At 73.1% G+C, this 54,820-nt stretch carries 55 protein-coding genes and 1 tRNA gene (2 of these 56 running past the window's edge); 21 read left to right on the top strand and 35 right to left on the bottom strand.

What is annotated here, in order from left to right; genetic code table 11:
- From ACRRSS_RS01540 to ACRRSS_RS01525, 4 genes are all read left to right on the top strand, one after another.
- Positions 1-298 carry the 3' portion of a nuclear transport factor 2 family protein gene (locus tag ACRRSS_RS01540; RefSeq protein WP_435969417.1) on the top strand. 182 nt of this gene lie to the left of the window's left edge, so the window shows 298 of its 480 coding nt (coding positions 183-480); the start codon falls outside the window, past its left edge; the stop codon is at positions 296-298.
- A gap of 132 nt (positions 299-430) precedes the next feature.
- On the top strand, positions 431-790 hold the full coding sequence (gene folB, locus ACRRSS_RS01535; RefSeq protein WP_017240053.1) for a dihydroneopterin aldolase: 360 nt from the start codon (positions 431-433) through the stop codon (positions 788-790).
- A complete protein-coding gene (gene folK, locus ACRRSS_RS01530) occupies positions 787-1,386 on the top strand; it encodes a 2-amino-4-hydroxy-6-hydroxymethyldihydropteridine diphosphokinase (protein ID WP_435969416.1) in 600 nt (199 codons plus the stop codon). The genes folB and folK overlap by 4 nt, the downstream gene beginning before the upstream one ends.
- Before the next feature lie 61 nt (positions 1,387-1,447).
- Positions 1,448-1,927: a DUF3180 domain-containing protein gene (locus tag ACRRSS_RS01525; RefSeq protein ID WP_435969415.1), complete on the top strand. Its 480-nt coding sequence runs from the start codon at positions 1,448-1,450 to the stop codon at positions 1,925-1,927.
- Between the two features lie 3 nt (positions 1,928-1,930).
- Here ACRRSS_RS01525 and ACRRSS_RS01520 read toward each other — a convergent pair whose 3' ends face one another.
- From ACRRSS_RS01520 to dacB, 7 genes are all read right to left on the bottom strand, one after another.
- Positions 1,931-2,932, bottom strand: a complete 1,002-nt coding sequence (locus ACRRSS_RS01520; RefSeq protein ID WP_435969414.1) for a hypothetical protein — start codon at positions 2,930-2,932, stop codon at positions 1,931-1,933.
- Between the two features lie 69 nt (positions 2,933-3,001).
- Positions 3,002-3,607 carry a GTP cyclohydrolase I FolE gene (gene folE, locus ACRRSS_RS01515; RefSeq protein WP_435969413.1) on the bottom strand — a complete coding sequence of 202 codons (606 nt, stop codon included), beginning with the start codon at positions 3,605-3,607 and terminating at the stop codon, positions 3,002-3,004.
- 97 nt (positions 3,608-3,704) lie between these two features.
- The gene (ftsH, locus tag ACRRSS_RS01510; protein ID WP_435969412.1) at positions 3,705-5,726 is read right to left on the bottom strand and encodes an ATP-dependent zinc metalloprotease FtsH; all 2,022 of its coding nucleotides are present in this window, start codon (positions 5,724-5,726) and stop codon (positions 3,705-3,707) included.
- A 185-nt stretch (positions 5,727-5,911) separates the two neighbouring features.
- Complete coding sequence (gene hpt / locus ACRRSS_RS01505; protein WP_030219931.1) at positions 5,912-6,451, bottom strand: hypoxanthine phosphoribosyltransferase; 540 nt, start codon at positions 6,449-6,451, stop codon at positions 5,912-5,914.
- 41 nt (positions 6,452-6,492) lie between these two features.
- Complete coding sequence (tilS, locus tag ACRRSS_RS01500) at positions 6,493-7,512, bottom strand: tRNA lysidine(34) synthetase TilS (protein WP_435969411.1); 1,020 nt, start codon at positions 7,510-7,512, stop codon at positions 6,493-6,495.
- Between the two features lie 207 nt (positions 7,513-7,719).
- A complete protein-coding gene (locus ACRRSS_RS01495; protein WP_435969410.1) occupies positions 7,720-8,859 on the bottom strand; it encodes a zinc-dependent metalloprotease in 1,140 nt (379 codons plus the stop codon).
- 115 nt (positions 8,860-8,974) lie between these two features.
- Positions 8,975-10,378 carry a D-alanyl-D-alanine carboxypeptidase/D-alanyl-D-alanine endopeptidase gene (dacB, locus tag ACRRSS_RS01490; RefSeq protein ID WP_435969409.1) on the bottom strand — a complete coding sequence of 468 codons (1,404 nt, stop codon included), beginning with the start codon at positions 10,376-10,378 and terminating at the stop codon, positions 8,975-8,977.
- Positions 10,379-10,480: 102 nt separating this feature from the next.
- On the opposite strand from dacB, the gene ACRRSS_RS01485 reads away from it, so the two are divergent.
- Complete coding sequence (locus ACRRSS_RS01485; RefSeq protein ID WP_141300520.1) at positions 10,481-10,972, top strand: inorganic diphosphatase; 492 nt, start codon at positions 10,481-10,483, stop codon at positions 10,970-10,972.
- A 131-nt stretch (positions 10,973-11,103) separates the two neighbouring features.
- On the top strand, positions 11,104-12,765 hold the full coding sequence (locus ACRRSS_RS01480) for a threonine/serine ThrE exporter family protein (protein WP_435969408.1): 1,662 nt from the start codon (positions 11,104-11,106) through the stop codon (positions 12,763-12,765).
- A 132-nt stretch (positions 12,766-12,897) separates the two neighbouring features.
- Here ACRRSS_RS01480 and ACRRSS_RS01475 read toward each other — a convergent pair whose 3' ends face one another.
- On the bottom strand, positions 12,898-13,611 hold the full coding sequence (locus tag ACRRSS_RS01475) for a DedA family protein (protein ID WP_435969407.1): 714 nt from the start codon (positions 13,609-13,611) through the stop codon (positions 12,898-12,900).
- A 150-nt stretch (positions 13,612-13,761) separates the two neighbouring features.
- Between ACRRSS_RS01475 and ACRRSS_RS01470 the strand changes: the two genes are divergently transcribed.
- From ACRRSS_RS01470 to ACRRSS_RS01460, 3 genes are all read left to right on the top strand, one after another.
- Positions 13,762-14,130, top strand: coding sequence for a YbjQ family protein (locus ACRRSS_RS01470; RefSeq protein WP_189832167.1), 369 nt, complete (start codon positions 13,762-13,764; stop codon positions 14,128-14,130).
- Positions 14,131-14,404: 274 nt separating this feature from the next.
- A complete protein-coding gene (locus tag ACRRSS_RS01465) occupies positions 14,405-15,694 on the top strand; it encodes an ion channel protein (protein ID WP_435969406.1) in 1,290 nt (429 codons plus the stop codon).
- 33 nt (positions 15,695-15,727) lie between these two features.
- Positions 15,728-17,146, top strand: coding sequence for a glutamate decarboxylase (locus ACRRSS_RS01460; protein WP_435969405.1), 1,419 nt, complete (start codon positions 15,728-15,730; stop codon positions 17,144-17,146).
- Between the two features lie 40 nt (positions 17,147-17,186).
- On the opposite strand, the gene ACRRSS_RS01455 is transcribed toward ACRRSS_RS01460, so the two are convergent.
- The 7 genes from ACRRSS_RS01455 to ACRRSS_RS01425 form a co-directional block, all read right to left on the bottom strand.
- Complete coding sequence (locus ACRRSS_RS01455) at positions 17,187-18,248, bottom strand: exo-alpha-sialidase (protein ID WP_435969404.1); 1,062 nt, start codon at positions 18,246-18,248, stop codon at positions 17,187-17,189.
- Between the two features lie 377 nt (positions 18,249-18,625).
- Positions 18,626-19,390: an ABC transporter permease gene (locus ACRRSS_RS01450; protein WP_435969403.1), complete on the bottom strand. Its 765-nt coding sequence runs from the start codon at positions 19,388-19,390 to the stop codon at positions 18,626-18,628.
- Entirely contained in the window at positions 19,387-20,367 is a 981-nt protein-coding gene (locus ACRRSS_RS01445) for an ATP-binding cassette domain-containing protein (protein WP_435969402.1), read from the bottom strand. The genes ACRRSS_RS01450 and ACRRSS_RS01445 overlap by 4 nt, the downstream gene beginning before the upstream one ends.
- A gap of 117 nt (positions 20,368-20,484) precedes the next feature.
- Positions 20,485-21,099 carry a PadR family transcriptional regulator gene (locus ACRRSS_RS01440; RefSeq protein ID WP_435969401.1) on the bottom strand — a complete coding sequence of 205 codons (615 nt, stop codon included), beginning with the start codon at positions 21,097-21,099 and terminating at the stop codon, positions 20,485-20,487.
- 54 nt (positions 21,100-21,153) lie between these two features.
- A complete protein-coding gene (locus ACRRSS_RS01435; protein ID WP_435969400.1) occupies positions 21,154-21,696 on the bottom strand; it encodes a DinB family protein in 543 nt (180 codons plus the stop codon).
- 155 nt (positions 21,697-21,851) lie between these two features.
- Positions 21,852-23,309: an aldehyde dehydrogenase family protein gene (locus ACRRSS_RS01430; protein WP_435969399.1), complete on the bottom strand. Its 1,458-nt coding sequence runs from the start codon at positions 23,307-23,309 to the stop codon at positions 21,852-21,854.
- Between the two features lie 85 nt (positions 23,310-23,394).
- On the bottom strand, positions 23,395-24,267 hold the full coding sequence (locus ACRRSS_RS01425; protein ID WP_435969398.1) for a helix-turn-helix domain-containing protein: 873 nt from the start codon (positions 24,265-24,267) through the stop codon (positions 23,395-23,397).
- A gap of 328 nt (positions 24,268-24,595) precedes the next feature.
- Here ACRRSS_RS01425 and ACRRSS_RS01420 point away from each other — a divergent pair, with 328 nt between their 5' ends.
- A complete protein-coding gene (locus ACRRSS_RS01420) occupies positions 24,596-25,093 on the top strand; it encodes an ATP-binding protein (protein ID WP_435969397.1) in 498 nt (165 codons plus the stop codon).
- A gap of 189 nt (positions 25,094-25,282) precedes the next feature.
- On the opposite strand, the gene ACRRSS_RS01415 is transcribed toward ACRRSS_RS01420, so the two are convergent.
- From ACRRSS_RS01415 to rpmG, 4 genes are all read right to left on the bottom strand, one after another.
- Positions 25,283-25,495 (bottom strand): DUF397 domain-containing protein, encoded by a 213-nt coding sequence (locus tag ACRRSS_RS01415; protein ID WP_041129870.1) that lies wholly within the window; start codon positions 25,493-25,495, stop codon positions 25,283-25,285.
- 221 nt (positions 25,496-25,716) lie between these two features.
- The gene (locus ACRRSS_RS01410; RefSeq protein ID WP_435969396.1) at positions 25,717-26,844 is read right to left on the bottom strand and encodes a CobW family GTP-binding protein; all 1,128 of its coding nucleotides are present in this window, start codon (positions 26,842-26,844) and stop codon (positions 25,717-25,719) included.
- A complete protein-coding gene (locus ACRRSS_RS01405) occupies positions 26,844-27,131 on the bottom strand; it encodes a type B 50S ribosomal protein L31 (protein WP_435969395.1) in 288 nt (95 codons plus the stop codon). Before ACRRSS_RS01405 ends, ACRRSS_RS01410 begins: the two co-directional genes overlap by 1 nt.
- Positions 27,132-27,139: 8 nt before the next feature.
- Entirely contained in the window at positions 27,140-27,304 is a 165-nt protein-coding gene (rpmG, locus tag ACRRSS_RS01400) for a 50S ribosomal protein L33 (RefSeq protein WP_141300493.1), read from the bottom strand.
- A 74-nt stretch (positions 27,305-27,378) separates the two neighbouring features.
- Between rpmG and rpmB the strand changes: the two genes are divergently transcribed.
- Both rpmB and rpsN read left to right on the top strand, forming a co-directional pair.
- Complete coding sequence (gene rpmB / locus ACRRSS_RS01395) at positions 27,379-27,615, top strand: 50S ribosomal protein L28 (protein ID WP_435969394.1); 237 nt, start codon at positions 27,379-27,381, stop codon at positions 27,613-27,615.
- Positions 27,615-27,920, top strand: a complete 306-nt coding sequence (gene rpsN, locus ACRRSS_RS01390; RefSeq protein ID WP_435969393.1) for a 30S ribosomal protein S14 — start codon at positions 27,615-27,617, stop codon at positions 27,918-27,920. Before rpmB ends, rpsN begins: the two co-directional genes overlap by 1 nt.
- A 99-nt stretch (positions 27,921-28,019) precedes the next feature.
- Here rpsN and ACRRSS_RS01385 read toward each other — a convergent pair whose 3' ends face one another.
- The 6 genes from ACRRSS_RS01385 to ACRRSS_RS01360 all read right to left on the bottom strand — a co-directional run bounded on the left by ACRRSS_RS01385 (position 28,020) and on the right by ACRRSS_RS01360 (position 34,381).
- Positions 28,020-28,787, bottom strand: coding sequence for a hypothetical protein (locus ACRRSS_RS01385; protein WP_435969392.1), 768 nt, complete (start codon positions 28,785-28,787; stop codon positions 28,020-28,022).
- A complete protein-coding gene (locus ACRRSS_RS01380; protein WP_435975220.1) occupies positions 28,784-29,320 on the bottom strand; it encodes a SigE family RNA polymerase sigma factor in 537 nt (178 codons plus the stop codon). The genes ACRRSS_RS01385 and ACRRSS_RS01380 overlap by 4 nt, the downstream gene beginning before the upstream one ends.
- Before the next feature lie 230 nt (positions 29,321-29,550).
- Positions 29,551-30,198, bottom strand: a complete 648-nt coding sequence (locus tag ACRRSS_RS01375; RefSeq protein WP_435969391.1) for a hypothetical protein — start codon at positions 30,196-30,198, stop codon at positions 29,551-29,553.
- A gap of 150 nt (positions 30,199-30,348) precedes the next feature.
- Complete coding sequence (locus ACRRSS_RS01370) at positions 30,349-32,412, bottom strand: FUSC family protein (RefSeq protein ID WP_435969390.1); 2,064 nt, start codon at positions 32,410-32,412, stop codon at positions 30,349-30,351.
- 428 nt (positions 32,413-32,840) lie between these two features.
- On the bottom strand, positions 32,841-34,013 hold the full coding sequence (locus tag ACRRSS_RS01365; RefSeq protein ID WP_435969389.1) for a DUF2786 domain-containing protein: 1,173 nt from the start codon (positions 34,011-34,013) through the stop codon (positions 32,841-32,843).
- Positions 33,992-34,381 carry a winged helix-turn-helix transcriptional regulator gene (locus tag ACRRSS_RS01360; protein WP_351901059.1) on the bottom strand — a complete coding sequence of 130 codons (390 nt, stop codon included), beginning with the start codon at positions 34,379-34,381 and terminating at the stop codon, positions 33,992-33,994. The genes ACRRSS_RS01365 and ACRRSS_RS01360 overlap by 22 nt, the downstream gene beginning before the upstream one ends.
- A gap of 39 nt (positions 34,382-34,420) precedes the next feature.
- Between ACRRSS_RS01360 and ACRRSS_RS01355 the strand changes: the two genes are divergently transcribed.
- From ACRRSS_RS01355 to ACRRSS_RS01345, 3 genes are all read left to right on the top strand, one after another.
- On the top strand, positions 34,421-35,296 hold the full coding sequence (locus ACRRSS_RS01355; protein ID WP_435969388.1) for an NAD(P)H-binding protein: 876 nt from the start codon (positions 34,421-34,423) through the stop codon (positions 35,294-35,296).
- Positions 35,297-35,624: 328 nt separating this feature from the next.
- Positions 35,625-36,467 (top strand): ABC transporter ATP-binding protein, encoded by an 843-nt coding sequence (locus ACRRSS_RS01350; RefSeq protein WP_435969387.1) that lies wholly within the window; start codon positions 35,625-35,627, stop codon positions 36,465-36,467.
- On the top strand, positions 36,461-38,728 hold the full coding sequence (locus ACRRSS_RS01345; RefSeq protein ID WP_435969386.1) for an FtsX-like permease family protein: 2,268 nt from the start codon (positions 36,461-36,463) through the stop codon (positions 38,726-38,728). Before ACRRSS_RS01350 ends, ACRRSS_RS01345 begins: the two co-directional genes overlap by 7 nt.
- A gap of 145 nt (positions 38,729-38,873) precedes the next feature.
- Here the strand turns inward: ACRRSS_RS01345 and ACRRSS_RS01340 are convergent, their stop codons facing one another.
- A complete protein-coding gene (locus tag ACRRSS_RS01340; protein ID WP_435969385.1) occupies positions 38,874-39,476 on the bottom strand; it encodes a GNAT family N-acetyltransferase in 603 nt (200 codons plus the stop codon).
- 137 nt (positions 39,477-39,613) lie between these two features.
- A complete protein-coding gene (locus tag ACRRSS_RS01335) occupies positions 39,614-40,540 on the bottom strand; it encodes an NADP-dependent oxidoreductase (RefSeq protein ID WP_435969384.1) in 927 nt (308 codons plus the stop codon).
- A gap of 152 nt (positions 40,541-40,692) precedes the next feature.
- On the opposite strand from ACRRSS_RS01335, the gene ACRRSS_RS01330 reads away from it, so the two are divergent.
- Both ACRRSS_RS01330 and ACRRSS_RS01325 read left to right on the top strand, forming a co-directional pair.
- Positions 40,693-41,937 (top strand): LuxR C-terminal-related transcriptional regulator, encoded by a 1,245-nt coding sequence (locus ACRRSS_RS01330; RefSeq protein WP_435969383.1) that lies wholly within the window; start codon positions 40,693-40,695, stop codon positions 41,935-41,937.
- A 195-nt stretch (positions 41,938-42,132) separates the two neighbouring features.
- Positions 42,133-43,824: a bifunctional 3'-5' exonuclease/DNA polymerase gene (locus tag ACRRSS_RS01325; RefSeq protein ID WP_435969382.1), complete on the top strand. Its 1,692-nt coding sequence runs from the start codon at positions 42,133-42,135 to the stop codon at positions 43,822-43,824.
- Positions 43,825-43,912: 88 nt separating this feature from the next.
- On the opposite strand, the gene ACRRSS_RS01320 is transcribed toward ACRRSS_RS01325, so the two are convergent.
- Entirely contained in the window at positions 43,913-45,211 is a 1,299-nt protein-coding gene (locus ACRRSS_RS01320) for a hypothetical protein (RefSeq protein WP_435969381.1), read from the bottom strand.
- A 128-nt stretch (positions 45,212-45,339) separates the two neighbouring features.
- Complete coding sequence (locus tag ACRRSS_RS01315) at positions 45,340-45,849, bottom strand: SigE family RNA polymerase sigma factor (RefSeq protein WP_435969380.1); 510 nt, start codon at positions 45,847-45,849, stop codon at positions 45,340-45,342.
- Positions 45,850-45,990: 141 nt separating this feature from the next.
- On the opposite strand from ACRRSS_RS01315, the gene ACRRSS_RS01310 reads away from it, so the two are divergent.
- A complete protein-coding gene (locus tag ACRRSS_RS01310) occupies positions 45,991-46,377 on the top strand; it encodes a DUF6479 family protein (RefSeq protein WP_435969379.1) in 387 nt (128 codons plus the stop codon).
- A gap of 12 nt (positions 46,378-46,389) precedes the next feature.
- On the top strand, positions 46,390-46,932 hold the full coding sequence (locus ACRRSS_RS01305; protein ID WP_435969378.1) for a hypothetical protein: 543 nt from the start codon (positions 46,390-46,392) through the stop codon (positions 46,930-46,932).
- A gap of 12 nt (positions 46,933-46,944) precedes the next feature.
- Here ACRRSS_RS01305 and ACRRSS_RS01300 read toward each other — a convergent pair whose 3' ends face one another.
- From ACRRSS_RS01300 to ACRRSS_RS01280, 5 genes are all read right to left on the bottom strand, one after another.
- A complete protein-coding gene (locus ACRRSS_RS01300; RefSeq protein WP_435975219.1) occupies positions 46,945-47,601 on the bottom strand; it encodes a pyridoxamine 5'-phosphate oxidase family protein in 657 nt (218 codons plus the stop codon).
- 191 nt (positions 47,602-47,792) lie between these two features.
- Positions 47,793-47,866: transfer RNA gene (locus ACRRSS_RS01295), tRNA-Thr, on the bottom strand.
- An 85-nt stretch (positions 47,867-47,951) separates the two neighbouring features.
- Positions 47,952-49,508 (bottom strand): alpha/beta hydrolase, encoded by a 1,557-nt coding sequence (locus ACRRSS_RS01290; protein WP_435969377.1) that lies wholly within the window; start codon positions 49,506-49,508, stop codon positions 47,952-47,954.
- Positions 49,509-49,657: 149 nt separating this feature from the next.
- Positions 49,658-50,860, bottom strand: a complete 1,203-nt coding sequence (locus ACRRSS_RS01285) for a DNA polymerase III subunit delta' (RefSeq protein WP_435969376.1) — start codon at positions 50,858-50,860, stop codon at positions 49,658-49,660.
- Positions 50,861-51,129: 269 nt separating this feature from the next.
- Positions 51,130-51,303 carry a hypothetical protein gene (locus ACRRSS_RS01280; protein WP_435969375.1) on the bottom strand — a complete coding sequence of 58 codons (174 nt, stop codon included), beginning with the start codon at positions 51,301-51,303 and terminating at the stop codon, positions 51,130-51,132.
- A gap of 154 nt (positions 51,304-51,457) precedes the next feature.
- Here ACRRSS_RS01280 and ACRRSS_RS01275 point away from each other — a divergent pair, with 154 nt between their 5' ends.
- Complete coding sequence (locus tag ACRRSS_RS01275; protein ID WP_435969374.1) at positions 51,458-52,753, top strand: sensor histidine kinase; 1,296 nt, start codon at positions 51,458-51,460, stop codon at positions 52,751-52,753.
- Positions 52,741-53,385: a LuxR C-terminal-related transcriptional regulator gene (locus ACRRSS_RS01270; protein ID WP_435969373.1), complete on the top strand. Its 645-nt coding sequence runs from the start codon at positions 52,741-52,743 to the stop codon at positions 53,383-53,385. The genes ACRRSS_RS01275 and ACRRSS_RS01270 overlap by 13 nt, the downstream gene beginning before the upstream one ends.
- Positions 53,386-53,430: 45 nt before the next feature.
- On the opposite strand, the gene ACRRSS_RS01265 is transcribed toward ACRRSS_RS01270, so the two are convergent.
- Positions 53,431-54,820, bottom strand: partial view of an FtsX-like permease family protein gene (locus ACRRSS_RS01265; RefSeq protein ID WP_435969372.1) — the 3' portion only. Its footprint extends 1,091 nt past the window's final position; the window shows 1,390 of its 2,481 coding nt (coding positions 1,092-2,481); its start codon lies beyond the right edge, outside the window; it ends in the stop codon at positions 53,431-53,433.

Below are 54,820 nucleotides of genomic sequence, written 5' to 3'. Positions count from 1 at the left end.
CGCCCTGATCATGGCGAACACCGAGTACATCCAGTTCTTCCTCACCGACCTCAAGATCTCCCTCGCCGGCCGCACCGCCGTCGTCACCTGCACCGAGAACATCCTCAGCGGCGGCCCCGCCGAGGACGGCGCCGAACTCGGACCCCTCGTCGGCCAGCTCGTCGTCGCCACCAACGTGTTCCGCCACACACCCGACGGCTGGCGGATCTGGTCCCACCACGCCTCCCCCGTCCTTGCGGAGACCGAGGGAACGGAGGACGGCGAGCCCGGCGTGGACGGCACCGAACACCCCTCCTGACCCGCCGCATGACCCGCCCACGGCCCCCACGGACACGTCCTGTCGGTCCCCGCAGGTAGATTCGATGCCGGACACCCGGCCGTCCGCACCCGGCTGCGTGGCCACCGAACTACGACAGCAGGAGTGATTCGCGTGGATCGTGTCGCGCTGCGCGGCCTCAAGGCCCGGGGCCATCACGGCGTCTTCCCCAAGGAGCGCGAGGAGGGCCAGACCTTCATCGTGGACCTGGTCCTCGGCCTGGACACCCGCCCGGCCGCGGCCGACGACGACCTGGCGAAGACCGTGCACTACGGGATCGTCGCCGAAGAGGTCGTCGACGTCGTCCAGGGCGAACCCGTCGACCTCATCGAAACCCTCGCCGAGCGCATCGCCCAGCAATGCCTCAGCCACGCCGGGGTACAGGAGGTGGAAGTCGTCGTACACAAGCCGGACGCGCCCATCACCGTGCCCTTCGACGACGTGACCATCACGATCACCCGGAGCCGACGATGAAGCCGACGCAGAGCGACCCCACCGTCCAGCCCGTGCCGGCCTCCGTCGTCGAGACCGTCGACGCGGCCGACACGACGCTGTCCAACCCCCGCTGGGCCGTCGTCGCCCTCGGAGCCAACCTCGGCAACCGCCTGGAGACCCTCCAGGGGGCCGTCGACGCCCTCGCGGACACCCCCGGACTCCGGGTCAAAGCCGTCTCCCCCGTGTACGAGACGGAGCCCTGGGGCGTCGAGCCCGACACCCAGCCCTCGTACTTCAACGCCGTCGCCCTCGTGAAGACGACGCTGCCGCCCTCCTCCCTCCTGGAGCGGGCCCACGCCGTCGAGGAGGCCTTCCACCGCGTCCGCGAGGAGCGCTGGGGCGCCCGCACCATAGACGTCGACATCGTCACCTACGCGGACGTGCTCTCCGAGGACCCCGTCCTCACCCTCCCGCACCCCCGCGCCCACCAGCGCGCCTTCGTGCTCGCCCCCTGGCACGACGTCGACCCCGAGGCCCAGCTCCCCGGCCACGGTCCCGTCGCCTCGCTCCTGGCCGCCCTCGGCGGCGAAGGTGTCGCCCGCCGCGCCGACCTGGAACTCCGTCTGCCCGAGTAGTCGTTACGCTTCGTGGCAGACCGCCCACGACCACGACCGACGACCACGCGAAGGACATCCGGTGAAACAACTGCGGCTGAAGGTGCTCACCGGACTGTTCCTCGTGGCCGGCATCCTCTCCTGGGGCGCCGCCCGGCTCTGGGACGCGGTCGGCACCCTCCCCAGCGTGCCGATCGCCGCGCCCATCGTCCTCACCGTGATCGCGGTCGTCCTCACGGCGACCGCCCTGTCGATCCGCTCCCGCCTCAAGGCCCAGCGGGAACGCCGCCCCGGCGCCAAGGGCGTCGAACCGCTGATGGCGGCCCGCGCGGTGGTCTTCGGCCAGGCGAGCGCCCTGGTGGCCGCCCTCGTCGCCGGCATGTACGGCGGCACGGGCGTCTTCCTCCTCGGCTTCCTCGACGTCCCGGCCCGCCGCGACCAGGCCCTCTACGCGGCCTTCTCGGTCGCGGCGGGCATCGCCGTCATCGCCGCCGCCCTCTTCCTGGAACGCGTCTGCAAGCTCCCGGAGGACGACGACGAGAACCGAGCCCCGGCGGCCTGACCCCTAGCGGGCCTCGCGCACGAGGTGTCCGTTCACCAGGAAGGTGGGGTACGGGGCGAGCCGGTAGCTGTAGAAGGTGAAGGGTTTGGCGCCCAGGGCGGGGCGGGGGCGGACTTCTTTGACCTGGACCCAGCTCGCTTCCCGCAGATGCACGGGGTGGTCCTCGGGCCGGTATGTGCCGCGGCTCCGCCAGCGGTCGGCAATGTAGAGCCGGGACGCGCGACCCCGTACGCCCTCCGGCGTGAAGCGCGCTCCGATGATCGGCGCCCATTCACGCAGGAACGGGACGTTGGCGCTTGCCACCACTCGGCCCTCAAAGCTCCCCCACGTCACCCGGCAGCCGTCACCGTCCACGTAGCCGTCCATGAACCCTGTGAAGGTCTCCATGTCCCGCAGAACCACACGCGGAAAGCCCTGACGCATGTGGTGAGCGTCACCGCCCGCATACTGCCGCACCAGGTCGGAGAGATACGACGAGACCACACGGACTCGGAAGCCCGCAACGTCTCGTTTGAGATAGCCGGACGGTCGACTCACTGCCTCGATACGAGTCGGAAGCCCGGTGCAGGCGGTCAGAGCGGCCGCGTACCGGGAAGCGAAGCACTCGTCATTGACGATCAGGGACACATAGTTCTTGTAGACGGTCCCGTCCGCACACGTGGCGCCGACGAAGTAGCCGAACTCGTACCCAGGCCTGATCGTCAGCCGTTCCCTGCAGAGCTTCCGGGCGGACGTCCAGGCAACGGCCTTCCCCGCCGCATCCGCCGCGTGCGCCCAGCCCTCCGGCGTGGCCAGCAGCAGATCGGGACTGGCGGAGAACGTCATGTGGTCCGTGACGACGTCGACGGCGGCACGTGCTTTCACCGCCGCCACGTCCACGACCGTGGTCCGCACCGTCCGGTCACCATCCAGCGTCCACATCACGCTGCCGGGCGCCACGTTCTTCGCCTGAACGCTGCCGTCCACCAAGTTCACCAGCATCTTGCTGGTCGGCCCGTACCCCATACCGCCCCCTTGATCAGCGATCAATCGCACTGATCGGGGACGGTATGGAGCAAGACGGGCAGTCCGCTACTAACGGGCCAGAATCAGGGACATGGCCTCGGCACGGGTGGTAGCGTCGCGCAGTTGGCCACGCACCGCCGAGGTGGTCGTCTTGGCGCCCGGCTTGCGGATGCCCCGCACCGACATGCACATGTGCTCGGCCTCGATGACGACGATCGCGCCACGCGCCTCGAGAATCCGCATCAGCGAGTCGGCTATCTGCGTCGTCAGGCGCTCCTGGACCTGCGGGCGCCGCGCGAAGACGTCGACCAGACGCGCCAGCTTCGAGAGACCCGTGATCTTGCCGCTGTCCGCCGGGATGTAGCCCACATGGGCCACGCCGTGGAACGGGAGCAAATGATGTTCACAGAAGGAAACGAGTTCAATATCCTTCACGAGGACCATTTCATCATGCCCGAGATCAAAAGTCGTGGTCAAGACATCCTCAGGATCCTGGCGCATCCCCGCCAGCAATTCCCTGTATGCACGTGCAACGCGTGCAGGCGTCTTCTGCAAACCCTCGCGGTCCGGGTCCTCTCCGACCGCGATGAGGAGCTCCCGTACGGCGGCCTCGGCGCGCTTCTCGTCGAACTCGCCGATCGTGCCCTCGCCGTCCAGCGTCACCGGGTCGGTCATCTCTGTGCCTCGTTCCGTCTGACTGATGTGCGCGAAATGCCGCGCCCCCACAGGCTAAAACCTGTGGGGGCGCGGCAGCCATTCCGGGGTGGGGCGGTCAGTCCTCGGACGGGGGGTCCACGGGGGCGATCTCGATGCCCTTCGTGGTGTCGACCGCCGGGGTCGCCGAGCCGTTCGCGCTGTTCGTCAGGGCCAGCTCCTTGGGGGAGAGGACCGGCGGACGCGTGGACGGGGTACGGCGGGAGGAGCCGGTCCAGGCCGGGCGGGCCGGGCGCTTGGTGATGGCGGTGAAGATCTCGGCGATCTCCTCCTTGCCCAGCGTCTCCTTCTCCAGGAGGGCGAGGACCAGGTTGTCGAGGACGTCGCGGTTCTCGACGAGGATCTCCCAGGCCTCGTTGTGAGCGGTCTCGATGAGCTTCTTGACCTCTTCGTCGACCAGCGCGGCGACCTCTTCCGAGTAGTCGCGCTGGTGCGCCATCTCACGGCCGAGGAAGGGCTCGGTGTTGTCTCCACCGAACTTGATCGCGCCGAGACGCTCGGTCATGCCGTACTGCGTGACCATCGCGCGAGCGGTGGCCGTGGCCTTCTCGATGTCGTTCGCCGCGCCCGTGGTCGGGTCGTGGAAGACGAGCTCCTCCGCCGCGCGCCCACCCAGCATGTACGCCAGCTGGTCGAGCATCTCGTTGCGGGTGGTGGAGTACTTGTCCTCTTCCGGCAGCACCATCGTGTAGCCCAGGGCGCGGCCGCGGGACAGGATGGTGATCTTGTGGACCGGGTCGGAGTTCGGCAGGGCCGCCGCGACCAGGGCGTGTCCGCCCTCGTGGTACGCGGTGATCTTCTTCTCCTTGTCCGACATGATCCGGGTCCGCTTCTGCGGGCCCGCGACCACTCGGTCGATCGCTTCGTCCAGAGCGTTGTTGTCGATCAGCTTCTGGTCGCCGCGAGCGGTGAGGAGTGCCGCCTCGTTGAGGACGTTGGAGAGGTCCGCGCCGGTGAAGCCGGGGGTGCGTCGGGCGACGGCGCCGAGGTCGACGTCCGGAGCGACCGGCTTGCCCTTCTGGTGGACCTTGAGGATCTCCAGACGGCCCAGCATGTCCGGTCGGTCGACGGCGATCTGCCGGTCGAACCGTCCGGGGCGCAGGAGGGCGGGGTCGAGGATGTCGGGCCGGTTCGTGGCGGCGATCAGGATGACGCCGCCCTTCACGTCGAAGCCGTCCATCTCGACGAGGAGCTGGTTGAGCGTCTGCTCGCGCTCGTCGTGACCGCCGCCGAGGCCGGCGCCGCGGTGGCGTCCGACGGCGTCGATCTCGTCGACGAAGACGATGGCGGGCGCGTTGGCCTTGGCCTGCTCGAAGAGGTCGCGGACCCGGGAGGCGCCGACGCCGACGAACATCTCGACGAAGTCGGAGCCGGAGATCGAGTAGAAGGGCACCCCGGCCTCGCCGGCGACGGCGCGCGCGAGGAGCGTCTTGCCGGTTCCGGGCGGGCCGTAGAGCAGGACGCCCTTGGGGATCTTGGCACCGACGGCCTGGAACTTCGCCGGCTCCTGGAGGAATTCCTTGATCTCGTGGAGTTCCTCGACGGCCTCGTCCGAGCCCGCGACGTCGGCGAAGGTGGTCTTCGGCGTGTCCTTGGTGATGAGCTTGGCCTTGGACTTGCCGAACTGCATGACGCGGGAGCCGCCGCCCTGCATCTGGTTCATCAGGAAGAGGAAGACGACCACGATGAGGACGAAGGGCAGGAGGGAGAGCAGGATCGAGACGAAGGGCGACTGCTTCGTCGGCGAGACGGTGTAGCCCTTCTCGATCTGCCCGGCCTCGAACTTCTCCTGGAGCTTGTCGGCGAGGTCCACGCCCTGGCTGCCGATGTAGCTGGCCTGGACCTTGCTGCTCTTGTCGATCTTCTGGCCGTCGACGAGCTCGATCTTGATGATCTGCTCGTCACCGGTGGTGATCTTTGCCTGCTTGACCTGGTTCTTGTCGATCGCCTGGACGACCTTGCCGGTGTCCACCGTCTTGTAGCCCTCGGACGAGCCGACGACCTGCATCAGCACGACCACGGCGAGGACGGCCAGCACGATCCACATGACCGGCCCACGGAAGTATCGCTTCACGTCCATCCATACGGAGCGAGAACGCCCCGTCCCTCCTGCCCGTAGGAAAATGCTGCTGTGAGAGCTGCTGTGTGAAAAAGCTGTTCTTCGGACGGTACCTCAGCATCGTCGCCCGCGACCGCCTTCCCGTGGTTCAACGGGGGGAAGGCGGTCGGGGTTCCCCGTCTGCCGGGACTGTCAGCCTTGGGCTGTCAGCCGCCGTAGACGTGCGGGGCGAGCGTGCCGACGAACGGAAGGTTCCGGTACTTCTCGGCGTAGTCGAGGCCGTAGCCGACGACGAACTCGTTGGGGATGTCGAAGCCGATCCACTTGACGTCGATCGCGACCTTGGCGGCCTCGGGCTTGCGCAGGAGCGTGCAGACCTCGAGGGAGGCGGGCTCGCGCGAGCCGAGGTTCGACAGCAGCCAGGACAGCGTCAGGCCGGAGTCGATGATGTCCTCGACGATCAGGACGTGCTTGCCCTTGATGTCGGTGTCGAGGTCCTTGAGGATTCTGACGACGCCCGAGGACTGGGTGCCGGCGCCGTAGGAGGAGACGGCCATCCAGTCCATGGTGACGGGGGTGGAAAGGGCGCGAGCCAGATCCGCCATCACCATCACGGCGCCCTTGAGGACGCCGACGATGAGCAGGTCCTTGCCCGCGTATTCCGCGTCGATCTTCGCGGCCAGCTCTGCCAGCTTGGCGTCGATCTCTTCCTTGGTGATGAGCACCGACTGGAGGTCGGTGCCCATGTCCTTCTCGTTCACCCGGGTCACTTTCGTTGCAGCGTGCGTCAGCCTTGCCGGATGACCAGTCTGCCACCCTGGCGGCGGGCTTCGACGCGTCCGGGCAGGTTGATGGCCCCCTGGCCGCGCCATCCGGTGATGAGCCGGTCGACTTCTTCGATGTGCCGGGCGAAGAGGGAGCCGGCGGGCGCGCCCTCGGCGATGACGGCGCGGCGCAGGACGCGACGGCGTACGGCGGGGGGCAGCCCGTGGAGCTTGGCGCATTCGAGGGCGCCGGCCTCGTCGCGTACGGAGGTCTCGGCGTCGGCGGCCCAGGTGTCGAGGGCGTCGGCGTCGTCGCGGGAGAGCTGGGCCGTTCGGGCGAGGGCTTCGACGACGCCCTTGCCGAGGGCCTTCTCCAGGGCGGGGAGGCCTTCGTGGCGGAGGCGGGAGCGGGTGTAGGCGGGGTCGCTGTTGTGGGGGTCGTCCCAGACGGCCAGTTCCTGTGCGATGCAGGCCTTGCGGATGGTCTGGCGGTCGAGGGTGAGGAAGGGGCGCCGGTAGCGTCCGGCGGCGCCGGAGATGGCGGCCATGCCGGAGAGCGAGCGGATGCCGGAGCCGCGGGCGAGGCCGAGGAGGACGGTCTCGGCTTGGTCGTCGCGGGTGTGGCCGAGGAGGATCGTGGTGGCTCCGTGGCGCTCGGCGGCGGCGTCGAGCGCCGCGTACCGCGCGTCGCGGGCGGCGGCCTCGGGGCCTCCTTCGCGGCCGACGGTGACGGCGACGGCCTCGACGGGGGTGAGGCCGAGTGCGGTCATGCGTCCGGCGACCTCGTCGGCGCGGGTGTCGGAGCCGTCCTGGAGTCCGTGGTCGACGGTGATGCCGCCGGCGCGCACGGGAAGCTTGCGGGCCTCGAAGGCGAGGGCGGAGGCGAGCGCCATCGAGTCGGCGCCTCCGGAGCAGGCGACGAGCACGAGAGGGGGGCGTGCGTCGCGTGTGGGGGCGGTGTCGGTCTGGTGCTCGGTGAGAACGTCGTGGAGTACGCGGCGGACCGCCAGGCGTATCGCCGCGACCGCAGGATGGGGACCCATGTCCGGTGCCCTTCGTGATGGGGTGGGGTGCCTCGGTCGGAGTCTTAACGGTCGGAATGGGGGGTTCGGTCACTCAGAGTGCGTCGATGGTGACAGAAACCGGGCCGTTACCCGAGCATTGCACGCCTCACCCCATGCCCAGGGTCCCTCGGATGGGTGATTGGCGAGGTGTTCTGACGTGTTCCTGTGCCGTCCGCCGCACCTGTCTCAGGAGTCTGCCTTACGGTGCACCCTCGCGATCCAGTCGGCGGGGGCGGCGATCTCGGTCTTGGTGGGGAGCGTGTTGGGGGAGGTCCACACGCGGTTGAAGCCGTCCATGCCGACCTGGTCGACGACGGCGCGGACGAAGCGCTCGCCGTCGCGGTACTGGCGGAGCTTGGCGTCGAGGCCGAGGAGCTTGCGCAGGGCCAGGTCGAGGCGGGAGGCGCCCCGTGCGCGGCGCTGCTGGAACTTCTCGCGGATCTCGGCGACGGAGGGCACGACCTGGGGTCCCACGCCGTCCATGACGTAGTCGGCGTGGCCTTCGAGGAGGGACATGACGGCGGTGAGGCGGCCGAGGATCTCGCGCTGTTCGGGGGTCTGGACGAGTTCGACGAGGGAGGGCGCGGGCTCGCCCTCCTCGGCCTCGGGGCGGCCGCCGGCGAGGGTCTGGACGGCGTCGCGGAGGCGTTCGACGACGGTGCCGGGGTCGACGTCGGTGGCGGCGAGGAACGACTGGATTTCGCCCTGGAGATGGTCACGTAGCCAGGGGACGGCGGTGAACTGGGTGCGGTGGGTCTCCTCGTGGAGGCAGACCCAGAGCCGGAAGTCGTGCGGGGAGACCTCGAGTTCGCGTTCGACGTGGACGATGTTGGGCGCGACGAGGAGGAGGCGTCCGCCGCCGTCGGGTCCGGCGGGGAGCGCGCGGGTGGCGGGGGCGAAGGTCTCGTACTGGCCGAGGATGCGGGAGGCCAGGAAGGACAGCAGCATGCCGAGTTCGACGCCGGTGACCTTGCCGCCGACGGCGCCGAGGACGGCGCTGCCGGGGTTGGCGGAGCGGCGGTCCTGCATCTTGCCGAGGAGCGGGGTGAGGAGTTCGCGGAAGCCTGCGACGTTGGCCTTGATCCAGCCCGTCCGGTCGACGATCAGGACGGGGGTGTCGTGCGGCTCCACGCCCTCGGGGATCATCCGCGTGTAGGCGCGGACGTGTTCCTCGGAGGCCTTGGCGTGCCTGCGGAGTTCGGCGACGATCTCGCGGGCCTCGTCGCGGCCGACTTCGGGTCCGGGCCGTACGAGGCGGGTCGCGGTCGCGACCGCGAGGTTCCAGTCGACCATCCCGGATGTGCCTGCGCCACCGATGCTCGTCATGCGTCAACCGTACGGTCTCGGAGCGCGTTCGGTGCGGGTTCGGGACGGCTTCCGGGCGGGTCGGGGCGGGGGCCCGGCCGGGTCCGGGCGGGGTGGGGGCCGGGCCGCGGGGCGGTCAGTCCTGGCCGGCGAGGGCCGCGGAGAGCCGGTCGAGGGCGGGTTGCGCCTCGTACGGGGAGAGGGTGCGTCCGGCGAGGAACGCGAAGGCGAGGAGGCGTCCGTCGGGGGTGACGACGGTCCCGGCGAGGGTGTTGACGCCGGTGAGGGTGCCGGTCTTGGCGCGGACGAGTCCGGCGCCCGCGGTGGCGGGTGCGGTGTCGAAGCGGTCGGTGAGGGTGCCGGTGAAGCCGCCGACGGGGAGTCCGGTGAGGAGCGGGCGCAGGGTGGGGCGGGCGGGGTCCGCCGCTCGGGTGAGGAGCCCGGTGAGGAGGGCGGCGGAGACGCGGTCGCGGCGGTCGAGTCCGCTGCCGTCGGCGAAGCGGGCTCCGGTGACGGGGAGGCCGAGCCGGGTGAGTTCGTCGCGTACGGCCCTGGCGGCGCCGTCGAAGCTCGCGGGCTGCTTCCGGGCGAGGGCGGTCTGCCGGGCGAGGGCTTCGGCGAGGTCGTTGTCGCTGTGGGTGAGGGTGCGCTCGACGAGGTCGGCGAGGGGGGCGGAGTGGGTCCGGGCGAGGGGGGTGGCCTGGGGGGCGCGGCCGGGGGCCGGGGCGCCGGTGATCTCGACCCCGGCGCGGGTGAGGAGCTCCGCGAAGGTCCTGGCGGTGTCGCCGGCGGGGTCGGCGGTACGGGGTGCGGGGCCGCTCGTGCTGTCGTCGAGGCGTCCTTCGCGGGTCATGAGGGCGACGACGGGGGCGATGTTCTCGTTGGGGCCGATGGGGTGGAGGGTGGGGCCCGGGTAGAGGCTCGTGTCGTAGGTGAGCCGTACGGAGGTGTGGCCGCGGGCCGTGAGGGCGCGGGCGGTGTCGGCGGCGAGGGCCTTGAGGCGGGCCGGGTCGAGTGTGGGGTCGCCGCCGCCGGTGAGGGTGACGGTCCGGCCGTCGGGGGCGGCGGTGACGGTGGTGGCGATGCGGTGGTCGGGGCCGAGGGCGGAGAGCGCGGCGGCGGCGGTGGCGATCTTGACCGTGGAGGCGGGGGTCATGGGGGTGGCGGCGCCCTCGCCGTAGAGCTGTGTGCCGGTGGCGGTGTCGACGACGGAGGCGGTGCGCCGCGGGCCGAGTCCGGGGTCGGCGAGGAGGGGGCCGAGGACGGCGGCGAGGTTCGCGGGGTGTCCCGCGGGGGTGGGGGCGTGCAGCGCGGTGAGGACGCCGGGGGCGCTCGGGGCGGGCGCGGGGCGGCGGGGCGGGGCGGGCGCGGGGGCCGGGGCGTGACGTGCGCCACCCGCCTGCGGGGCGGCGGCGCGGGCGCGCTCGGCCGTACGCTGACCCGAGTCCCACGGGCCTGCCGTGGTCACCGCCACGGCGGCCAGGGCCAGTCCGAGGGCGGCGGAGCCCGCCGTGAGCTGCCACATCCTCGGCTCGGGCATTGCTGACCAGCCCCTTTCGCGATCACACACGTGCGTGAGGGACACTTAACCACCGCGCGTCGTCGCGAGCATTCACTTGTGTTGATTCAGGAGGAGCCACCCGTGGAGTTCGACGTTCTCATCGAGATCCCCAAGGGATCGCGTAACAAGTACGAGGTCGACCACGAGACGGGTCGCATCCGCCTGGACCGCCGCCTCTTCACGTCGACGGCCTACCCGACCGACTACGGCTACGTCGAGAACACCCTGGGTGAGGACGGCGACCCGCTGGACGCGCTCGTCATCCTCGACGAGCCCACCTTCCCGGGCTGCCTCATCAAGTGCCGTGTCATCGGCATGTTCCGCATGACGGACGAGGCGGGCGGCGACGACAAGCTGCTGTGCGTCCCGGCCACCGACCCGCGCATGGAGCACCTGCGGGACATCCACCACGTGTCGGAGTTCGACCGCCTGGAGATCCAGCACTTCTTCGAGGTCTACAAGGACCTGGAGCCGGGCAAGTCGGTCGAGGGCGCCGACTGGGTCGGTCGCGCCGAGGCCGAGGAAGAGATCGAGAAGTCGTACGCGCGCGCCAAGGAGCAGGGCGGCCACTGAGCCCCTCGGCCCGATGGGCTGATGTTCTGATCGTGTGACAGGCGGTGCACCCTCGGGGTGTACCGCCTTTCGCACACCCGTCGCACACCCATACTGGAATCCACGATTCCCTAGGGAGTGAGGCGGAGAGAGTGGTGGTGGAGCCGGACGGCTCGAAGGGCGGGGCACCGGAGGACCGGAAGCCGCAGTCGGACGAGGCACGGAGCGCGTTCGTGCCACCCGCCGGTGTGGAGCAGCCCGCGCCACCCGAGGAGGAGCATCCGACCTCCGAGTTCTCCCTTCCGCCGGGCCTCACGCCCGAACCGCCGCCCGAGCAGGAGGGTTCGGCGTTCGCGACGCCGGCCACCTACTCGGCCAGGAACTCGCCGCCCGCCTTCACCCCGGCGTACGGGGTGCCCCTGGTGCGGCTCTCGCAGGACGCGCCGTGGCAGGACCGGATGCGGACCATGCTGCGGCTGCCGGTGGGTGAGCGGCCCGTTCCGGAGGCGCTGCGCAAGGAGGACGAGACCGGCCCCTCGGTGCCGCGCGTGCTCGACCTGACGCTGCGCATCGGCGAGCTGCTGCTCGCGGGCGGGGAGGGCGCGGAGGACGTCGAGGCGGCGATGTTCGCGATCTGCCGCTCGTACGGTCTCGACCGGGTCGAGCCGACGGTCACCTTCACCCTGCTGTCCGTCACGTACCAGCCCTCGCTCGTGGACGACCCGATCACGGCGAACCGGACGGTACGGCGCCGGGGCACGGACTACACCCGGCTCGCGGCCGTCTACACGCTGCTCGCCGACATCAACGCCAGCGCCCACGAGGTGACGCCCGAGGAGGCGTACCGGCGGCTGGCCGAGATACGGCGCAACCGGCACCCGTACCCCGGTTGGGTGCTCACGGCCGCGGCGGGGGTGCTGGCCGGCGCGGCCTCGGTGCTGCTCGGCGGCGGCCTGACGGTCTTCTTCGTCGCCGCGCTCGGCGCGGTGCTGGGCGACCGGCTCGCGTGGCTGTGCGCGGGGCGCGGGCTGCCGGAGTTCTACCAGTTCCTGGTGGCGGCGATGCCGCCGGCGGCGATGGGTGTGCTCCTCACCATGCTGCACGCGGATCTGCGCCCGTCGGCGGTGATCACCGGTGGTCTGTTCGCGCTGATTCCGGGACGGGCGCTCGTGGCGGCCGTGCAGGACGGCCTGACCGGCTTCTACATCACGGCCTCGGCCCGGCTCCTGGAGGTCGCGTACTTCTTCGTCGCGATCGTGGTGGGCGTGCTGTCGGTGCTGTACATCGCGGTGCAGTTCGACGCCCAGCTGAACCCGGAGGGGGCGCTGAACGCGGTGGAGCGGCCGGTGACGCAGATCCTGGCGTCGATGGTGCTGTGCGCGACCTTCGCGATCCTGTTGCAGCAGTCGCGGGCGACGGTGCTCTTCGCGACGCTGAACGGCGGGGTGGCGTGGGTGATCTACGCGTCGATCGCGGTGACGGCGGATGGCTCGACGGTCATGGCGACGGCGGTGGCGGCCGGTCTCGTGGGGCTCTTCGGGCAGCTGATCGCCCGCTACGAGCACACCTCCTCGCTGCCGTACGTGACGGCGGCGATCGGCCCGCTGCTGCCCGGTTCGGCGACCTACTTCGGGGTGCTCGCGATCGCCCAGAACAACCTGGACCAGGGCTTCGCCTCGCTGGCGAAGGCCTCGGCGCTCGCCCTGGCGATCGCGATCGGCGTGAACCTGGGGGGCGAGCTGGCCCGCCTCTTCATGCAGGCCCCGGGCGCCGCCGCGGCCCGCCGGGCGGCCAAGCGGACCAGGGGCTTCTAGCTCCGGCTCCGGCTTCGGCTTCGGCTTCGGCTTCGGCTTCGGCTTCGGCTTCGGCTTCGGCTTCGGCTTCGGGGGAACGCGCAGGGGCCCCGCACGGTGTGCGGGGCCCCTGTGGCGTGTCGGTCTCCCGGATCAGCGCTTGGCGTGCCGGCCGCGGGGCGGGTTGGGGGTGCCGGGGGCGTCGTGGTCACCGGGGGTGCCCTGGTCGCCCCTGGCCTGTGCCTTCTTCGACTGGGAGCGAGACCTCAGGACCTCGATCACGATCGGCACGACAGAGATCAGGACGATGCCGATGAGGATCATCTCGATGTGCTGGTGCACGAAGTCGATCTTGCCGAGGAGGGCGCCGAGGATGGTCACGCCCGCGCCCCACAGGACGCCGCCGATGATGTTGTACGTGATGAACAGGCGGTAGTTCATGCGGCTGACGCCGGCGATGATCGGCGTGAACGTCCGCACGATGGGGACGAAGCGGGCCAGGATCAGCGACTTCGGGCCGTGCTTCTCGAAGAACTCATGGGCCTTCTCGACGTTCTCCTGCTTGAAGAGCTTCGAGTCGGGGCGCTTGAAGAGGGCCGGGCCGACCTTCCGCCCGAAGAGGTATCCGACCTGGTCGCCTATGACCGCCGCGGCCACGATCAGCGTGCACATCAGCCACAGCGGCATGTCCAGCTTGCCGGTGGTGATGAGCAGGCCGGTGGTGAAGAGCAGCGAGTCGCCGGGCAGGAAGAACCCGATGAGGAGGCCGGACTCGGCGAAGACGATGGCCAGGACACCGATCGGACCAAAGGTCTGAATCAGATAGTCCGGGTCCAGCCAGCTCGGTCCGAGGGCAAGCGTGTTCACGGGTTTCCGGGCTCCTGCGGTCGGTGGGGGCATGGGGGACGGCTGGCCCCAAGCTATCAACGCGAGCCGAACGCGCCCGGTTCCCCGTCCCCCACAGGATGCGGAGAGCCGCTGAGCCCATGAGGCTGGGGGGTCAGGAGGTGCATGCCGATGGGCATCGACGAGTACGGGGGCGGCCAGGGGCCGCAACCCGACGTGCTGGTCGTGACGACGAACGACGTGCCGGGCTTCGAGGTCCGGCAGGTGATCGGTGAGGTCTTCGGACTCACCGTCCGCTCACGCCATCTGGGCAGCCAGATCGGCGCGGGACTGAAGTCGATGATCGGCGGGGAGCTGAAGGGTCTGACGAAGACCCTGGTGCAGACCCGCAACCAGGCGATGGAACGCCTGGTGGAGCAGGCTCAGGCGCGCGGCGCGAACGCCGTCCTGATGTTCCGCTTCGACGTGACGGAGGCGGCGGACGTGGGCACGGAGGTGTGCGCGTACGGCACGGCCGTGGTGATCGCCCCACGCGCCTGACCGTCGCACGCCCGGTGCCTGATCCCCCGGCACCCGGCCCGGCGGACCGGGCCCCGGTTCTCGGGCGCCCGGCCCGCAGCGGGTCGGCGGGCGCCCGGACGGCGGTACGAGGGTGCCCGGGAGGGTCCCCGGTCGGCAGGGTCACTGCCGACCGGGGACCCTCCCGCAGCTCTGCGGGCAGGTGGTCGCGCCGGCCTGACGCGCCATGAGGTGGACGTCCGTTCGGCCCGAATCTCGGGATGTTGTGCGGCATTTGCTCACTTATGGTGGGGCGGTGACCACCGATCACGCTCCGCCCGCTCCGTCATCCCCCGCCGACGCGACCCCTCTGCGGATCCTGCTGCCGCAGGTACTGCCCGCACTCGTGGTCGGGGTGGCGACAAGCCTGCTGTTCCTGGGGATCAGCGCCCTCGCCGAGAAGTTCGAGGGCGTCCTCTGGGACGACCTGCCGGACGCCCTCGGGATCGGCGGTCACTCCTCCCTCTGGATCATCATCATGCTCACGGCGACCGGCATCGCCGTGGGCCTCGTCGTCTGGAAGGTGCCCGGACACGCGGGCCCCGACCCGGCCTCCACCGGCCTCGGCGGGGCGCCGCTCGCCCCCGGGGTCGTCCCCGGACTCCTCCTGGCGAGCACCCTCGCACTCGCCGGCGGAGTCAGCCTCGGCCCCGAGAACCCGATCATCGCGAGCAACATCGCCCTCGCCTACTGGCTCGGCCGCAAGGCCGCGCCCGCGGTACCGGGCGCCGCCTGGGTCGCCCTCGCCTCGGCCGGCACCATCGGCGCCCTCTTCGGCACTCCGGTGGCCGCCGCCCTCGTCATCTCCGAGGCCCTCGCGGGCCGGCCGGGACGCGGCTCGCTCTGGGACCGGCTCTTCGCCCCGCTCGTCGCCGCCGGCGCCGGGGCGATGACCACCCAGCTGCTCGCCGAACCCAGCTTCGACATGGGGCTCCCGCCGCTCACCGACCCCGGCTGGGGAGACCTCCTCGCCGCCCTGGTGATCGCCTCCGCCGCGGCCCTCTTCGGCCTCGCCTCCTGCCACCTCTTCCCCTACCTCCACGCCGCCTTCGGACGCCTGCGCCACCCCATGCTGATGCTGCCGCTCGGCGGCCTCGTCCTCGGCCTCCTGGGCGCCCTGGGCGGGCCCCTGACCCTCTTCAAGGGCCTGGAGCAGGTCAAGGAGCTCACCTCCTCCATCGGCGGCTGGTCCTCGGGCGAACTCGCCAAGATGGCCGCGGTCAAACTCCTCGCCCTCGTCGTCGCCGCCTCCTGCGGCTTCCGCGGCGGCCGGATCTTCCCCGCGGTCTTCATCGGCGCCGCCTTCGGGATGTTCGCCCAGGCCCTCGTCCCCGAGGTCCATCCGTCGGTCGCCATCTCCTCCGCCGTCCTCGGCGTCCTGCTCGCCACCACCCGGCAGGGCTGGATCAGCCTCTTCACCGGCGCGGTCCTCGCGTCCTCACCCGCGATGCTCGCCCTGCTCTGCCTGGCCTCCCTCCCCGCCTGGCTGATCGTCACCGGCCGTCCCCAGCTCGAACTCGACGAGCAGGGCCGCTCCCTGCACTGACCCGCTCTCCCTCACCGGATACAAGGAGTTCCCATGCCGCTGCACCAGGGGCCCGCCGCCTCCCCCGCCGGACCCGAGCGCAGGCTCGCGCTCAACCCCTTCTTCGGGGAGGCCAACCCGGTCGGCGGCATGACCGAGGCACCGCCGCACCACCGGCTGCCCGACGGCCCGCTCCCCCCGGCGAGCGCCTACCAGCTCGTCCACGACGAGCTGATGCTCGACGGCAACTCCCGTCTCAACCTCGCCACCTTCGTCACCACCTGGATGGAGCCCCAGGCCGGCGTCCTGATGGCCGAGTGCCGCGACAAGAACATGATCGACAAGGACGAGTACCCGCGCACCGCCGAGCTGGAGCGCCGCTGCGTGGCCATGCTCGCCCAGCTGTGGAACGCCCCGGACCCGACCACGGCCGTCGGCTGCTCCACCACCGGCTCCAGCGAGGCCTGCATGCTGGCCGGAATGGCCCTCAAGCGCCGCTGGACCACACGGAACGCCGACCGCTATCCGGGCTCCGCCCGCCCCAACCTGGTGATGGGCGTCAACGTCCAGGTCTGCTGGGAGAAGTTCTGCAACTTCTGGGAGGTCGAGGCCCGGCTCGTCCCCATGGAGGGCGACCGCTTCCACCTCGACGCCGAGTCCGCCGCCGCGCTCTGCGACGAGAACACCATCGGGGTCGTCGCCGTCCTCGGCTCGACCTTCGACGGCTCCTACGAACCCGTCGCCGAGATCTGCGCCGCCCTGGACGCCCTCCAGGAGCGCACCGGCCTCGACATCCCCGTCCACGTCGACGGCGCCTCCGGCGCCATGGTCGCCCCCTTCCTCGACGAGGACCTGGTCTGGGACTTCCGGCTCCCCCGCGTCTCCTCGATCAACACCTCCGGTCACAAGTACGGCCTGGTCTACCCGGGCGTCGGCTGGGCCCTCTGGCGCTCGCCCGAGGAACTCCCCGAGGAACTCGTCTTCCGCGTCAACTACCTGGGCGGCGACATGCCCACCTTCGCCCTCAACTTCTCCCGGCCGGGCGCCCAGGTCGTCGCGCAGTACTACACCTTCCTCAGGCTCGGCCGGGAGGGCTACCGCGCCGTGCAGCAGACCTCCCGGGACATCGCCCGCGGCCTCGCCGAACGGATCGAGGCCATGGGCGACTTCCGGCTCCTCACCCGCGGCGACCAACTGCCCGTCTTCGCCTTCACCACCGCACCCGACGTCACCTCCTTCGACGTCTTCGACGTGTCCCGGCGCCTGCGCGAACAGGGCTGGCTGGTGCCCGCCTACACCTTCCCCGCCAACCGGGAGGACCTGTCCGTCCTCCGCGTCGTCTGCCGCAACGGCTTCTCCGCCGACCTGGCCGACCTCTTCGTCGAGGACCTGAACCGGCTGATGCCGGAACTACGGCACCAGTCGCGTCCGTTCACCGACGACAAGAGCGCGGCCACCGCCTTCCACCACTGAGCGGACCCACACCCCAGGCGGCGCCGCGCCTGCTCCGGGCTCAGGTCACGTCGCCCTCGCAGCCCAGCCGGAACTCCGACCACCGCACCCCGTCCGCGGTCAGCGCGTACCGACAGGACGAGCTCTCGCGCAGCAGGCCGAGCGGGGTGCGGCGGGTGTGGTGGCTGCCGTCGCCGAGCCGGACGAAGGTCCGTCCGCCGTCCCCGCTCCCGTACCCCGACAGCTCCCCGCCGATCTCGACCCGGCCGCCGGGCCCCGGCACCGGCAGCCCCAGGAGCGTGCGGGGCTGCTCCGACGGTCCCGTGGTCCACATCCGCTGCCAGCTCCTGCCGCCGTCCACGGAGCGGTGCAGTGCCCGCATCGGGTTCTTGACGGGCTCCCCGCCCGCCAACTCCCCCATCTCCGCCGCGTACACCGCGTCCCGGCCCACCGCGACCGCCGTGTACCACCCGGGGGCCGTCACGGGACTCGGCAGCCGGGCGACCGTCCAGCCCCGGCCGCCGTCCCGCGAGACGGCGACCGCCGCCCGGCCCGACAGCGGGTCCGTGCCCGAGACCCACCAGGAGCCGTCGGGCTCCTGCTGGTCCTGGGGCCGCGGGCGCGCCCCCAGCAGGGGCGTCCGGGCCAGCGCCCTGCGCCGCCCGTCCTCCGGCGAGACCACCACGAGACGGTGCCGCTGGCAGTCGTCGGGCAGGGCTCCGGCCGGCGTGGCACAGTCGGTGGTGAGCACCGCCCCCACGGGTATCTCCGGGGTCGTCCCGACCGTACGCCCGTCGCCCTCACGCCAGCTGCGGCCGCCGTCCCGGGTGAACCAGGTCCTCGCGTCCGGCCCGGCACCGCCCTCCTCGACGAGTGCCCGGCCGGGGCCGAGCGCGAGCAGGTCGGCCGAGACACCCTCCGCCACCGGTATCCGGGGCAGCGGGGACCGCCGCAGCACCCACTCCCGCGCCCCGGCGTCCCGCACGGCCACGTGCTGGCGGCAGAAGCCGCTCCCCGGCACCGCCGGATCGCCCTCGCACGCGACGAGCAGCGCGAACCCGCTGCCGTCCCGCGCGAAGCCCAGACCATGCGCCCAGCCGGGCAGCCCCGGCGCGGACGGCACCCGGGGCGGCGCCCCGAACACCCCCGGATACGGCCCGGGAAGCGGATACGGCCCGGGAAGCAGATCCGATCCCGCATCCCCCTGCGCCCCCGGCCCCGAAACTCCCGATCCCAGCCCCCCATGCGCCCCCGGACCCGAGGCATCCGCCCCCCGGCCCGAGGCACTCGAGGCCCCCGACCCCGACTCCTCCGACCCCGCACCCAGCCCCGTACACCCGCTGAGCACCACCAACACCACCAACACCGGCGCCACGACGGCGCCGACCACTCCCGTCGGCCTGCGCATCGCAGGTCCCCCTGTCCTCCCCGGGGCGGTCCGCGGTGAACCGCTGCTTTCAATACACCGCTCGCCGCCTCCGGGTTCCCACCTCCGCGCCGCTACTTCCCGAGCCGCCCGAACTTCCGTACCGCCAGCGGGAGGAAGACCGCGAGCAGCACCAGCGGCCACACCACCGCCGCCCCGACGTGCCCCGGCTCGCCGCCCGGGTTGCCGAAGAGGTCACGGACCGCCGTGGCCGTCGCCGACATCGGGTTCCACTCGACGAACGTGCCGAGCCAGCCCGGCATCGAGTCCGGCGAGGCGAAGGCGTTGGAGAGGAAGCCGAGGGGCCAGACCAGGATCTGTACCGCCTGCACCAGCTCGGCCCGCCCCGCGACCAGGGCGAGGAAGATCCCGATCCACAGCATCGCGAAGCGCAGCAGAAGCAGCAGTCCCAGGGCCCCCAGGGTGCTGCCGAGCCCGCCGTTCGCCCGCCAGCCGATCGCGTACCCGACGCCGACCATCACGAGGAGGCCCACCGTCGACTGGAGCATGTCGGCGGCGGCCCGTCCCACGAGCACCGCGCCGTCGGTCATCGGCATCGACCGGAACCGGTCGATCACGCCCTTGTTCAGGTCCTGGGTCACCGCCGTCATGGTGCCTTCGAGCCCGAACACCATGGTCAGGGTGAGCATCCCGGGCACCAGGTAGTCGACGTAGTCGCCGTCGACGCTCCGCCCGCCGCCGACCAGATAGCCGAACATCAGCAGCATCATCACCGGGAACACGAGCCCTACCAGGACCTGCACGGGCTGTCGGGCCCAGTGGGCCAGTTCCCGGCGGGTCATCGTCCAGCAGTCGCTCATCACGTACGCGGCGCTCATGCCGCCACCTCCTTCTCGCGGCCCGCCCCGGGGGCCGTCCCGTGCGACGTGAGGTGCAGGAAGACCTCGTCCAGCGTCGGCCGCCGCAGGGCGACGTCCTCCGCCTCGATCCCGGCCTCACCGAGCGCCCGCACGGTCTCGGCGAGCGAGGCCATCCGGTCCGTCACCGGGGCGCTGAGCCACCGCCGGTCGGTGTCCACGCTCACCTCCGCCCGCGCCGCCGGCAGCAGTCCGGCGGCCTCGTGGAGCCGTGCCGCGTCCCGTACGACGACGTCGATGCGGTCGACGCCGACCCGTGCCTTGAGTTCACCGGCCGTGCCGTCCGCCACGACCCGCCCCTGGTCCACGACCGAGATCCGGTCGGCGAGCTGGTCGGCCTCCTCCAGGTACTGCGTGGTGAGGAGCACCGTGGTGCCCCCGCCGACCAGGGAGCGCACCGACTCCCAGACCTCGCCGCGGCCGCGCGGGTCGAGTCCGGTCGTCGGCTCGTCGAGGAAGAGGACCTCGGGGTCGGTGATCAGGGAGGCCGCGAGGTCGAGCCGCCGTCGCATGCCGCCGCTGAACCGCTTGACGGGCTTGCGTCCCGTGTCGGTGAGGCCGAAGCGTTCCAGGAGCTCGTCGGCCCGCGTCCCGGCGCGTCGGGCCCCCAGGTGGTGGAGCCGGCCGAACATCTCCAGGTTCTGCCGTCCGCCCAGCTCCTCGTCGAGGGCGGCGTGCTGTCCGAGCAGCCCGATCCGCTGCCGTACCTTCCGCGCCTCGGTCCGTACGTCGTGCCCCGCCACCCGCACCAGGCCTTCGTCGGGGCGCAGGAGGGTGGCCAGGATCCGCACCGTCGTGGTCTTGCCCGCGCCGTTGGGTCCGAGCAGGCCGTGGACGGTGCCGCGGCCGACGGTCAGGTCGAGGCCGGCCAGCGCGTCCTTCTCCCCGTACCGCTTGCGCGCGCCCTGCACGACGATCGCGTCCGCTGTCGCTGACATGTCGATTTCCTCCAGAAATCAGTGTAGTCAAATTTGACCACTCACCGCCGACGAAGGAAGGTATGCCCTCGCGGAGCAGTTGGTCAAACTTGATTAATGACGGGCCGGGTCGACCGTTCAGGTCGCGAAGGGGTTCTCCTCGCCCTCCGCCAGCACACCCACGAAGGGGTCCCCCTCCCCCGCGAACACGTACGCCCCGCCCTCGATCCGCTCGATCAGACCGAGCGTCCACTCCTTGCCGGCGTCAGCCGAGTGGACCCACAGGTGCATGATCTCGCCGATGTGCCCGAGCTGACCGGGACCGCCCTCCGGCGTGTAGTACTCCGTGACCGCCGCCCGCCACTCGTCGAGCGCCCTCACCCGGCGGCGCAGCAGCTCCGCCGCCTCCTCCCGGGGCAGGTCGACGATGAAGCCGATGCCCGCCGACAGGACGTCCATCTTCTGGTCGTACGTGGTCAGCGCCTCGCGCAGCAGCGCGAAGTACTCCTCCGTGCCGCGCTCCGTCAGCTCGTACTCGACGCGCGGCGGCCCGCCCACCGCGCTCGGCGCCACCTCGTGCGCGTACAGCAGCTCCTGCTTCGCCATCTGCTTCAGCGCGTGGTAGATCGAGCCGGGCTTGGCGTGGGACCACTCGTGGGCGCCCCAGTACTCCAGGTCGTTGCGCACCTGGTAGCCGTGGGCGCGGCCGTGCTGCTTCACCGCGCCCAGGACCAGCAGCCGGATCGCCGACATGGCCGTACCTCCTAGTCAATTTTGACCAGGGTACGCGCGCGGGGTGGCCGGGGCTCAGCCCCGGCCCTGCTCCGCCGCGATCAGTTCGTAGGAGCCCTTGCCGTCCAGGGACTCCCGCACGATGTCCGCGTGCCCGGCGTGCCGGGCCGCCTCCTGGACGAGGTGGAGCAGCATCCAGCGGATCGACACCTGCCCGTCCTTCGGGAACCAGGGCGCCTCGGGCAGCGGGAAGGTGTCGTCGAGGCTGGGCACGGACCGGACGAACTCCTCGGTCTCCTTCGCCACGCCCGCCCAGAAGCCGACGACCTCCGGAATCGTCTCCTCGTCCACGAGCCGGAAGCCGTCGCCCCAGGTCTCGCCGGTGCGCTGGCGCTCGTTCGGCCGCCGCTGGGCCAGCCGGAGCCAGTTGAGCTCGACCTCGGCGACGTGCTTGACCAGGCCGGAGAGGCTGAGTTCGCTGGCACTGGGGCGGCTCGCCGCCTGCTCCTCGGTGAGCCCGTGGAGCGAGCGGCGGATCGCGGCCCGCTGTGCCTCGATGAAGTTGAGGAGCGCGCCGCGCTCGTCGCCGTGGGTCTCCGTGGGAACAAGAGCCACCATGATGTCCGCCTTCCGTAGCCGATCCGCCTGCGCCGCGAGGTCCACGTGGGTTCCGCGGACCTTCTCGACACCCCTCACGCTACGGAGGCTTGCGGACAACTACGGTCCGCAAGTCCTCGCGGAAAGCGATCCGCCGGAAGAGCCGGAGCAGGGGCTCAGAAGGGGAACCGGCTCCGGCCGTGCTGGATCGAGATCCACTTCTGGGTGGTGAAGCTCTCCACCATCGCCTCGCCGTTGAGCCGCCCGACGCCCGAGTGCTTCTCGCCGCCGAAGGGCACGATCGGCTCGTCGTGCACGGTGCCGTCGTTGATGTGGATCATGCCGGTGTGGATGCGCTTGGCGATCCGGACACCCCGCTCGATGTCCCCCGTGTGGACGGCGCCGCTGAGCCCGTACGGCGTGTCGTTGGCGATCCGTACGGCCTCCTCCTCGCCGTCGAACGGGACGATCAGGGCGACGGGACCGAAGATCTCCTGGCCCAGGACCGGGGCGTCCGGGGCGAACCCGGTGAGGACGGACGGGGAGACGAGGTTGCCGTCCACGGTGCCGTGCAGCAGCGCCGTCGCGCCGGCCGCCACCGTCTGGTCGACGAGCGAGGAGACGGCTTCCGCCTGCTGGGAGTTGATGAGGGGACCGATGTGGGTGGCGGGGTCGGCCGGGTCGCCGACCCGCAGGGTCTTCACCTTCGCCACGAACTTCTCGGTGAACTCCTCCTCCACCGTCCGGTCCACCAGGATGCGGTTGGCGGCCATGCAGACCTGCCCCTGGTGCACGAAGCGGCTGAAGACGGCCGCGTCCACCGCGTAGTCGACGTCGGCGTCGTCGAGGACGATCAGGGCGCTGTTGCCGCCGAGTTCGAGGACGGCGTGCTTGAAGTTCTGCGCGCAGACCGTGGCGACGTGGCGGCCGACCTTGTCGGAGCCGGTGAAGGAGATGACCTTCGGGATCGGGTGGGTGAGGAGCGCGTCGCCGATCTCGGCGATGTCGGTGACGACGACGTTCAGCAGTCCGGCCGGGAGACCGGCCTCCTCCAGGACCTTGGCGACGAGGGTGCCGCCGCAGATCGGGGTGTTCTGGTGCGGCTTGAGGACGACCGCGTTGCCGAGCGCCAGCGCGGGCGCGACAGACTTGATCGAGAGGAGGAAGGGGAAGTTGAAGGGGGAGATGACACCGACGACGCCGACCGGGACGCGGTAGACGCGGTTCTCCTTGCCGTCGACGGGGGACGGCAGGATGCGGCCCTCGGGGCGGAGCGCCAGCTGGACCGCCTCGCGCAGGAACTCCTTGGCGAGGTGCAGCTCGAAGGCGGCCTTGAGACGGGTGCCGCCGAGCTCGGCGACGATCGTCTCGGCGATCTCCTCCTCGCGGTCCTCGACGATCCGCAGCGCGCGCTCGAAGACGAGGCGGCGCGTGTATGGGTTGGTCTCGGCCCACTCGGCCTGGGCGCGCTCGGCCGCGCGGTAGGCGCGGTCGACCTCGCCGGCGGTGGCGACGGTGATCGACGCGAGCTTCTCCCCGGTGTACGGGTTGAAGTCGATGATGTCCCACGAGCCGCTGCCGGGCTTCCACTCGCCGTCGATGTACTGGTGGGCCAGGTCGGTGAAGTGCGACATGGATCGAGACCCCTCTACCCGCTCTACCTCTGTACGGATGACAGAAGTGACGTCGGAACTGATGTCACGTCATCGTACTGATGTGTCAGGAGAGTTGAAGGAGTCCTCGGAGAAGATCACGGGTTTCGGCCGGATCGGGCCCGTCCTTCTGGAGTCGCTCCATCACGCGCTGGTACTGGCCGACCTCCTCGCGCTTGTCGAGGTAGAGGGCGCTGGTGAGCTGCTCCAGGTAGACGATGTCGGAGAGGTCGGACTCGGGGAAGCTGAGCATCGTGAAGGCGCCGCTCTCGCCGGCGTGCCCGCCGAAGCTGAAGGGCATGACCTGGAGCGTGACGCCCGGGTGCTCGGAGATCTCGATGAGGTGCCTCAACTGGCCCCGCATGACGGAGCGGTCGCCGTACGGGCGGCGCAGCGCGGCCTCGTCGAGGACGGCGTGGAACTGCGGGGCGCGCTCGGAGACGAGGACCTTCTGCCGTTCGAGGCGCAGGGCGACGCGGCGGTCGATCTCGGCGGCGGGAGCGCCGGGCATGCCCCGGGTGACGACGGCCTGGGCGTACGCCTCGGTCTGCAACAGGCCGTGGACGAACTGCACTTCGTAGACGCGGATGAGGGAGGCGGCGCCCTCCAGACCGATGTACGTCTGGAACCAGCCGGGCAGGACGTCCCCGAAACTGTGCCACCACCCGGCGACGTTGGCCTCGCGGGCGAGCCCGAGGAGCGAGCCGCGCTCGGCCTCGTCCCCGACTCCGTACAGCGTGAGCAGATCCTCGACGTCCCTGGCCTTGAAGCTCACCCGTCCCAACTCCATACGACTGATTTTGGATTCGGACGCGCGGATGGAATATCCGGCCGCCTCGCGGGTGATCCCGCGCGACTCGCGCAGCCGCCTCAGCTGGGAGCCCAGCAGGATGCGCCGCACCACACTCCCGCTCGCTCCGCTCGATTCGCCTGCGGTCACGGCTCCAGCCTCCCCTTTACGGTGTCGAGCCCCCGTCGAGCCCCGGATTCTGCCACCAAACGCTTCAGCGCGTACACATTCGATTACGGAAAGGCGGCGAGATCCGGGCATGCGGGGGCAGGCGGCACACACTTCGCGGAAAGTTCCCCTCAACGAGTGCACGACTTATGCACAGATTCGGCACGGGGGCGGACAGGTCCGGCGCGTGCACGTGCATCTGCCCTTGCATCCAGTGGGCGCATTCGGAAGCATGGGCCCCGCGCAGCCGCGTACTCGTTCGTGTTGTCGTGTTGTAGCACCACAGTCGCGATTCCCGGGAGTGCCTCGCATGGGGACGAATGGATCGACCGTGCTCGAGCCGTTACGGCAGGGCCTTCCGCCGATCGATCCCGGCGCCGTCTCCACCTCCGCCTCCTGCGCGCTGCCCGCGCGGTACGAAGCGGTGGGCGGGGCCCGGAAGTTCACCAGCGCGACGCTGGACCGCTGGGAACTGACCGAGCGCTTCGACGACGTCGCCCTGGTCGTCTCCGAGCTCGTCACCAACGCGCTGCGCCACGCGGTGCCCGCCGACGCGCCTCAGGAAGAAGGCCAGAACCCACCGGTTCGGCTGCACCTGATGCGCTGGTCCTCACGCCTGGTGTGCGCCGTGCGCGACCCCAGCCAGGAGAGCCCGGAGGCGCGCGGCGGCGAGGAGGACTTCGCCGCGGAGTCGGGGCGCGGGCTGTTCCTGGTGGACTCGTTCAGCGACAGCTGGGGGTGGCACCCGCTCGCCGGAACGCTGCGGGGCAAGGTGGTGTGGGCGCTGTTCCGGATCGGTCCGGAGTAGGCGCGACACCCGCACGCACAAGGAGAGGGGCCCGGGCGCACACCGCCCGGGCCCCCTCTCGCGTACCTCCGGCGCCTCTCGCGTACCTCCGGCGCCTCTCGCGTACCTCCGGCGCCTCCGCGCACACCCGGCTCCTCCCGCGTGCGCCCGGCACCCCCCGCTCACGGACGGCGGGGCCTCGCGCCGGGGTCACACCAAGTGGTCGAACTCCCCGTCCTTGACGCCAAGCAGGAGTGCCTCTATCTCCGCGGGCGTGTAGACGAGTGCGGGGCCCTCGGGGTGGCGCGAGTTGCGTACGGCGACGTCTCCCCCCGGAAGCTTGGCGAACTCCACACAGGATCCCTGGGAGTTGCTGTGCCGGCTCTTCTGCCACACGACACCGCGCAGCTCCGTGGCCGCCATGCCGTTGTACGCGTGATGCGCATGATGCACTGGTAGCTCCCCGAGTTGCTTGGTGCACGTGTCAACTTCCTCGGATCATAGCTGTGTTCATATGCGGCTGCATGAGCAGATGCACGTGCACGGGGGGTGGCGTAGCGGCTACGCGACTCAGCGTGCTACCGGCGAGTACAGCCGCGGCGGTGCGCGCTCTTCCCCCTCACCCTACGGGGCCTGATCCTCGGTCAGACCTCCAGGAAGGCGTCGAAGGCGGAACCGAGCCCCCGCCAGGAGTCGCGGCCCGCCGCGTACTCCGCGTCCGTGAGCAGGCAGGACCCGAGGACGCGGGCCAGGTGCTCGCGGTCCAGGCCGGGCGAGGTGAAGACCAGGTGCTGGCAGCGGTCCCCGTGCTCCGGGTGCCAGTCGAGCGCCGCGGCCGCCCTCCGTACCGGCGGGACCAGCTCCCAGGCGGCGTCGGGCAGCGAGGCCAGCCAGGGGCCCGCGCTCTCCACGCTCAGGGCGCCGCCCGCCGCGTCCCAGGCGAGCAGGGTGTCCGGCCGGTCGGCCAGGTAGAACCGGCCGCGACTGCGGGTCGCCGCGCAGGTCAGGCCCTCCAGGGCGGCGAAGAGCCGCTCCGGGTGGAAGGGCCGGTGGTGGCGCCAGACGTAGGTGGCGACGCCATGCCCCTCGGCCTCCTGCGGCAGCAGCGCGCAGGCCGGGTGCTGGGCGGCGGCCGCCGCCTCCACGTCGAAGCCCGCGAACACGGCGGGGGCCAGTCCGTCACCCTCGACGGGGATCCTGAGGGCGGTGGGGTGGAGCTGGTCGAGCAGCGCCCGGTCCTCCGCGTCGGCCCCGGGGCTGTCGACGACGGCGAGCACGGGCGCGTACTCCAGCTGGCGCGCCCAGGTGTCCGCGACGGTACGCCGGTCGGTGGCGGCCGCGGCGAGGCCGACGTCCGCGAGGTCGTCGCCGTTGGCCAGGTACGGCAGGAGGAGGGCCGGGTCGACGGCGGTGACGACGGCGCCGACGCGGAATCCGGCGCCCGCGACGACCTCGGCCATCGCCCTGGGTTCGACGGAGTCCCAGAGCTCGACGACGGCGAGCCGGGTGAGCCCGGCGTCGCGGAGTCGTACGAGCTCGGGGACGAGGTCCTCGCGCAGGGCGCAGCAGGCACAGTCGTCGACGAGCGGGGTCTCGCCGGCGGCGAGGACACCGGTGGCGTCGCGGACGGTACGGGCGACGGTCCCGGTCTGCGGGGCCGTCGCCAGGTCGTGGTGGAGCGCCACGCTGCCGGGGACGGCGGCCAGGAGCCGGTCCACGGCAGCGCGGCGGGCGTCGGAGTGGAGCCCTCCGACGAGGGCGACGGAGAACATCAGGGGGCTGCCCCGGGGGTTCCCTCGCCGCGGTCGTCGCGGCGCCCGTACCGCTTCTCGAAGCGCTCCACGCGGCCCGCGGTGTCCAGGACGCGCGCGGTGCCGGTGTAGAAGGGGTGGCTCGCCGAGGAGATCTCGACGTCGATGACGGGGTAGGTGCGGCCGTCCTCCCATTCCACGGTCTTCCCGGGGTCGCCGGTGCGCGTGGAGCGGGTGAGGAAGGCGAAGCCGCCGGCCCTGTCGCGGAAGACGACGGGCTCGTACGGGGGATGGAGGGCGGGCTTCATGAGGTGGTTCAGCGCTCCTCTCGGAAGTCGACGTGCCGACGGGCGACCGGGTCGAACTTGCGCAGGGTGAGGCGGTCGGGGTCGTTGCGGCGGTTCTTGCGGGTGACGTAGGTGAATCCGGTGCCGGCGGTGGACCGGAGCTTGACGACGGGGCGGAGTTCGTTGCGTGCCATGGTGTGTAGAGTAAATGAAAATGGTTCCCATTTCCAATGCTCCTCCGACGTCTCCACGGAGAGGTAGGTCACCCTTGTCCGCCCACTGCCAGCTCACCGGAGCACGGCCCGGATTCGGCAACCGGATCTCGCACTCCCACCGGCGCACCCCGCGCCGCTTCGACCCCAACATCCAGCGCAAGCGCTACTGGCTGCCGAGCGAGGGCCGGTACGTACGGCTCACCCTCAGCGCCCGCGCGATCAGGACCGTCGACACGATCGGCGTCGAGGCCGCGGTGGCCCGCGTCCGGGCGCGCGGGGCGAAGGTCTGATGGCCCGGCGCGGCAAGGTCGCACGCGACGCGCACCGCAGGAGGGTCGTCGCCCGGTACGCCGAGCGGCGGGCCGAGCTGAAGGAACTCCTCCGCCGCCCCGGCACCCCGGTCGACGCCCGCGAGGCGGCGGCACGGGAGCTGAGCCGTCAGCCCCGGGACGCGAGCGCCACCCGGGTCCGCAACAGGGACGCGGTGGACGGCCGGCCCCGGGGCCACCTGCGCAAGTTCGGCCTGTCCCGGCTACGCCTCAGGGCGCAGGCGCACGCGGGGTTCCTGCCGGGGGTACGGAAGGCCTCGTGGTGAGGGGCCTGGTGGTGAGAGGTGTCGGGGCCTCGCGGTGAGGGCCCGGTGGTGAGGGGCGTCGGGTCCTCGTCGTGAGGCCCGGTGGTGAGACGCGTCGGCTCAGGGGGCCGGGGCGCGGGGGATGAGGGGCAGCTCGGAGAGGAGCCCGCCCGCGCGGTCGTACAGTGCCACGCCCACGTCCCCCTCCCCCCGCCCGGTGTGCGCGAACCAGACGCCCCAGCCGGGCTTTCCCGGCAGTTCGAGCAGGGTGGCGAGGATCTTGCGGCCGTCGGCGGTCCTCAGCTCGACGCGGCCCCCGTCACGGGTCCCGTAGTAGAGCCCCGAATGGAAGGCGCCCGTCGGGTTCCCCTCGCCCTGGTGGCTCACCCCCGGGCTGTCCAGGTCGATGTTGCCGTCGGTGACGCTCCGGGAGTTCTCGAAACCGTCCGGCCCCGCCCAGTGCTTGCCCTCCTCCGTGAGCCAGATCTTCCAGCCCTTCCCCGCGTCCACGCGTTCGCCTGAGGCCACCACCCGGATCGGGGCCGGCCGTGGCGGGGACGGACGCACGGCCGGAGCCGAGGTCGGGACGACGGTCGGCGGGGCCGCCACCGGGCCCGCACCCGACGGGGACGGGCCTACGGGAGTCAGGGCGACGACCGCCACCACGGCCGTCGCGACCGTGAGCACCGAGAGGGCCGAGAAGGCGGTCGTACGGCGCCTCCGGCGGATCCGGCCCTCCCGCCGGACGGCCTCCAGCGGCAACGGACCCGGGGTGACGTCGAGCGCGGCCCTCGCGAACACCGCGCGCACGTCGGTCTCACCGAGGTCGGGCTCGCGGCCCGGGTCGGGCTCGGGGTCAGGGGGTGTCGTCGGCCGTGCGGCGGTCATCGTCGGGCTCCGGAGGGGGCGGCGGGGAGGGGCGGGACGGGGACGGTGACGAGCCCGGGGTGGGCGCGCAGCGCCGCCAGGCCGCGCCGGGCGTGGGTCTTGACCGTGCCGATCGAGCAGTTGAGCACACCGGCGATCTCCAGCTCGGTCAGGTCCTCCCAGTAGCGGAGCACCATGACAGCGCGCTGGCGGGCGGTCAGGTCCGCCAGGGCCGTCAGGAGCGCGGTGCGCTGTTCGACCGCCTCGGCATGACCGGCGGAGGTGTGGCGCAGCGACTCCGGCAGGACCGGTGTCAGCAGATGGACGACCCGTTTCCGGCGGAGCCGACTGAGGTTGTTGTTGATCAGGGCCCGGCGTACGTACAGGTCGATCTCCCCACGGGGCACCCGCCGCCACCGTCCGTACACCTTGGCCAGGGTCGTCTGCACCAGGTCCTCGGCCTCGTGGAAGTCCCCGGTCAGGAGCTGGGCGGTACGCACCAGACGCGGCCAGGCCGCGACGGCGAAGGCGGCGAACCCGTCGTCGTCCGTGATGACCCCGCTGCTCCCGGCGGTCCCGGTGGCCCCGGCGTTCCCAGTGATCCCGGTGACCCTGCCGGCCACGGTGGCCTCCGTGTCCTCGGTGACGGACTCGTGCGGCACTGTGTCGGACCTCGCGATCGGTGGGCGGTCGTCGTCGGTGGAGCGTCGGTGGAAGGGGGAAGGGGGGTGGCGGGGCCCGCCCCGTGCCGGGCCCCGCCACGTTTCCGCCCCGGCGGTCGCGGTCAGCCGCGGCCGGCCGGGAAGTCGAAGCCCGGCAGCTCGGCGAGCGGCTTCCCCTCGCGGTCGTACAGGGCGACGTCGAAGGAGCCGCCGTCGTTGCCGGTCACCGGCCCGGTGCGGGTGTACCAGACGCCCCAGTCGGGACGGCCGGGCAGCGCGAGGAGGGTCGCGACGGTCTTGTGGCCCTCGGCGTCGGTCAGTTCGACGCGGCCCGCCTTGCGGGTCCCGTAGTAGACGCCCGAGTGGAAGACGCCGGCCGCGTTCCCCTCGCTCTGGTGGCTCACGCCGGGCGCGGAGCGGTCGATGTTGCCGTCGACGACGCTGCGGAAGTTCTCGAACCCGTCCGGGTCCGCCCAGTGCTTGCCGTCCCTGGTCAGCCACACGGTGTAGCCCTGCCCGGCGTCCACGCGCTCACCGGGGCGGACGGTACGGACCGGGTCCGCGGCGGGAGCGGCGGCCCTGACCGGGGTGACCTTCGCGGAGTCGGCCTTCACGGGGGCGGCCTTCGAGGGGGCGGCCTTCGGGGCGGTCGGGACCCGGGCGGCGGAACCGGTCGCCGCGGAGGTCCCGGCGGACGCCCCCACGGCCACCGGCGCCGCGATCACGACGGCGGCCACGACGCCGGCCGCGGCCAGCAGGTACTTCTTCATCCGACTGCTCCTGGGATCGATCGGGATCTCTGCGGACCGCGCACCTCCTCGGCCCTCACCCCTACCAACTCCGCCCGGCCCGGCGCCGGATGACATGCTCGCGAAAATCCACGGACGGGCACGGCGGATCTGCCACGGCCCCCGGACTCCTCACCGCGCGCGCGTGGACTCCGTCAGGGCCGTCGTGACCTCGTCCAGGGCCTCCAGGAGCAGGACGGCCCCCTTGTGCAGCAGGAAGTGGTCCGGCGGGTCCGTGGACCAGGCGTCGAGCGTCTCCCGCAGGTCGTCCCACTGCGGCACCTTGCGCTCCCGTACCTCCTTGGCGCCGCGTTCCGTCGCCCGGCGCAGGGACTCCGCGAGGGTCGCGGCGGCCGGTACGGGCGGAGCGCCGTGTTCCGGCAGGTGGGCCTCCATGAGCATCGCCACCCGCCCGAACTCCGCGAGGGCGTGGTCGGCCTGTTCGACCGCCGCGTGCGAGAGCCCCCGGTGCCGTACCGGCTCGTGCGTCGCGCGTTCCACCGCCTCCTGCCAGGCGACCCGGGCCGCGCGGGTGTTCAGGAGCGCCTCCCGTACGTCGGGGCTGCCCGGCCCCACCGGATCGGCGTACCGCGCGGTGACGACCGCCGCGTACCCGCCGACCGACGCCAGCCAGTCCGCGAGCCGTCCGCGCAGCCGGGGCGTCTCCCAGGCCGGGTAGACGGCGTACGCCAGCATCGCGAGGAGCCCGCCGAGCAGGGTCAGCGTCACCCGGTCGCGTACGGTCTGGCCGACGCCCCCGCCCTCCATGCCGAGCAGGAAGACGACGTACGCGGCGACGAAGACCTGGCTGGCGGCGTACCCCGTCCGGATGAACAGGTACATCCCGAAGGCGCACACCACCGCGAGGGCCGCCGACAGGTACGTGTCCGGGTGGGCGGACTGCACGACCGCCGTCGCCAGGGCCACCCCGACGAGAGTGCCGCCGAACCGCGCCACCGAGCGCGCGTACGTCTGCGAGAAGTCCGGGCGCATCACCATCACCGAGGCCATCGGCGCCCAGTAGCCGTGCCCGAAGGGGAGCGCCCCGCCCAGTAGGTAGCCGGCGGCCGCGACCGCCGAGACGCGGACGGCGTGGCGCAGGATCGGGGAGTCCCGGCGCAGCTCGGCGCGGACCTTCACCATGATGATCGGAGCGAGGCGGACCAGGGTGGGGCGGGCGCGGGCCGTGGCGCCGTGTCCCGACGTCTCCGTGCGCGGCTCGGCCGTGTCGACGACGTCGCCGAGCAGCGCGGCGAGACGGATGGCGGCGCGGCGGGGCGGGCCGTGCAGGATCGACAGGGTGTCCGGGGCGTGGAGGGCGTCGACGGCGGCTGCGGGGAGGGCGACGGGTTCGCCGTGCCGGATCGCGTGCGCGGCGGCGTCCAGGACGGTGCCCGCCGCCCCGAGCAGCTCCCGCACGCGCGCGCGTGCGGGGCCCTCCTCCGGCACGCCGACGGCGGGGTCGGCGAGGGAGGCGAGGACGGGCCGGATGCGTTCGGCGAGGCCCCTGGCCCCGTGGAGCTCCGCCGGGCGGCGGCGGGCCTGGCCGGGCGTCACGGCGGCCGCGTTGCGGGCGTGCATGAGCGGCAGGGGGTCGAACGGGGCCACCGGGTCGTGGCGGAGACGGCGGGCGTAGTCCGCCTCGGCGGCGAGCGCGTCGGCGAGGGCGTCGCGCTGGGCGCCCCAGCGGCGGACCGGGAGGACGACGACCAGGGCGGCCTGGACGACACCGCCCGCGAAGATCATGACGGCGTGCCCGGCGGCGGTGGCGACGGAGGTGGGGAGGGTGACGGTCACCAGCATGATCGCCACGTTGGAGGAGGCGATCATGCCGGCGGTGGGGCCGGCGGCCCAGGCGAGGCCCGAGAGGAACGTCCACAGGAGCAGCAGGGCGAGGAAGAAGACCTCCTGGGCGCCGACGAGGTAGCCGACGAAGGTCGACACGGCGAGGCTGGCGCCGGAGGCGAGGGCGAGGGTGGGGCGGGGGCGCCAGGAGCGCTGGAAGGTGGCGATGGCCGCCTGGAAGGCGCCGAAGGCGGAGGAGGCGGCGACGGCGGGGCCGAAGACGGCGAGGGAGAAGCCGATGACCAGGGCGAGCCCGAGGGCGGCGCGGGCGGCGATGACGGGGGAGAGCCGCTGCCGCTCGACGGTGAGCCCGGAGCGGGCGGTCTCCTTCAACGCCCGGAGCCAGCTCATGGCCCGAGCGTATCCGGGACGGGGGCGAAACAGCCGATTTCACCCACGCGTGGGGTTCTGTGGGCATGACCGCTGGGGGCATGACCGATGGGGCCCGGCCGATGGGGCCCGGCCGATGGGGCCCGGCCGATGGGGCCCGGCCGATGGGGGCTCGACCGGGGGGGCCCGGCCGGTGAGGACACGCCCGATGAGGACACGGCGGCCGATGGGTGCGCGGCCTCAGAGGACACGGCCGCTGAGGCACCACCTCCGAGGGCACGGTCTCCGAGGGCACGGCCGTGGTCCGGGCCGGGCGGCAGGCGCCTCAGCACCCGGCCCCATGCCGGGGTCCGCCTCAGCACCCGGCCCCACCTGCCGGCGTCCGCCTCAGCACCCGGCCCACGTGCCGGGGTCCGCCTCAGCGCCCGACTCCCACGCCGCGCCCCGCCTCAGCGCCCGTCCCCTCCCCGCTCCCCGATCCCCCGCCGTCCCGGGTGCAGGCCCGCCCGGTCCGCCGCCGACGCCCCGTGCGTCCAGCCCTCCTCGTCCCAGGCCGCACGCACCCGCGTGGAGCGGGTTTCCGGGAAGAGTTCGTCCGTGCGGGTGGTGACCGCGAGGTCGCGTGAGGCGAGGGCCGGGAGGAGGCTCGGGGCCTCGGCGGCGACCCGGCGGGACGTCGCCGACAGCCGGGTGCCGAGCCGGTTCGCGTACGCCAGGAGGAAGGACTGCCGGAAGGACTTCGTGCGCTTGCGGCCGCCCGCCCGCTGCTCCGCCTCGGCCCGCGTCATCGCCGCCTGCCCCTGCACGAGCAGCGAGGTGTAGAGCAGCTCCACCGGGTCGAGGTCCGCCTCGAAGCCGACCACCGTCGAGAAGCCGTACGACTCGTTCCACACCGCCCGGCAGTGGTTCGCCGTCGCCACCGCGTCCAGCAGGATCGCCTTCGCCTGCTCGTACGGCGGCTCCACCCCGATCCGGACCGCCCCCGGTGTCTCCGGGGACGGCGCGCCCGCCGCGAGCGTCGCCTCGTCCAGGCTGTGGCGCGCCATCAGCTCCTGCGCCTTGGCCGTGAGGGCCTCGGCCTCCTCCGGAAACCCCGTCGCCTCCGCCTTCGCGAGCAGCGCCCTGATCCGGGTCAGCATCCGGGGCTCTCCCGCGACCGCGGGCGGCAGCGCCTCCCCGGGGACCGGGCCGACCGCGTCGAGCCGCGGCAGCCGGACCAGGAGCCGGTACAGCTCCAGGACGGTCGTCGCGTACGAGAAGCGGTCCGTCGGCCGTGCGGGGGCGGCGTCCAGCTCGTCGAGCTGCGCCTGCCAGCGGTGCGGCAGCCGCTCGTAGCGGGCGGTCTCGCCGCGGATCAGGCCGGTGAGGACCCTGAGGTGCTCGTCCGCCAGGTCGCGGCGCGCCATGCGCACGATGTCCGCGGGCTGCCACCCCCGCCCCCACAGGGTCCGTACGAACTCCTCGCCGCGACGCGTCAGTCCGGCGTCCGCGCTCCGGTCGGCGGCCAGCAGCGACGCCGCCGTGTCGAGCGACCCGTCGTCGCTCGCGTACAGCGCCTCGAAGGCCTTGTCGATCGTGGTGTTCACGCCGTCCCTGGTGCTCACGCCGTCCTCGTGTCCCATGCCTCGCGCGACCGGGCGATCACCGCACGGTGATCGAGCGACCAGTCGACGAGCTGCTTGATCAGGTGGGTCATGCTGTGGCCGGTCTCCGTCAGGGCGTACTCGACCTGCGGCGGCGTCGTCGGGTAGACCGTCCGCGAGACGAGGCCGTCCCGTTCGAGGCGGCGCAGGGTCAGGGTCAGCATCCGCTGCGAGACCCCGGTGACCAGCCGCTGGAGTTCCCTGAACCGCCTTGGTCCCGGCGCGAGTTCGACGACCACGTGCACCGTCCACTTGTCGCCGAGCCGGTCCTGGACGTCCCGCACCCCACAGTCCTCCGCACAGCTCACCAAGGGCTCGGTGGTTACCTCCGTGTGCCCCTCGGACATGGATGTGCCTCCTTACGCGATCTTCTCCGTCCCCCCACGATGGTCTCAGCCATCTCGACCCCTGGGGGAAAACATGCTGCTGGTCACCGGTGTCTCCGGCGCTCTCGGCTCACTCGTCGCCGACCGGCTCGCCGGCCGCGAGGACGTCGTCCTCGGCACGCGCGCGGGCTGCCCGGCACCCGCCGGCTCGACTTCGACGCGCCCGGGACGCTGCCGGAGGCCTTCGCCGGGGCGGACACGCTGCTGCTGATATCCGCCGGGTACGGGGAGGACGACACGGTCGTCGCCCGCCACGGGGCCGCGCTCTCGGCCGCCGAGCGGGCGGGCGTCCGGCACGTGGTCTACACGAGCCTGTCCGGGGACGGCGACCACCTCACGTACGCGCTCGCGCACCGCTGGACCGAGCGGCGGCTGCGAAGCTCGGCCACGCTCGACTGGACGATCCTCCGCAACGGTCTCTACGCCGAGTTCCTCACCTGGATCGCCGCGCCCGACGCCGACGGCCGGATCACCGGCCCCCTCGGCGGGGGGCGTCTGGCCGCCGTCGCCCGCGAGGACCTCGCCGACATCGCCGTCTCCGTGGCGACGGACCCGGCCGCCCACCGGAACCGGGTGTACGAACTGGTCGGCGAACGCGCCCTGGGCGGCGCCGACCTGGCGGCGGCCCTGGGCGCCACGTACGCCCCCGGCACGCTCGCCGACGCCCGCGCCGCCTTCGCCGCCTCCGGGGCGGCCCCCTTCCAGGTGCCGATGCTGGCGAGCACGTACTCGGCGATCGCCCACGGCTTCCTGGACGGTACGGGGGTCGAGAGCGACCTGCGCACCCTGCTCGACGGCCGCGAACCGCTGGACGCGCTGGACGTGTTCGTGAAGGCGGTACGGGCGGGGGACGCCTCCGGCGACATCGCGGCGTAAGCCCTGCGGCGTAAGCACTGGTGACCGCCGCGGTGCAGGGGGCGTGACCGCCGCGGCGCCGGGGTCGTGACCGCCGCGGGAGAAGCCTCGGCCGCGAAGCCCCGGCGCGGGCCTCGCGGCCGTCGCGGCCCGGCGGCCCGGTAGCCGCCCGGGCGCAGGGCTCTGCGAGCGTCCGGCGCAGCCCCCGGGAGCCCCCGGGAGCGCCCGGGGCAGGTCTGGCCCTGCCCGCCGTACACCCGGCAGTGGTCGTGAGGGTAGGTCTGGCCCTACCCCCCGGACACCCGGCAGTGGTCGTGATCGGCGGCGGGGAAACCGGTTCGCTAGAGGCATGACCTCGACAGCCCGGACCGCCGCAGCGAAGCCCTCTCCGCCCGCCCCCACCGCCGCCGTACGGCTCCGCCGACTGACCCGTCACCACCGGGACGTCCGCGCCCTCGACGGCGTCGACCTCGACTTCCACGCCGGGACCTTCACCGCCGTCATGGGCCCCTCGGGCTCCGGCAAGTCCACGCTGCTCCAGTGCGCCGCCGGCCTCGACCGGCCCACCGCCGGGCAGGTGGAGGTCGGCGGGGTCGCTCTGGAGGGGCTGAGCGAGCGGCGGCTGACCCTGCTCCGGCGGGACCGGATCGGTTTCGTCTTCCAGTCCTTCAACCTGCTGCCCGCCCTGACGGCCGCCCAGAACGTGGCCCTGCCCCTCCGCCTCGCCGGCCGTCGCCCCTCCCGTACGGAGGTACGCGAGGCGCTGGCCCGGGTCGGACTCGCGGGGCGGGAGCGGCACCGGCCCGGCGAGCTCTCCGGCGGGCAGCAGCAACGGGTCGCGATCGCCCGCGCGTTGATCACCCGTCCGGCCGTCCTCTTCGGCGACGAGCCGACCGGAGCGCTCGACTCGACGACGAGCCGCGAGGTGCTCGACATGCTGCGGGAGCTGGTCGACCGGGACGGGCAGACGATCGTCATGGTCACCCACGACCCGGTGGCGGCGGCCCGCGCGGACCGCGTGGTCTTCCTGGTCGACGGCCGCGTGGCGGACGAACTTCCGGCCCCGACGGTGGAGGCGGTCGCGGCACGCATGACGACGTTGGAGACGGTCCCGGCCGGCCTGACGGAGACGCCACGACCCACCGCCCCCGCCATCACCCCCCGTCCCGCCGCCGGGAGCCCCTCGTGCTGACCGTCGTCCTCTCCGGCCTGCGTGCCCGCTGGGCCTCCTTCCTCGGCGGATTCGTCGCCCTCGCGCTCGGCGTGGGGCTGCTCACCATCATGGGGCTCGGCCTCTCCGCCACTTTTCACGCGCCCGAGCGTTCTCCCCAGCGATTCGCGTCCTCGCCCGTCGTGGTGCAGGGTCAGGACCGGCTGACGCTCGACGTGCGGCGCGGGCCCGAGACGGTGTCCGTGACGCGGCGACTCGACCGTCCACAGCCTGTGGACAGTGAACTGCTCCGCGAGCTCCGCGCCCGCTGGACCGTCACCACCTCCGGCACCTCCACCTCCGGCGGACCCGGATCCGGCACGCCCACCTCCGGCACGTCCACCTCCGGCGGACCCGGATCCGGCACGCCCACCTCCGGCACGTCCACCTCCGGCGGACCCGGATCCGGCACGCCCCAACCCACCGGACCCGACGCCGTAGGCGTGGACGCCCCCGCCGCCGAGGTCCGGGCGCTCGTCGGTGACCGCGCCCAGGTCCTCACCGGCGACGACCGGCGGCGCGCGGACCCCGACCCCGAGCGGGACGCCGAAGCGCTCCTCGCCCTCAACGCCCTCCTCGGCACCTCCGGCGGCGTCACCGCCTTCGTCTCCGTCTTCGTCGTCGCCTCCACCTTCGCGTTCGCCGTGGCGTTGCGCCGCCGCGAGTTCGGGCTCCTCCGGACCGCGGGGGCCACCCCCGGACAGATCCGGCGGCTCCTCCTCGCCGAGGCCGCGGTGCTCGGCGTGCTGGCCTCGGCCGCCGGATGCGCCCTCGGCGCCCTGGGCGCGCCACTGCTCGCCCGGGTCCTCGTCGACAGCGGTCTGGCCCCGGAGTGGTTCTCGGTCGGCGGGCCGGCCTGGCCCTTCCACGCGGCCTTCTGGACGGGTGTGACCGTCGCCCTCGCCGGGGCGGTCGCCGCCTCCCGGCGTGCCGGGAGGGTCGGCCCCACGGCCGCGCTCCGGGAGGCGGACGTCGACGCCGACGCCCTGCCCCTCGGCCGGGCCCTGCTCGGCGCGGGACTGGTCGCGACGGGTCTCGGGCTCCTCGTCTGGACGTGCGTCACGGACCCGTCGGCGCTGCTCAAGCGGAAGACGTACACGACCCTCCCGATGCTCCTGATCACCGGCATCGCCCTGCTCTCCCCGCTGCTCGTCCGGCCGGTGGCCCGACTGCTGCGGCTGCGGGGCGCCGTGGGGACGCTGGTGCGGGAGAACAGCGCGGCCTCCGTACGCCGTACCGCCGCCGTCGCCGCCCCCGTCCTCGTGACCGTGGCGCTCGCCGGGACGCTGTTCGGCTCGGCGACGAGCGTCACGCGCGCGAAGGGCGTGGAGGCGCGGGAGCAGACGGCCGCGCGGTACGTCGTGACCGGCGCGGCGAACGGCGGCACGGGCGGCCTGGGGCCGGTGACGCCGCCGCCCGGGGCGGTCGTCTCCCCCACCGGGCCGACCTCCGTCTTCGTACGGGACGGGGACGCGGCCGTCGTGAAGTACGGGGCGCGGGCGGTCACCGACCCGGCGGCCTTCGCCGAGCTCGCCCGGCTGCCAGTGGTCGCGGGGGACCTGCGGGACCTCGACGACCGGTCGATCGTCGTGAACGAGGAGTTCGAGCGGCGCCGGGTGGGCGAGACCGTCGAGGTCTGGCGCGCGGACGGGACCGGTCCGGTACGGCTCCGGATCGCGGCCGTCCTCGCCCTCGGGACCGGCGACAACGGGCCGTACGTCACCCGGGCGAACGCCCCCGGCTCCGCCCCCGACCGGATCGAGGCACGGGGCGGCGGTACGGCCACGGTGCGGGCGCTCGCGGCGAGCGGCGGCACCGTCAGGACGGCCGACGCGTGGGCCGACGCCGAGCGCCCCCCGACCGGCAGCCCGCAGACCCGCCTCGGCCTGCTCCTCGTCCTCGGCATCGCGCTGGTCTACACGGTGATCGGCCTCGCCAACACCCTGCTCATGGCGACGTCCGTACGCGGTGGGGAACTGGCCTCGCTCCGGCTGGCCGGGGCGACCCGGGCCCAGATCCTGCGGGTCGTGACGGGCGAGGCGACGCTCGCCGTGGCGATCGGCACCGCGCTCGGCCTCGCGGTGACGGCGCTCGTCCTGGGCACCCTGGGAGCGGGCCTCGCCGCCCTCTCGGCACCGGTGGTCCTGGCCCTCCCGTGGGGCATGGCCGGCACGGCGGCGGGCGTGTGCGCGACGGTGGCCATCGCCGCGTCGGCCCTCCCCGCGTGGCGCCTGACGCGCTGAGCGGCGATGGTGGGACGGACGGGGCGGTGACCGGGGTCGGAGCCGGGTCACCGCCCCGTCCACCCGTACGGCCTCCCCGTCCGTAGACGGGAAGCCCGCCCCAGGCGGGCACGACCCGGGACGGGAAGCTGACGGGAAGCCCGCCCTAGGAGGCCCCGGCCCCGCCCACGCCCCCGCCCCCCAACGCCGCCTTCGCCGCCTTCGCCGCCCTCCACTCCGGTGCGAGGACCGACCAGACCTCCTGGTCGTGGCGCTCGCCCCGGTAGGAGTAGCTCTCCCTCAGGACGCCGTCCCTGGACATCCCGAGGCGGCGGGCCACGGCGATGCTGGGCGCGTTGCCGGAGGACACCACCCACTCCACCCGGTGGACCCCGCGCACCTCGACCGCCCAGTCGACGAGCGTCCGCGCCGCCCGGGTCACCAGACCCCTGCCGACGCCGGCCGGCTCCAGCCAGCAGCCCGCCTCCGCGGTGCCGCCCTCGACGTCCAGCTTCCGGAGGATCACCGCGCCGACGAGGGTGCCGTCGGACCAGATGCCGTGGATGCGCCCCGTGTCGGCGGCCGTCTTCTCCGCGTACAGCCGCAGGAAGGCACGGCTCGACTCCAGGTCCGTGACGACGTCGGGGAGTCCGTTGCGCGCGCCGATGAACTCGCGTCCCCGGTCCATGTGCGCCAGGAACTCGTCGGCCTGCCACGGTTCGAGCGGGCGCAGCTCCGCGCCGTCGTCTCCCAGCGGTATCGCGTACATCGTCGTCGCCCTCCACGGTCGGAACCAGCTCTCACGGCGGAGGGATCCTCTCACTCCCGGGGCGCGCGACCCGTAGGTTTCTCTCCTGGATCCGGGGGGGGCCGGCCCCCCGTGCGGATCCCACGCCCACGGGGGCCTCAGGGAAGCAGGACCAGCTTTCCCCGGACATGGCCCGACTCGCTCAACTCCTGGGCCCTCGCCGCCTCCTTGAGGGGAAACGTCTCGGCGAGCCGGACCGCGAGGGTCCCCTCCACCGCCGCGCGCGCGTGGGCCGTGAGTCCGGCCCGTACGGCGTCCAGGTCTCCCATGACCCCCGAGAAGACGATCCCGTACCGCTCCGCGTCCGCGTCCGCGATCGTCGCGATCCGCTCCTTCGGCGCGTCGGCCCCGCCCAGGAGCTCGATCGCGACCGGCAGCACGCCGTGGCCCGCCGCGTCGAAGACCGCGTCGACGCCGTCGGGGGCGGCGGCGCGGACCCGGTCGGCCAGGCCCTCCCCGTAGGCCACCGGGATGGCGCCGAGTTCCCGCAGGTAGGCGTGGTTGGGCTCCGAGGCGCTGCCGATCACCCGCACCCCGGCCGCGACGGCGAGCTGGACGGCCACCGAGCCGACGACACCCGCCGCGCCGTGCAGGAAGAGCGTCTCGCCCTCCCGTACGCCGATCAGGTCCAGGACACGCTGCGCGGTCTCGCCGGCCACCGGGAGGCTCGCGGCGGCCTCCCAGGAGAGCCCGGCGGGCTTGGGCGCGACGATGTCGGCGATGGCGTACTCGGCGTAGGAGCCGGTGCGGGTCCAGCCGAGGACCTCGTCGCCGACGGCGAGGCCGGTGACGCCCTCGCCGAGCTTGTCGACGGTGCCGGCGAACTCCAGGCCGGGGACGGCCGGGAACGTCGTCGGGTAGAACGCCTCGACCCAGCCGTGACGGCGCTTCCAGTCCACCGGGTTGAGGCCGACGGCCGCCACCTTCACACGGACCTCGCCGGGGCCGGGCTCCGGCACGGCGACGCCGGTCGCGTGGCGCAGCACCTCCGCGCCGCCGAACTCCTCGTACACGATCACTTCCATCTCAGCCTCCACAGCCGCCTGTTCACGGTTCCCGCTCTCCGACGAGACCCAGCCTGCGCCCGCGGCGGCCCGCGCCCCGCCCTCCCAACGGCCAGTCCCACCTACCCGAAAGGCCAGCGGGGACCCGGCCCTCCCCGCGTACGCTCGACCGCATGGACGCGCTCACGCTGACCGCCGCGTACGAGATCATCCGGCAGCCCCTCGGGGAGATCCTCCCCGCGGTCTCGGCCGCCCTCGCCCCGCTCGTCCCGCACGTGGACGCGGCCGAACTCTCCACCCACTGCGCCCACTCCCCCTTCAAGACGCTCGGCGGTACGGAGCTGCTCACCGCCGCCGAACTCGCCCCGCTGCTCGCGGCCGGCGTCCCCGGCAGCCCCTGGCAGGGCCGGGCGACGCTCGGGGGCCGGGAGCGCGAGGCCGTCGCGGTCACCAGCCACGCGACCCGGCGCGGAGCGGTCCTCGTGCTCGTACGGGAGGACGGCTCCGCCCCGGCGGACGCGGCCGGACTCGCCGTGGCGCAGGCCCTGTGGGACCTGGTGTCCGGCCACTTCGACCGGTTCGCGACGGAGGCCATGCCGGGGGCGCTCGCCCGGTCGCGGGCGGCCGCCGACACCCGGGCCCGGGTGATCGCGGAGCTGACGGCCTCGCACACGGCGGCGCTCTCCGGGGTCCTCGGGGTCCTGCGCAGCCGCGCCCTCGACGACACGACGGCCCGGACGACCGCGACCGACCTGGCCGCGTCGGCGCTGATCGAGATGCGGGCCGCACAGCGACGGGACCGGGCGCTGGCGGAGGAGCCCGCCCAGGACGCCTTCGAACGGCTCGCCGCCGAACTGCGGCCGCTGCTGCGGCACAGCCAGGTCCGGCTCGACCTGGGCGCGCCGGACTCGGACCGCTCGCTCGCGGCGGACGTGGCGCACAGCGCGCGGGCGATCGTCCGCTCCCTGCTCCTGATCGTGCTCGAACAGGACTCGGTGCGCCGGATCCACGTCGGCTGGCAGCTGACCGAACACGAACTGCGGGCCTCCGTACGGGACGACGGCGCGGGCGCGCTCGCCCCCTGCGCCCTCGGTGCGGGCACGATCCGGGACCGGCTCGACGTCCTCGGCGGACGGCTGGAGCTGGACGCCGTCCCGGGCTGGGGCACGACGATCACGGCGGTCCTCCCCCTGGCGGCACCCGCCGCCCCGGTCGAGGCGGCCCACCCGCTGACCGGCCTCGGCGAGCGGGAGGTCGAGGTCCTGCGCCACCTCGCCCTCGGCCACCGCAACCGCCGGATCGCCGAGGAACTGCACATCAGCGAGTCGACGGTGAAGTTCCACGTGGCCAACATCCTGAACAAACTGCACGTCGCCTCCCGGGGCGAGGCGGCGGCGCTGTTCCACGCGGCGGCGTAGAGCCCGGGGCGGAACGGGCCGGCGCGGGGCTGGGAGGCGACGGGGAGCCGGGCGGCGGTACGCACGGGGAGTCACGCGGCGCCGTAGAGCCCCGGGCGCGAGTCCCGCGACGGAGCGGGCCCCGGTCACCCCACCGGCCGCGCGCCCGCCCCGCCTCACCCCCCGCTGTCAGTGCCGCCTGCCAGACTCGCACCCATGACCGACAGGTGGGCCCTCGCCGCCGAGGCGGAGGGGGACGGAGCCCTGCTCGTACCCCTCGGCCCCGACGGGCTGCCCGCCGGGGACGTGCGGCGCGAGCCGGACCTGGTGGCGGCCGTACGGGCCAGGCCCGAGGTCACCCGCTGGGTGTGGCGGTCGACGGCCGAGGTGTACCCCCGGCTGCTCGCCGCCGGGGTCCGCGTCGAGCGGTGCTACGACATGGAGGACGCCGAGCAGCTTCTCCTGGGGCACGAGGGGCGGCTCGGCGAACCCCGATCGGCGGCGGCGGCCTGGGCGCGCCTGCGGAACGCTCCGGTGCCGCCCGACCCGCCGCAGCGCGGCGCCGAACCGGGCTCGCAGGACTTCCTCTTCGAGCCCCGCCCCGTGGTCTCCGTACCCTTCGACGGCCTCCTCGCGGTCTACGCGGAGCAGCTGCGGCGCCACGACCGGGCGGAGCACCCGGGCCGGATGCGGCTGCTCACGGCCGCCGAGTCGGCGGGGATGCTGGTGGCGGCGGAGATGCACAGGGCGGGGCTGCCGTGGCGGGCGGACGTGCACCGGGACCTGCTGAACGAACTGTTGGGCGAGCGGTACGCGGGCGGGGGCGAGCCGCGCCGTCTCGCCGAGCTCACGGACGAGGTGTCGGCCGCCTTCGGGCGCCGGGTCCGGCCGGACCTGCCCGCCGATGTGGTGAAGGCCTTCGCGCAGGCCGGGGTGCGGGTGAGGTCGACCCGCCGCTGGGAGCTGGAGGAGCTGGACCATCCGGCGGTGAAGCCCTTGATCGCGTACAAGAAGCTGTACCGGATCTGGACGGCGCACGGCTGGTCGTGGCTCCAGGACTGGGTGCGGGACGGCCGCTTCCGGCCGGAGTACCTGCCGGGGGGCACGGTCAGCGGGCGGTGGACGACCAACGGCGGCGGGGCCCTGCAGATCCCGAAGGTGATCCGGCGGGCGGTGGTCGCGGACGCGGGGTGGCGTCTGGTGGTGGCCGACGCCGACCAGATGGAGCCGAGGGTGCTCGCCGCGATCTCCCGGGACCCGGGTCTGATGGAGGTCGCGGGGCACCCCGACGACCTGTACACCCGGCTCTCGGACCGGGCCTTCTCCGGCGACCGCGACCACGCCAAGATCGCCCTCCTGGGCGCGATCTACGGGCAGACCAGCGGCGACGGCCTGAAGAACCTGGCGGCGCTGCGGCGCCGCTTCCCGCGCGCGGTGGCCTATGTCGACGACGCGGCGAAGGCGGGCGAGGAGGGCCGGCTCGTGCGGACGTGGCTGGGCAGGACGAGCCCCCGGGCGGTGGGAGCGGGCGAGGCCGAGGAGGCGGGCCTTCCGCAGGAGGGCGGCGAACCGGTCGCTTCCGAGGGCGAGTTCGTCCCCGGGTACGCCTCGGGCAACGCGCGGGCGCGGGGCCGGTTCACCCGCAACTTCGTGGTGCAGGGCAGCGCCGCCGACTGGGCGCTGCTGATGCTGGCGTCGTTGCGTCGGGCGCTGACCGGTCTGCGGGCGGAGCTGGTGTTCTTCCAGCACGACGAGGTGATCGTGCACTGTCCGGCGGAGGAGGCGGAGGCGGTCACGGCGGCGATCCGGTCGGCCGGGGACGAGGCGGGACGGATCACGTTCGGCGAGACGCCGGTGCGGTTCCCGTTCACGACGGCCACGGTCGAGCGGTACGCGGACGCCAAGTAGGCACGGAGAAGGGGGCGGCGGTCCCGCCCGCTCGACGGACCCACCACCCCCTCCCTTCCCCCGCTTGCGTATCCCCCGTGCCTACGCGCTAGTTCAGCTTCTGCCACTTCGGGCTCAGCGCGATCGCCCTCAGCTGCGCCATCGTCAGCGCGGGCTCGGCACGCGTGGCGTCCTGGTGCTGTGCACCGGTGTTGAAGGCGGACACGACCACCCGGAACCCCTCGGGCGTCATGGTGTCCGCGGTCCACCACACCACGCCCGAGCCGCCCTTCTCGCCGGGCTGCTGGGTGAGCTTCACCCTGCGGCCGTCGGGCAGGACGGTGACGTCCCCGCTGCCGAAGAGGCCGCCGGCGGCACCGGACATGCCGGGCTGGACGTTGATCTGGACGAGGCTCTTGCCCTTGCCGTCGTCGACGACGAGGAAGCCGTAGCCGGCGTCCCCGCCCTGGTCGGTGACCGTGAGGCCCTTGGGCAGGAGGGAACGCAGGGTGGCCCGGACGGCGGGGCCGCTCGGCTCCGAGGGCGCCTCCGGCTCGACCTGGCCACCCGGGTTGTGCGGGTTGCGGGGCAGCTGCCTGAGCAGCGGACGCCAGCCGTCGGCCGTGACGAGGGCCTTCAGCTGGGCGGCGCTGAAGGGCGGGTTCTCGCGGGTGATCGCGGCGCCCTTCTCCCCGGCGGCGTTGTACTCGCTCGCGTCGATCAGGAAGCCGTCCTTGGTGAGCAGGACCGCCCGCCAGTTCTTGGTCTCCTCGCGCTTGTCGGGGTACACGTACCCCTGGAGGACCATGAGCCGGTCACCGCCCGGCAGCCGCTTGCTGGTGCAGTCGTCGTAGGGGACGTGCACCCTCGACGGGCACGCCACCTGGTCCTCGCCCGCCTCACCGGTGCCGCTCCGGTAGAGGCCTACGGAGACGGCGGCCTTGCCCTTGCCGTCGTCGTGGACGCCGAGGACGGACTGGCCCCTGCCGTCCGGGTTGTCGATCTCCCATGAGCCGGCCGGGGTGTTGGCCTGGAGGACGGCCGCGAGGTCCTTGACCGGGATCTGGGCCTCGCCCCGCTTGTTGGCGTCGGCCTCGGCCTGGCCGCTCGGGTCGGTGCCGGGCTCGGCGGTCTTCTTGGGGCTCGCCGCCACGGAGACCTTCTCGGGGCTTCCGGCGGGCGAGAGCAGGGAGCCGCCGTACACACCGCCGATACCGACGGCGGCGAGCGCGAGGGCGCCGCCGGTCACGGCGAGACGACGCCGGAGCAGCCGGCGGCGGCCGCGCTGGAGTCCGCCCGAGACCAGCCCGCGCCGGTCGTGGGCGGCGAAGCCGTCGCCGGTGCTGCGCAGGACGGCACTTAGCTCCTCCTCGAATCCGTCGGGCTGGGGGGCTTCGTTCTGGGACATGTCGAATTCACCGTCTCCGGTTGGTGGGTGTGCGGGGGCGGGGGTGGGAGCGGTCGGCGCGACGACCGACGGGAAGACCGGCGGGAAGACCGGCGGGACGGGTCGCGCCGCAGAGAAGGGAAACGTGGTCAGCGGGCGGCGAACTCGGTGATGGTGCCCCCGAGCCGTTGCCGAAGCCTGGCGAGCGCCCGAACGGAACGCGTGCGGACGGCGGCGGAGCTGACGTGGAGGGCGTCGGCGGTCTCCTCGACGCTGCGGTCCTCCCAGTACCGCAGCACCACGACCGCGCGGTCCTTGGGCGCGAGCCCGGCCAGCGCGTCGAGCAGGGCGATGCGCAGGGCCGGGTCCTCGCCGGTGTCGGGGGCCCGGTCGGGGAGTTCGCCGAGGGGGCGCTCGGTCGCCGAGCGGCGCCGCTGGTGGCTGAGGAACGTGCGGACGAGCACGGTCTGGGCGTACGCGGCCGGATTGCCGATCCGTGCCATGCGGCCCCACACGGCGTACATCCGGCCCAGCGTCTCCTGGGTGAGGTCCTCGGCCAGGTGGGTGTCACCGCTGGTCAGCAGGCACGCCGAGCGGAACAGATGGCCCGTGCGTGCGGAGGCGAACTCCAGGAACTCGTCCGCGCGGGACTTTCTCATGCCCCTCCTTCCCTCGCGGTCACGTGGCGTGGTCGCCGTACACCTCATTGACGCGACGGGGGCGCGCAAATGTTTCAGGGAAATCCGAGGGTTGTTCCGCGCAATGCGTCCAAAAGGTCTGAAAACGGGTAACTCTGGAGTATGAACACTCTCAGCGCAGCACCGACGCTGGCTGCGGGAGTCTGGCAGTCAGGCCTCGGACAGCTTCTCGGCGGCCTTGTTCTCGTCGCCGTCCTGATCGCGGCCTTCTGGCTGGGCTTCCGGGTCCGCAACCGCGAACCCGCGGCTCCCACGGCCGATGAGCAGCCGCACCGGCCCGAGACGGACCAGCTGCCCGGCGAGATGTCCGAGTACCGCAGGCCGAGCGAGATGCCGCAGACGGACGGCGCGCACCGCCTCATGCCGTACCAGCTCAAGGAATCGGGCGGCACGGAGACGTCACCCGACCCGCCCACCGAGGAGAAGCGCAAGTGGGGCGGCATCTCCAGCGGCGGCTTCGGCAGCGGCGGCACGGGGCACGGCGACTGACCGGGCACGGCGATGCCTGTCGCATCCCGTCGGGGTACCCGTCCCGGGTACCCCGACGAGGTCACGCGCTGCCCGGCGCACGACGAGTTCTCGGTTCCGTACGAGGAGATCGCCGAGGTCGTGGAGCGCACTCCGGCGGCGACCCGTCAGCTGGCCGGCCGGGCCAGGTACCGGCTGCGGGAGACCGAGGAGATGCCGGAGCCGGACCTCGCCCGACAGCGCGAGGTGGTGGCGGCCTTCCTGGCGGCCTCGCGGAGCGGCGACACCGACGCCCTGCGGGCCCTCCTCGACCCCGAGGTGGTGCTGCGCGCCGACGAGACGGCCGTACGCGAGGGCGTGCCGGGCGCGCACGGCCCGGCGGCGGTCGCGGAGGCGGTCCTCGCCTGGACGAGCACGGCCGGGAAGGCGGTGGTGGACGGGGCGGCGGGCCTGGCGTGGCCACCGAGACGGGACCCGAGGATCGTCTTCACCTTCACGGTCCTGGAGGGCCGGATCACCGCCGTCCACGCCCTGGCGGACGAAATGCGCCTCGGCCACCTGAACCTCAGGCTCTGAGCCCGCCCCGGCTCACTCCCCCAGGACACGCCCCGCGCGGGAGGCCACATGGGCGGGCGGCACGGAGTCGGCCGGCAGCAGCGGATCGGTCACCGGCGCGCCGAAGGTGGTCACGACCGGCAGGACTCCCGCCCAGAGCCCGAGCGCCGCGTCCTCGGAGTCGCCGTCGTCCGGCGGCCCGCTCCGGGTCTTCACGGAGGCCTCGGTCAGGTCGAGCGCCAGCAGCGCCGTCGCGGCCAACTCCTTGCGGCTGGGCTGCCGTACGTACTCCCACTGACCGGGCGCACTCTGCTCGGTGAGCGCCTTGAGCCCCCGCAGCTTCTCGCCGGGGTCGGTGACGACACGGGGAACGCCGTAGACCATCGCGCAGCGGTAGTTGACGCCGTGCTCGAAGACGGAGCGGGCGAGGACGAGCCCGTCGACATGGGTGACGGTGACACAGACGGTGGCCTCGGGCGCCCGCACCAGACTGCGGCTGGCGACGGACCCGTGCAGGTACAGCTGGTCGCCCTCGACGCCGTAGACGGTGGGCACGACCATCGTCGACCCGTCGACGGTGACCCCGAGATGACAGAGGAACCCGGCACCGAGCACCGCGTCGAGATCGGCCCGCCGATGGCTCCCCTGCTCCCGCAGCCGCCGCAACCGGGTCCGCTCGGTCACGGCCAACTCGTCCCCGCCCCCGACGATGCCACTCACACTGCCCCCAGGTTCCCGCCGCCGACGTAAGAGATCTCCGGGAGTTGTACGACCTCCCACCCCACCCCCGCCACCCCGGCCCACCTGTCGAAACACAGGAGCGGTCGGAGAGGGCATGAAAAAACCCCAGGTCACGGCGAGTGAGTCCTGGGGTAATTCCGAGCCGCCTTCGGGATTCGAACCCGAGACCTACGCATTACGAGTGCGTTGCTCTGGCCAGCTGAGCTAAGGCGGCGCGCTGCGCGTACCCATGGTGGGTTCAGCAGCGACGCCAAGTCTACACAGTTTCCGGGGGTGCTCCGACCACCCCCGGAGAGGCCCTATGAGCAGCGCTTTCCGTCCGCCGGAGGGGTGCCCTCCAGGAGGTAGGTGTTGATCGCCGTGTCGATGCAGTCGCTGCCCCGGCCGTACGCGGTATGGCCGTCGCCCTCGTAGGTGAGGAGGGTGCCGGAGGAGAGCTGGCCCGCCAGGGACCGGGCCCACTTGTACGGGGTGGCCGGGTCGCGGGTGGTGCCGACGACCAGGATCGGGGCGGCGCCCTCGGCGGTGATGCGGTGGGGGTGACCGGTCGGCGGGGTCGGCCAGGAGGTGCAGTTCAGGGCGGCCCAGGCGAGACCCTTGCCGAAGACCGGGGAGGCCTGCTCGAAGGACGGGACGGCCCTCTCGACGAGGGCGGGGCCCGGGTAGGCGGGCGGCAGGTCCAGGCAGTTCACGGCGGCGTTGGCGAACATGAGGTTGGCGTACGTGCCGTCCGCCTCGCGCTCGTAGTAGCTGTCCGCGAGCGCGAGCAGGCCCGAGCCCTCGCCGCCGATCGCCTGGGCGAGGGCCTCGCGCAGCTGGGGCCAGGCACCCTCGTCGTACATCGCCGCGATCACCCCGGTGGTGGCGAGGGACTCACCGAGCTCCCGGCTCTCCCCGGTGGGCACCGGATCGGCGTCCACGTCGCGGAAGAACGTCCGCAGCGCCTCGCCCGCCGCCGCCACCGACCCGGTGCCCAGCGGGCAGTCCGGAGTGCGGACGCAGTCGGCGGCGAAGGCGCGGAAGGAGGTCTCGAAGCCCGCGGTCTGGTCGCGGTTGAGGTCGATCGCCGACAGCGACGGGTCCATCGCCCCGTCGAGGACGAGGCGGCCGACCCGGTCCGGGAAGAGCTCGGCGTAGGTGGCGCCGAGGAACGTGCCGTACGACGCCCCCACGTAGCTGAGCTTCTCGTCGCCGAGGACCGCGCGCAGGATGTCCATGTCCCGGGCCGTCTCGACGGTGGAGACGTGCGGCAGGATCTTCCCCGACCTCTTCGCGCAGCCGGCCGCGAACTCCTTGAAGGCGGCGCTCAGCGCGTTGACCTCGGCGGTGGTGTCGGGCGTCTGGTCGACCTGGGTGTACGTGTCCATCTGCGGGCCCGTCAGGCACTCGACGGGCTCGCTGCGGGCGACTCCCCGGGGGTCGACGGCCACCATGTCGTAGCGGGCGCGGACCGGTGCGGGGTAGCCGATGCCCGCGTACCCCTGGAGGTAGCCGACGGCGGAGCCACCGGGGCCGCCCGGATTGACCAGGAGCGAACCCAGCCGCTTGCCGGGGCCGGTCGCCCGGACCCGCGAGACCGCCAGCTCGATCTCGCCCGCGTCCGGCTTCGTGTAGTCCAGGGGCGCGCGCAGGGTGGCGCACTGGAAGCTCGGGACCCCGCAGTCGCGCCACCGCAGCCTCTGAGCGTAGAACCCCTTCAGCGCCTCGGGCGAGGGGGAGGCGGTCGCTGCCGCGGCCGGCGGGGCCGACGTGGTGCGGGACGCCGCCGCGTCGCTGCCGCCCGAGCAGCCGGAGAGGATCAGTCCGACGGCCGCGAGGGCCGTGGCGGACGTACGGAGCAAACGCCTGGAGTCCATTCCCGGAGCGTATCCGGACGGGTACGCACCGTGTCCAATCGCGGATTCCGCGGGCCCCGGCCCACCGCGTGTCCGCCGGACCCTCCGCCGGATCCGTCCACCGGACCCTCCGCCGGACACGTCCGTCGGACCCTCCGCCGGACACGACGTCAGTCCCGCAGCGCCATCGTCATCGCCTCCACCGCGAGCAGCGGCGCCACGTTCCGGTCGAGGGCCTGGCGGCAGGCGAGGATCGCCTCGATGCGGCGGAGCGTGCGCTCCGGCGTGGTGTCGCGGGCGATCCTCTCCAGCGCGTCCCGCACGTCCGTGTTCGCGAGGGCCGAGCGCGAACGCAGCTGGAGGGCGAGGACATCGCGGTAGAAGCCCGTCAGGTCGGTGAGCGCGAGGTCCAGGCTGTCGCGCTGGGTACGCGTCTTGCGCCGCTTCTGCCGCTCCTCCAGCTCCTTCATCGCGCCGGCCGTGCCGCGCGGCATCCGCCCGCCCTGCCCCCCGCCGAGGGCCGTCCTCAGCTCGTCGGTCTCCTTGACGTCGACCTCCTCCGCGACCTGCTTCGCGTCCTCGGCCGCCGCGTCCACCAGCTCCTGGGCGGCCTTGAGGCAGCCGCCGACGTCGTCGACCCGCAGGGGCAGCTTGAGGACGACGGACCTGCGCGCACGGGCCCGCTCGTCCGTCGCGAGCCGCCGCGCACGGTCGATGTGGCCCTGAGTGGCACGGGCGGCGGCGTGCGCCGCCTCCGGCTCGATGCCGTCGCGCCGCACGAGCACGTCGGCGACCGCCTCCACGGGCGGGGTGCGCAGGGTCAGGTGGCGGCAGCGGGAGCGGATCGTGGGGAGCACGTCCTCAAGGGAGGGCGCGCAGAGCAGCCAGACCGTGCGCGGGGCTGGCTCCTCGACGGCCTTCAGGAGGACGTTGCCCGCGCCCTCGGTGAGCCGGTCGGCGTCCTCCAGGACGATGACCTGCCAGCGGCCGCCCGCCGGTGAGAGCTGGGCGCGCCGGACGAGCTCGCGAGTCTCCTTCACACCGATGGACAGCAGGTCCGTACGGACGATCTCCACGTCCGCGTGGGTGCCGACGAGGGTGGTGTGGCAGCCGTCGCAGAAGCCGCAGCCCGGTGCGCCGCCGAGCGCCCGGTCGGGGCTCACGCACTGCAGCGCGGCGGCGAACGCCCGCGCCGCGGTCGCCCGCCCCGACCCCGGCGGGCCGGTGAAGAGCCAGGCGTGGGTCATCTTCGAGGCCTCGGGATCGGGCTCCCCGGCGGAGTGGGCGGTCACGAGCGCGTCGGCGTCCCGCGCGGCGGCGGCGAGCTGCTCCTCGACCTTCGCCTGTCCGACCAGGTCGTCCCATACGGCCATGTCTGCCCCTCCTCAGGTACGCCTCCATTGTGGGGCAGTCCTCTGACAGTCCCCGCCGCGCACGGTCCGCCGGACGCCGGTTCGGGCCCCGGCGCGGGAGGTTCGGGCCTCGCGTAGAAGGCTCAGGCCTCGGCACGGGGGGGGGGCAGCCTCGGCGCGGGAGGGGATGGGCAGCCTCGGCGCGGGAGGGGATGGGCAGCCTCGGCGCGGGAGGGCCGGCCCTCGATCAGGAGGTGGAGGGACGCCCACGCGGAAGGTTCAGCCCCCGTTCACGCCTCGGCGCGCGAGCGCGTGAGCCAGAGGCCGACGGCGGAGCCGAGGACCGCCACACCGCTGCCGACGCTCGCCGTGACGTGGGCGGCGCCGGTGAGGTGGGCGAGGGTGTTGATGTAGGCGTTGCCGAGGACACCCGCCGTGAGCAGCAGCCAGAGCAGGAATCGCATGAGGGTCTCCGTGGGTCGGGGGAAGCGGGGGGTGTGATCCGTACGGATTCGATCTTCGTCGCCGTCACGGACCGGCACAGCGGTGCACTCCCCCGGACCGATGGTGGTGCCTGCTCCACCGCGCCCCCTCGGGCCCGCCGCCTAACCTGTCCGAATGCGCGACGCGATCAAGGAAGCCGGCCGGGCGTCCCTCCACCTCCTGAGCGGGGCCGCGATCGCGATCCTCTGCTACCTGATGGCCGGCGTCGCCCTCTTCACGACCTTCCTCACCCTCACTGTCATCGGCGCCGGTGTGCTGCCGGAGAGCGTGCTGCTGTTGCGCCGGCTCGCCGGCTGGGAACGCCGTCGCACCGGCGCGTGGACCGGGGCGCCCGTACCGGAGGCGTACCTTCCGATCGAAGGCCCCCTCCCCGCGCGCGTGCGCACCGCCGTCACCGACCCCGGCACGGTGCGGGACCTCGTCTGGGCCGCCGCGCAGCTCTTCTACGGCCTGGCGCTCTGGTACGCCTCCCTGGTGCTGTGGCTGCCCGCGCTGATGGTCGACGGCGTGGTCACCGGCCTCGCGGGACGGCGCCCGGTGGCCCTCCCGCTGATCGGCCGGCTCGCCGGCCTGGGCGCCGAGTGGTCGCGCGCCCTGCTCACGCCCACCCCGTCGGCCGCCCGGGACGCCGCGCTCGCCGCCCGCATCGAGCAGCTGACAGCCACCCGGGCGGGCGCGATCGCCGCGCACGGCGCCGAACTACGCCGGATCGAGCGCGATCTGCACGACGGGGCTCAGGCCCACCTCGTGGCACTCTCCATGCGGATCGGCCTGGCCAGGCGGATGTACGAATCCGATCCCGCGAGGGCCCTCGGGTTCCTCGACGACGCGCAGACCCAGGCCGAGGAGGCGCTGGCCGAGCTGCGGCACGTGGTGCGGGGCATCCACCCGCCGATCCTCACCGACCGGGGCCTGACGGGCGCGGTACGGGCCCTCGCCTCGAGCAGCGGCCTGGAGGTACGGGTCTCCGTCACGGGCCTGACGGACAGATCCCGGGCCGACGACGGCGCCGAGGGGCCCGCCCGCCCCCTGCCCCACGACAGCGCCCAGCCACCGGCCCGCCTCCGCCCCGCCGACGGCCGGCCCGACGACGGCCGTCTCGCCCCCGACGGTCACCTCGCCCCCGCCGCCGTCGAGGCCGCCGCGTACTTCGTCGTCGCCGAGGCCCTCACCAACGCCGCCAAGCACAGCGGGGCTTCCCGCGCGTCCGTCGACCTCACCCGCGAACCGGCCGCCCTGCGCGTGCGCGTGACGGACGAGGGCCGAGGCGGGGCCGAGGCGGGCGAACGCGAGGGCTCCGGGCTCACGGGCATGCGCCGCCGGGTCGCCGCACTGGACGGCACCGTACGACTGACCAGCCCCGAAGGGGGCCCGACCCTGATCGAAGTGGAGCTTCCGTGCGTGTGGTGATCGCCGAGGACAACGCCCTCCTGAGAGAGGGTCTCGTCCTGCTGCTGACCTCCTCGGGCCACGAGGTCGCCGGAGTCGCGGCCACCGGCCCCGAGATCCTGCCGCTGCTCCTCGAACACCGTCCGGACGTGGCCGTCCTCGACGTACGGCTGCCGCCCGGCTTCCGCGACGAGGGGCTGCGGGCGGCGCTGGCGGCCCGCGCGCGGCTGCCCGGGCTGCCGGTCCTCGTGCTCTCCCAGTACGTCGAGGAGACGTACGCGGCCGAGCTCCTGGGCGGCGGCGCGCAGGGCGTCGGCTATCTCCTGAAGGACCGGGTGGGACGGGTGGACGAGTTCCTCGACGCCCTGGAACGGGTCGCCGCCGGGGGTACGGCCCTGGACCCGGAGGTCGTCACCGAACTGCTCGCCCGCCGCCGTGACGACCCGCTCGACTCCCTCACGCCCCGCGAGCGCGAGGTCCTGGAACTGATGGCCCAGGGCCACGACAACGCCACGATCGCCCGCTCGATGGTGGTCACCGAGCGGGCCGTGCACAAGCACATCGGCAACGTCTTCCTGAAGCTCGGTCTTCCGCCGAGCGACAGTGGCGGCCACCGCCGGGTCCTCGCCGTCCTCGCCTACCTCGACGCGTAGGTACCGCCGGGGGGGGCGCTCAGGCCGCTGTCTCCGGGAGGACGCTCAGGCCCCCTGTTTCCTGGAGGGCAGGAAGACCCCCGCGACCACGGTGACCACCACCGTGCCGGCGATCAGTCCGGCCTGCCCGGGCGGCAGGTACGGCAGGCCGCCCGTGAGCGACCAGGCGAAGGCGGTCAGTGGCAGCGCCGCCACGACGACCCCGATGACCAGTCCCGCGGCGGTCAGGAACCCCGCCTCCAGGCCGAGCATCCGGCGCAGCTGTCCGGCCGAGGCGCCCACCTGGCCGAGCAGCCGCAGCTCGCCGCGGCGTCCGGCTCCGATCAGGGTGAGAGTGCTGAGGACGGAGAGGAGAGTGAGGCCTCCGATGGCGGAGACGATCGCGGCGGAGACGATCCCGTTCAGCTCGGCCCCGGGCGGCATCACCCGCTCGGGCGCCACGGGGGTGCCCGAGCCGGCCTTCTCCGTGGCGGCCAGTACGCGCGCGGGGTACGGATCGCCCATGTGCGGGGCCAGTTCGGCCTTGGGCAGGAGGAACTCACCTAGGGCGAGCGAGCGTTCGTACACCGCCACCACCCGCAGCCGCTTCCGCGTCCCGTCCCCGAGGCGCAGCTCGACCGTCGAACCGGTCCTGGCCTCAAGGGACTCGGCCATGTCCGCGCCCACCGCGACCGTGCCGGGCTCGGCGAGTCCGGCGAGGTCGCCGTCGACGACACCCGGGTCGAGCGTGCCCGCCAGGCCCGCGCCGTCCACGCCGAGGACCGGAAGCCGGTCGAGTCGCGGCGTACCGGCCTCCGTCCGGGCCAGGACGACCGTCGAACGCAGCACGTCCGTGGCCGCCTCGACGCCGGGCAGCTTCCGCACCTGATCCGCGGTGGTGCCGGTGAACGCGAGGTCCGCGGTCGTCGCGGCCCGTGCCTGCGCGGCTGCGGCCCGGTCCATCGTGGTGCCCGCCGAGAGCTGGACGAGCGCGAAGGCGGTGACGAGGACGACGGGGACGAGCGCGGCCCCGAGCCGGCGCGAATGCGCGCCGGCGCCGGCGGCCGTGAGTCGTCCCGGTGCGCCGCCGAGGCGGCGGAACGGCCGGTCCAGGACCGCCATCGCGGCCCGCGCGATCCACGGCCCGAGCACCGCGCACCCGGCGACCAGCGTCACCGTGGCCGCGCCGGCGGCGGCGCCGGCCGCCTCCCCGCCCTGGGTGGTGGCCGTGACGGCCGAGGCCACTCCCGCCAGGAGCAGCACGATCCCGCTGACGCGCCGCGCGCGGCCGTTGCCCGGGCGGCCGGGCCGCCGGACCGCGAAGAGGACGACGAGCCGGGTGATGCCCACCACGACGGCGGCGACGACGGGGGTGGCGGCGAACAGCCAGGGCGGAGAAGGGAGTTCGAGCCCCTCCGGTACGACTCCGGTACGGGCCCGCAGCGCCGACCACAGT

Source organism: Streptomyces sp. Qhu_M48, assembly GCF_051305195.1.
GTDB lineage: Bacteria > Actinomycetota > Actinomycetes > Streptomycetales > Streptomycetaceae > Streptomyces.
This window is presented reverse-complemented; position numbering and strand designations above follow the sequence as displayed.

What these genes read in the sequence shown, in the direction of transcription:
- ACRRSS_RS01350 (WP_435969387.1), top strand. Translation starts at nt 35,625, where the DNA reads ATGACCTCGACAGCCCGGACCGCCGCAGCGAAGCCCTCTCCGCCCGCC.
- ACRRSS_RS01325 (WP_435969382.1), top strand. Translation starts at nt 42,133, where the DNA reads ATGACCGACAGGTGGGCCCTCGCCGCCGAGGCGGAGGGGGACGGAGCC.
- ACRRSS_RS01340 (WP_435969385.1), bottom strand. Translation starts at nt 39,476, where the DNA reads ATGTACGCGATACCGCTGGGAGACGACGGCGCGGAGCTGCGCCCGCTC.
- ACRRSS_RS01405 (WP_435969395.1), bottom strand. Translation starts at nt 27,131, where the DNA reads ATGAAGCCCGCCCTCCATCCCCCGTACGAGCCCGTCGTCTTCCGCGAC.
- rpsN (WP_435969393.1), top strand. Translation starts at nt 27,615, where the DNA reads ATGGCCCGGCGCGGCAAGGTCGCACGCGACGCGCACCGCAGGAGGGTC.
- ACRRSS_RS01440 (WP_435969401.1), bottom strand. Translation starts at nt 21,099, where the DNA reads ATGTCGGCGATCCGGCTGCTGGTCCTGGGCGCGGTGAAGCAGCACGGC.
- ACRRSS_RS01385 (WP_435969392.1), bottom strand. Translation starts at nt 28,787, where the DNA reads ATGACCGCCGCACGGCCGACGACACCCCCTGACCCCGAGCCCGACCCG.
- ACRRSS_RS01430 (WP_435969399.1), bottom strand. Translation starts at nt 23,309, where the DNA reads ATGTCGCACTTCACCGACCTGGCCCACCAGTACATCGACGGCGAGTGG.
- ACRRSS_RS01420 (WP_435969397.1), top strand. Translation starts at nt 24,596, where the DNA reads ATGGGGACGAATGGATCGACCGTGCTCGAGCCGTTACGGCAGGGCCTT.
- hpt (WP_030219931.1), bottom strand. Translation starts at nt 6,451, where the DNA reads ATGGGCACCGACCTCCAGTCGGTGCTCATCACCAAGGAAGAGATCGAC.
- ACRRSS_RS01415 (WP_041129870.1), bottom strand. Translation starts at nt 25,495, where the DNA reads ATGGCGGCCACGGAGCTGCGCGGTGTCGTGTGGCAGAAGAGCCGGCAC.
- ACRRSS_RS01470 (WP_189832167.1), top strand. Translation starts at nt 13,762, where the DNA reads ATGGGCATCGACGAGTACGGGGGCGGCCAGGGGCCGCAACCCGACGTG.
- tilS (WP_435969411.1), bottom strand. Translation starts at nt 7,512, where the DNA reads ATGGGTCCCCATCCTGCGGTCGCGGCGATACGCCTGGCGGTCCGCCGC.
- ftsH (WP_435969412.1), bottom strand. Translation starts at nt 5,726, where the DNA reads ATGGACGTGAAGCGATACTTCCGTGGGCCGGTCATGTGGATCGTGCTG.
- ACRRSS_RS01320 (WP_435969381.1), bottom strand. Translation starts at nt 45,211, where the DNA reads ATGTCCCAGAACGAAGCCCCCCAGCCCGACGGATTCGAGGAGGAGCTA.
- ACRRSS_RS01355 (WP_435969388.1), top strand. Translation starts at nt 34,421, where the DNA reads ATGGTCTCAGCCATCTCGACCCCTGGGGGAAAACATGCTGCTGGTCAC.
- ACRRSS_RS01275 (WP_435969374.1), top strand. Translation starts at nt 51,458, where the DNA reads ATGCGCGACGCGATCAAGGAAGCCGGCCGGGCGTCCCTCCACCTCCTG.
- ACRRSS_RS01520 (WP_435969414.1), bottom strand. Translation starts at nt 2,932, where the DNA reads ATGGGGTACGGGCCGACCAGCAAGATGCTGGTGAACTTGGTGGACGGC.
- rpmG (WP_141300493.1), bottom strand. Translation starts at nt 27,304, where the DNA reads ATGGCACGCAACGAACTCCGCCCCGTCGTCAAGCTCCGGTCCACCGCC.
- ACRRSS_RS01290 (WP_435969377.1), bottom strand. Translation starts at nt 49,508, where the DNA reads ATGGACTCCAGGCGTTTGCTCCGTACGTCCGCCACGGCCCTCGCGGCC.
- ACRRSS_RS01335 (WP_435969384.1), bottom strand. Translation starts at nt 40,540, where the DNA reads ATGGAAGTGATCGTGTACGAGGAGTTCGGCGGCGCGGAGGTGCTGCGC.
- ACRRSS_RS01370 (WP_435969390.1), bottom strand. Translation starts at nt 32,412, where the DNA reads ATGAGCTGGCTCCGGGCGTTGAAGGAGACCGCCCGCTCCGGGCTCACC.
- ACRRSS_RS01410 (WP_435969396.1), bottom strand. Translation starts at nt 26,844, where the DNA reads ATGTTCTCCGTCGCCCTCGTCGGAGGGCTCCACTCCGACGCCCGCCGC.
- folE (WP_435969413.1), bottom strand. Translation starts at nt 3,607, where the DNA reads ATGACCGACCCGGTGACGCTGGACGGCGAGGGCACGATCGGCGAGTTC.
- ACRRSS_RS01450 (WP_435969403.1), bottom strand. Translation starts at nt 19,390, where the DNA reads ATGAGCGCCGCGTACGTGATGAGCGACTGCTGGACGATGACCCGCCGG.
- ACRRSS_RS01375 (WP_435969391.1), bottom strand. Translation starts at nt 30,198, where the DNA reads ATGAAGAAGTACCTGCTGGCCGCGGCCGGCGTCGTGGCCGCCGTCGTG.
- ACRRSS_RS01360 (WP_351901059.1), bottom strand. Translation starts at nt 34,381, where the DNA reads ATGTCCGAGGGGCACACGGAGGTAACCACCGAGCCCTTGGTGAGCTGT.
- ACRRSS_RS01330 (WP_435969383.1), top strand. Translation starts at nt 40,693, where the DNA reads ATGGACGCGCTCACGCTGACCGCCGCGTACGAGATCATCCGGCAGCCC.
- ACRRSS_RS01285 (WP_435969376.1), bottom strand. Translation starts at nt 50,860, where the DNA reads ATGGCCGTATGGGACGACCTGGTCGGACAGGCGAAGGTCGAGGAGCAG.
- ACRRSS_RS01305 (WP_435969378.1), top strand. Translation starts at nt 46,390, where the DNA reads ATGCCTGTCGCATCCCGTCGGGGTACCCGTCCCGGGTACCCCGACGAG.
- ACRRSS_RS01280 (WP_435969375.1), bottom strand. Translation starts at nt 51,303, where the DNA reads ATGCGATTCCTGCTCTGGCTGCTGCTCACGGCGGGTGTCCTCGGCAAC.
- ACRRSS_RS01310 (WP_435969379.1), top strand. Translation starts at nt 45,991, where the DNA reads ATGAACACTCTCAGCGCAGCACCGACGCTGGCTGCGGGAGTCTGGCAG.
- ACRRSS_RS01315 (WP_435969380.1), bottom strand. Translation starts at nt 45,849, where the DNA reads ATGAGAAAGTCCCGCGCGGACGAGTTCCTGGAGTTCGCCTCCGCACGC.
- ACRRSS_RS01495 (WP_435969410.1), bottom strand. Translation starts at nt 8,859, where the DNA reads ATGACGAGCATCGGTGGCGCAGGCACATCCGGGATGGTCGACTGGAAC.
- folK (WP_435969416.1), top strand. Translation starts at nt 787, where the DNA reads ATGAAGCCGACGCAGAGCGACCCCACCGTCCAGCCCGTGCCGGCCTCC.
- ACRRSS_RS01365 (WP_435969389.1), bottom strand. Translation starts at nt 34,013, where the DNA reads ATGGGACACGAGGACGGCGTGAGCACCAGGGACGGCGTGAACACCACG.
- ACRRSS_RS01460 (WP_435969405.1), top strand. Translation starts at nt 15,728, where the DNA reads ATGCCGCTGCACCAGGGGCCCGCCGCCTCCCCCGCCGGACCCGAGCGC.
- ACRRSS_RS01445 (WP_435969402.1), bottom strand. Translation starts at nt 20,367, where the DNA reads ATGTCAGCGACAGCGGACGCGATCGTCGTGCAGGGCGCGCGCAAGCGG.
- ACRRSS_RS01435 (WP_435969400.1), bottom strand. Translation starts at nt 21,696, where the DNA reads ATGGTGGCTCTTGTTCCCACGGAGACCCACGGCGACGAGCGCGGCGCG.
- dacB (WP_435969409.1), bottom strand. Translation starts at nt 10,378, where the DNA reads ATGCCCGAGCCGAGGATGTGGCAGCTCACGGCGGGCTCCGCCGCCCTC.